The 55553-nt window shown below is 64.2% G+C and carries 53 protein-coding genes (1 of these 53 running past the window's edge); 20 read left to right on the top strand and 33 right to left on the bottom strand.

Going from position 1 to position 55553, the window contains the following annotated elements:
• Positions 1 to 84 precede the first annotated feature (84 nt).
• Complete coding sequence (locus PNI01S_RS20305) at positions 85 to 1179, top strand: polyamine ABC transporter substrate-binding protein (protein WP_024765275.1); 1095 nt, start codon at positions 85 to 87, stop codon at positions 1177 to 1179.
• A 441-nt stretch (positions 1180 to 1620) separates the two neighbouring features.
• Positions 1621 to 2526 (top strand): DMT family transporter, encoded by a 906-nt coding sequence (locus PNI01S_RS20300; RefSeq protein WP_084358890.1) that lies wholly within the window; start codon positions 1621 to 1623, stop codon positions 2524 to 2526.
• A gap of 105 nt (positions 2527 to 2631) precedes the next feature.
• Here the strand turns inward: PNI01S_RS20300 and PNI01S_RS20295 are convergent, their stop codons facing one another.
• On the bottom strand, positions 2632 to 3537 hold the full coding sequence (locus tag PNI01S_RS20295) for a DMT family transporter (protein WP_038803402.1): 906 nt from the start codon (positions 3535 to 3537) through the stop codon (positions 2632 to 2634).
• An 84-nt stretch (positions 3538 to 3621) separates the two neighbouring features.
• Positions 3622 to 4119: a GNAT family N-acetyltransferase gene (locus tag PNI01S_RS20290; protein WP_037017057.1), complete on the bottom strand. Its 498-nt coding sequence runs from the start codon at positions 4117 to 4119 to the stop codon at positions 3622 to 3624.
• A 141-nt stretch (positions 4120 to 4260) separates the two neighbouring features.
• On the opposite strand from PNI01S_RS20290, the gene aceK reads away from it, so the two are divergent.
• On the top strand, positions 4261 to 5997 hold the full coding sequence (aceK, locus tag PNI01S_RS20285; RefSeq protein WP_024765278.1) for a bifunctional isocitrate dehydrogenase kinase/phosphatase: 1737 nt from the start codon (positions 4261 to 4263) through the stop codon (positions 5995 to 5997).
• Positions 5998 to 6065: 68 nt separating this feature from the next.
• Here the strand turns inward: aceK and PNI01S_RS20280 are convergent, their stop codons facing one another.
• Positions 6066 to 7970, bottom strand: a complete 1905-nt coding sequence (locus PNI01S_RS20280; protein ID WP_024765279.1) for a potassium transporter Kup — start codon at positions 7968 to 7970, stop codon at positions 6066 to 6068.
• A gap of 244 nt (positions 7971 to 8214) precedes the next feature.
• Between PNI01S_RS20280 and rimO the strand changes: the two genes are divergently transcribed.
• Genes rimO through PNI01S_RS20265 form a run of 3 tightly spaced genes read left to right on the top strand, consistent with a single transcriptional unit; the run spans position 8215 to position 10428 of the window.
• On the top strand, positions 8215 to 9537 hold the full coding sequence (gene rimO, locus PNI01S_RS20275) for a 30S ribosomal protein S12 methylthiotransferase RimO (protein WP_084358889.1): 1323 nt from the start codon (positions 8215 to 8217) through the stop codon (positions 9535 to 9537).
• 53 nt (positions 9538 to 9590) lie between these two features.
• Complete coding sequence (locus PNI01S_RS20270) at positions 9591 to 10052, top strand: YehS family protein (RefSeq protein WP_024765281.1); 462 nt, start codon at positions 9591 to 9593, stop codon at positions 10050 to 10052.
• A gap of 7 nt (positions 10053 to 10059) precedes the next feature.
• Positions 10060 to 10428 (top strand): DUF2784 domain-containing protein, encoded by a 369-nt coding sequence (locus PNI01S_RS20265; protein WP_084358888.1) that lies wholly within the window; start codon positions 10060 to 10062, stop codon positions 10426 to 10428.
• Here the strand turns inward: PNI01S_RS20265 and PNI01S_RS20260 are convergent.
• Positions 10376 to 11959, bottom strand: coding sequence for an ArnT family glycosyltransferase (locus tag PNI01S_RS20260; RefSeq protein WP_084358887.1), 1584 nt, complete (start codon positions 11957 to 11959; stop codon positions 10376 to 10378). The two genes, PNI01S_RS20265 and PNI01S_RS20260, sit on opposite strands and share 53 nt — an antisense overlap.
• Before the next feature lie 172 nt (positions 11960 to 12131).
• Between PNI01S_RS20260 and PNI01S_RS20255 the strand changes: the two genes are divergently transcribed.
• Together PNI01S_RS20255 and tsaA are read left to right on the top strand one after the other, a co-directional pair.
• Positions 12132 to 12905 carry an SDR family oxidoreductase gene (locus tag PNI01S_RS20255; protein ID WP_065084304.1) on the top strand — a complete coding sequence of 258 codons (774 nt, stop codon included), beginning with the start codon at positions 12132 to 12134 and terminating at the stop codon, positions 12903 to 12905.
• 58 nt (positions 12906 to 12963) lie between these two features.
• Positions 12964 to 13662 (top strand): tRNA (N6-threonylcarbamoyladenosine(37)-N6)-methyltransferase TrmO, encoded by a 699-nt coding sequence (gene tsaA, locus PNI01S_RS20250; protein ID WP_084358886.1) that lies wholly within the window; start codon positions 12964 to 12966, stop codon positions 13660 to 13662.
• An 8-nt stretch (positions 13663 to 13670) separates the two neighbouring features.
• Here tsaA and PNI01S_RS20245 read toward each other — a convergent pair whose 3' ends face one another.
• Positions 13671 to 13973, bottom strand: coding sequence for a heme-binding protein (locus tag PNI01S_RS20245; protein WP_084358885.1), 303 nt, complete (start codon positions 13971 to 13973; stop codon positions 13671 to 13673).
• Between the two features lie 60 nt (positions 13974 to 14033).
• Here PNI01S_RS20245 and PNI01S_RS20240 point away from each other — a divergent pair, with 60 nt between their 5' ends.
• Positions 14034 to 14447: a VOC family protein gene (locus PNI01S_RS20240; RefSeq protein ID WP_084358884.1), complete on the top strand. Its 414-nt coding sequence runs from the start codon at positions 14034 to 14036 to the stop codon at positions 14445 to 14447.
• A gap of 108 nt (positions 14448 to 14555) precedes the next feature.
• Here the strand turns inward: PNI01S_RS20240 and fpr are convergent, their stop codons facing one another.
• A complete protein-coding gene (gene fpr / locus PNI01S_RS20235; protein ID WP_017517998.1) occupies positions 14556 to 15332 on the bottom strand; it encodes a ferredoxin-NADP reductase in 777 nt (258 codons plus the stop codon).
• A 223-nt stretch (positions 15333 to 15555) separates the two neighbouring features.
• On the opposite strand from fpr, the gene PNI01S_RS20230 reads away from it, so the two are divergent.
• Positions 15556 to 16482, top strand: a complete 927-nt coding sequence (locus PNI01S_RS20230; RefSeq protein ID WP_024765289.1) for a LysR family transcriptional regulator — start codon at positions 15556 to 15558, stop codon at positions 16480 to 16482.
• A gap of 110 nt (positions 16483 to 16592) precedes the next feature.
• Here the strand turns inward: PNI01S_RS20230 and PNI01S_RS20225 are convergent, their stop codons facing one another.
• Entirely contained in the window at positions 16593 to 16964 is a 372-nt protein-coding gene (locus tag PNI01S_RS20225; protein ID WP_024765290.1) for a diacylglycerol kinase, read from the bottom strand.
• Between the two features lie 107 nt (positions 16965 to 17071).
• Positions 17072 to 17722 (bottom strand): response regulator transcription factor ErdR, encoded by a 651-nt coding sequence (gene erdR / locus PNI01S_RS20220; RefSeq protein WP_024765291.1) that lies wholly within the window; start codon positions 17720 to 17722, stop codon positions 17072 to 17074.
• A 266-nt stretch (positions 17723 to 17988) separates the two neighbouring features.
• On the opposite strand from erdR, the gene PNI01S_RS20215 reads away from it, so the two are divergent.
• Positions 17989 to 18873, top strand: coding sequence for a DMT family transporter (locus tag PNI01S_RS20215; RefSeq protein WP_024765292.1), 885 nt, complete (start codon positions 17989 to 17991; stop codon positions 18871 to 18873).
• Positions 18874 to 18962: 89 nt separating this feature from the next.
• Here the strand turns inward: PNI01S_RS20215 and PNI01S_RS20210 are convergent, their stop codons facing one another.
• Complete coding sequence (locus PNI01S_RS20210; RefSeq protein WP_024765293.1) at positions 18963 to 19679, bottom strand: tRNA-uridine aminocarboxypropyltransferase; 717 nt, start codon at positions 19677 to 19679, stop codon at positions 18963 to 18965.
• A gap of 303 nt (positions 19680 to 19982) precedes the next feature.
• Between PNI01S_RS20210 and PNI01S_RS20205 the strand changes: the two genes are divergently transcribed.
• Positions 19983 to 20390: a quorum-sensing-regulated virulence factor family protein gene (locus tag PNI01S_RS20205; protein WP_024765294.1), complete on the top strand. Its 408-nt coding sequence runs from the start codon at positions 19983 to 19985 to the stop codon at positions 20388 to 20390.
• A gap of 9 nt (positions 20391 to 20399) precedes the next feature.
• Entirely contained in the window at positions 20400 to 20615 is a 216-nt protein-coding gene (locus PNI01S_RS20200) for a DUF3820 family protein (RefSeq protein WP_024765295.1), read from the top strand.
• Between the two features lie 40 nt (positions 20616 to 20655).
• On the opposite strand, the gene PNI01S_RS20195 is transcribed toward PNI01S_RS20200, so the two are convergent.
• On the bottom strand, positions 20656 to 23061 hold the full coding sequence (locus PNI01S_RS20195; protein WP_084358883.1) for a phosphoketolase family protein: 2406 nt from the start codon (positions 23059 to 23061) through the stop codon (positions 20656 to 20658).
• A gap of 125 nt (positions 23062 to 23186) precedes the next feature.
• Here PNI01S_RS20195 and PNI01S_RS20190 point away from each other — a divergent pair, with 125 nt between their 5' ends.
• Both PNI01S_RS20190 and PNI01S_RS20185 read left to right on the top strand, forming a co-directional pair.
• Positions 23187 to 24608, top strand: coding sequence for an MBL fold metallo-hydrolase RNA specificity domain-containing protein (locus PNI01S_RS20190; RefSeq protein ID WP_024765297.1), 1422 nt, complete (start codon positions 23187 to 23189; stop codon positions 24606 to 24608).
• Between the two features lie 165 nt (positions 24609 to 24773).
• Positions 24774 to 25847 (top strand): LOG family protein, encoded by a 1074-nt coding sequence (locus tag PNI01S_RS20185; RefSeq protein ID WP_024765298.1) that lies wholly within the window; start codon positions 24774 to 24776, stop codon positions 25845 to 25847.
• 52 nt (positions 25848 to 25899) lie between these two features.
• On the opposite strand, the gene recX is transcribed toward PNI01S_RS20185, so the two are convergent.
• The 3 genes from recX to PNI01S_RS20170 all read right to left on the bottom strand — a co-directional run bounded on the left by recX (position 25900) and on the right by PNI01S_RS20170 (position 28023).
• Positions 25900 to 26364, bottom strand: a complete 465-nt coding sequence (gene recX, locus PNI01S_RS20180) for a recombination regulator RecX (protein ID WP_037016497.1) — start codon at positions 26362 to 26364, stop codon at positions 25900 to 25902.
• A gap of 5 nt (positions 26365 to 26369) precedes the next feature.
• The gene (recA, locus tag PNI01S_RS20175; protein WP_038803401.1) at positions 26370 to 27425 is read right to left on the bottom strand and encodes a recombinase RecA; all 1056 of its coding nucleotides are present in this window, start codon (positions 27423 to 27425) and stop codon (positions 26370 to 26372) included.
• Positions 27426 to 27510: 85 nt separating this feature from the next.
• Positions 27511 to 28023: a CinA family protein gene (locus tag PNI01S_RS20170; RefSeq protein ID WP_024765300.1), complete on the bottom strand. Its 513-nt coding sequence runs from the start codon at positions 28021 to 28023 to the stop codon at positions 27511 to 27513.
• 82 nt (positions 28024 to 28105) lie between these two features.
• Between PNI01S_RS20170 and mutS the strand changes: the two genes are divergently transcribed.
• Complete coding sequence (gene mutS, locus PNI01S_RS20165) at positions 28106 to 30679, top strand: DNA mismatch repair protein MutS (RefSeq protein WP_169891288.1); 2574 nt, start codon at positions 28106 to 28108, stop codon at positions 30677 to 30679.
• A gap of 65 nt (positions 30680 to 30744) precedes the next feature.
• Positions 30745 to 31068, top strand: coding sequence for a ferredoxin FdxA (fdxA, locus tag PNI01S_RS20160; RefSeq protein ID WP_015476292.1), 324 nt, complete (start codon positions 30745 to 30747; stop codon positions 31066 to 31068).
• 431 nt (positions 31069 to 31499) lie between these two features.
• Here the strand turns inward: fdxA and rpoS are convergent, their stop codons facing one another.
• The 8 genes from rpoS to PNI01S_RS20120 form a co-directional block, all read right to left on the bottom strand.
• Positions 31500 to 32504, bottom strand: coding sequence for an RNA polymerase sigma factor RpoS (rpoS, locus tag PNI01S_RS20155; protein WP_038803400.1), 1005 nt, complete (start codon positions 32502 to 32504; stop codon positions 31500 to 31502).
• 95 nt (positions 32505 to 32599) lie between these two features.
• Positions 32600 to 33448 (bottom strand): peptidoglycan DD-metalloendopeptidase family protein, encoded by an 849-nt coding sequence (locus PNI01S_RS20150; RefSeq protein ID WP_065084298.1) that lies wholly within the window; start codon positions 33446 to 33448, stop codon positions 32600 to 32602.
• Between the two features lie 73 nt (positions 33449 to 33521).
• A complete protein-coding gene (locus tag PNI01S_RS20145) occupies positions 33522 to 34157 on the bottom strand; it encodes a protein-L-isoaspartate(D-aspartate) O-methyltransferase (protein WP_088418250.1) in 636 nt (211 codons plus the stop codon).
• Between the two features lie 25 nt (positions 34158 to 34182).
• Positions 34183 to 34941: a 5'/3'-nucleotidase SurE gene (surE, locus tag PNI01S_RS20140; protein WP_024766059.1), complete on the bottom strand. Its 759-nt coding sequence runs from the start codon at positions 34939 to 34941 to the stop codon at positions 34183 to 34185.
• A complete protein-coding gene (truD, locus tag PNI01S_RS20135) occupies positions 34929 to 35987 on the bottom strand; it encodes a tRNA pseudouridine(13) synthase TruD (RefSeq protein ID WP_024766060.1) in 1059 nt (352 codons plus the stop codon). Before truD ends, surE begins: the two co-directional genes overlap by 13 nt.
• A complete protein-coding gene (gene ispF, locus PNI01S_RS20130) occupies positions 35984 to 36457 on the bottom strand; it encodes a 2-C-methyl-D-erythritol 2,4-cyclodiphosphate synthase (RefSeq protein ID WP_024766061.1) in 474 nt (157 codons plus the stop codon). The genes truD and ispF overlap by 4 nt, the downstream gene beginning before the upstream one ends.
• A gap of 59 nt (positions 36458 to 36516) precedes the next feature.
• Positions 36517 to 37368, bottom strand: coding sequence for an S-formylglutathione hydrolase (gene fghA, locus PNI01S_RS20125; RefSeq protein ID WP_084358881.1), 852 nt, complete (start codon positions 37366 to 37368; stop codon positions 36517 to 36519).
• A gap of 45 nt (positions 37369 to 37413) precedes the next feature.
• Positions 37414 to 38526: an S-(hydroxymethyl)glutathione dehydrogenase/class III alcohol dehydrogenase gene (locus tag PNI01S_RS20120; protein WP_024766063.1), complete on the bottom strand. Its 1113-nt coding sequence runs from the start codon at positions 38524 to 38526 to the stop codon at positions 37414 to 37416.
• Positions 38527 to 38742: 216 nt separating this feature from the next.
• Here PNI01S_RS20120 and PNI01S_RS20115 point away from each other — a divergent pair, with 216 nt between their 5' ends.
• From PNI01S_RS20115 to yedF, 3 genes are all read left to right on the top strand, one after another.
• The gene (locus PNI01S_RS20115) at positions 38743 to 39636 is read left to right on the top strand and encodes a LysR substrate-binding domain-containing protein (RefSeq protein WP_084358880.1); all 894 of its coding nucleotides are present in this window, start codon (positions 38743 to 38745) and stop codon (positions 39634 to 39636) included.
• Positions 39637 to 39704: 68 nt separating this feature from the next.
• On the top strand, positions 39705 to 40931 hold the full coding sequence (yedE, locus tag PNI01S_RS20110; protein ID WP_084358879.1) for a selenium metabolism membrane protein YedE/FdhT: 1227 nt from the start codon (positions 39705 to 39707) through the stop codon (positions 40929 to 40931).
• Positions 40897 to 41145 carry a sulfurtransferase-like selenium metabolism protein YedF gene (yedF, locus tag PNI01S_RS20105; RefSeq protein ID WP_024766066.1) on the top strand — a complete coding sequence of 83 codons (249 nt, stop codon included), beginning with the start codon at positions 40897 to 40899 and terminating at the stop codon, positions 41143 to 41145. Before yedE ends, yedF begins: the two co-directional genes overlap by 35 nt.
• A gap of 227 nt (positions 41146 to 41372) precedes the next feature.
• On the opposite strand, the gene ispD is transcribed toward yedF, so the two are convergent.
• The 12 genes from ispD to fabZ all read right to left on the bottom strand — a co-directional run.
• On the bottom strand, positions 41373 to 42071 hold the full coding sequence (ispD, locus tag PNI01S_RS20100; protein ID WP_084358878.1) for a 2-C-methyl-D-erythritol 4-phosphate cytidylyltransferase: 699 nt from the start codon (positions 42069 to 42071) through the stop codon (positions 41373 to 41375).
• Positions 42068 to 42352, bottom strand: coding sequence for a cell division protein FtsB (gene ftsB, locus PNI01S_RS20095; RefSeq protein ID WP_017521200.1), 285 nt, complete (start codon positions 42350 to 42352; stop codon positions 42068 to 42070). Before ftsB ends, ispD begins: the two co-directional genes overlap by 4 nt.
• 63 nt (positions 42353 to 42415) lie before the next feature.
• A complete protein-coding gene (gene eno / locus PNI01S_RS20090) occupies positions 42416 to 43705 on the bottom strand; it encodes a phosphopyruvate hydratase (RefSeq protein ID WP_015476278.1) in 1290 nt (429 codons plus the stop codon).
• A gap of 104 nt (positions 43706 to 43809) precedes the next feature.
• On the bottom strand, positions 43810 to 44655 hold the full coding sequence (gene kdsA / locus PNI01S_RS20085; protein ID WP_024766068.1) for a 3-deoxy-8-phosphooctulonate synthase: 846 nt from the start codon (positions 44653 to 44655) through the stop codon (positions 43810 to 43812).
• A gap of 2 nt (positions 44656 to 44657) precedes the next feature.
• A complete protein-coding gene (gene pyrG / locus PNI01S_RS20080) occupies positions 44658 to 46286 on the bottom strand; it encodes a CTP synthase (protein ID WP_024766069.1) in 1629 nt (542 codons plus the stop codon).
• 171 nt (positions 46287 to 46457) lie between these two features.
• A complete protein-coding gene (gene tilS / locus PNI01S_RS20075; RefSeq protein WP_084358877.1) occupies positions 46458 to 47777 on the bottom strand; it encodes a tRNA lysidine(34) synthetase TilS in 1320 nt (439 codons plus the stop codon).
• Between the two features lie 69 nt (positions 47778 to 47846).
• On the bottom strand, positions 47847 to 48797 hold the full coding sequence (accA, locus tag PNI01S_RS20070; RefSeq protein WP_065084293.1) for an acetyl-CoA carboxylase carboxyl transferase subunit alpha: 951 nt from the start codon (positions 48795 to 48797) through the stop codon (positions 47847 to 47849).
• 113 nt (positions 48798 to 48910) lie between these two features.
• Positions 48911 to 52441, bottom strand: a complete 3531-nt coding sequence (gene dnaE, locus PNI01S_RS20065; RefSeq protein ID WP_024766072.1) for a DNA polymerase III subunit alpha — start codon at positions 52439 to 52441, stop codon at positions 48911 to 48913.
• A gap of 154 nt (positions 52442 to 52595) precedes the next feature.
• Positions 52596 to 53207 (bottom strand): ribonuclease HII, encoded by a 612-nt coding sequence (gene rnhB, locus PNI01S_RS20060; RefSeq protein WP_024766073.1) that lies wholly within the window; start codon positions 53205 to 53207, stop codon positions 52596 to 52598.
• A complete protein-coding gene (lpxB, locus tag PNI01S_RS20055) occupies positions 53207 to 54349 on the bottom strand; it encodes a lipid-A-disaccharide synthase (RefSeq protein WP_084358876.1) in 1143 nt (380 codons plus the stop codon). Before lpxB ends, rnhB begins: the two co-directional genes overlap by 1 nt.
• A gap of 2 nt (positions 54350 to 54351) precedes the next feature.
• The gene (gene lpxA / locus PNI01S_RS20050) at positions 54352 to 55128 is read right to left on the bottom strand and encodes an acyl-ACP--UDP-N-acetylglucosamine O-acyltransferase (protein WP_024766075.1); all 777 of its coding nucleotides are present in this window, start codon (positions 55126 to 55128) and stop codon (positions 54352 to 54354) included.
• Positions 55125 to 55553, bottom strand: the 3' portion of a protein-coding gene (fabZ, locus tag PNI01S_RS20045) for a 3-hydroxyacyl-ACP dehydratase FabZ (protein WP_024766076.1). 12 nt of this gene lie beyond the right edge of the window; 429 of the gene's 441 nt are visible here — the last part of the coding sequence; its start codon lies off the right edge, out of view; the stop codon is at positions 55125 to 55127. The genes lpxA and fabZ overlap by 4 nt, the downstream gene beginning before the upstream one ends.

Here is a 55553-nt window from a genome sequence, read left to right as displayed (position 1 = left end):
TAATTCTTGCCCAGCCCGCGACGAAGCGTCGCCCATCTTTCGCGGATGGCCCGGGCTTTCCGCACCGTTGTCAGGAACACAAGAATGAAAATTTCCGCCCCGTTGCTCTCCACCCTTGCACTCTCCCTCGCTGTCTCCGCCGGCGCCGCCCAGGCCGACAGCGTCAAGATCTACAACTGGTCCGACTACATCGCTCCGGACACCGTGCCGACCTTCACCAAGGAAACCGGCATCCAGGCGACTTACGACGTCTACGACAGCAACGAAACCCTCGATGGCAAGCTGATGACCGGCAAATCCGGTTACGACATCGTGGTGCCGTCGAACCACTTCATGGCCAAGCAGATCCAGGCCGGCGCGCTGAAGAAGCTGGACAAGAGCCAGCTGCCGAACTGGAAGAACCTCAACCCGGTGCTGATGAAGGCGCTGGAAGTGAACGACCCGGGCAACGAGCACGGCTTCCCCTACCTGTGGGGCACTACCGGCATCGGCTACAACCCGGCGAAGATCAAGGAAGTGCTGGGCGACAACGCGCCGATCGATTCCTGGGACATCTTCTTCAAGCCCGAATACATGGAAAAGCTGGCCAAGTGCGGCGTAGCGGTGCTGGATAACGGTCCGGAACTGCTGCCGATCACCCTGAACTACCTGGGCCTGCCGCATCACAGCCAGAAGCTGGATGACTACAAGAAGGCCGAGGAAGCGCTGCTCAAGGTGCGTCCGTACATCCGCTACTTCCACTCCTCCAAGTACGTCAGCGACCTGGCCAACGGCGAAATCTGCGTGGCCGTCGGCTTCTCCGGCGACATTCTGCAGGCCGCCACCCGTGCCAAGGAAGCCAAGAACGGCGTGGAAATCCAGTACTCCACCCCGAAGGAAGGCTCGCCGCTGTGGTTCGACATGGTCGCCATGCCGAACGACGCGCCGGATGAGAAAGCCGCCTACGCCTTCATGAACTACCTGCTGCGCCCCGAAGTGATGGCCGGCGTGAGCAACTACGTGCACTACGCCAACGGCAACCTGGCTGCCGACCCGCTGGTGGACAAGGCGATCAAGGCCGATCCGGCGATCTACCCGCCGCAGGACAAGATGGCCAAGCTGTTCGCCCTCGAATCCATGCCGATGAAGATCGACCGCGTACGTACCCGCACCTGGAACACCATCAAGACCGGCAAGTAAGCGTCACCCTTGCCTCACAACGCGCGGCTCCGACCGCGCGTTGTCGTTTTTCGTCGCAGGAATCGCAGATTGCCGCGCGACTCGCACAGGGCTCGCCTACTCGCGCAACGCCCGCTATAGTCAGCCCACGCAGCGCCGTTGCTGCACCACTGAACAGGTTCGCCTTCCATGTCCCGATACCCGTTGCCCGATCCGGCAATCATCGCTGCAGCCTCCCCGGCATGCGGCGCGGGTGCGGGCGCGGCCTGCCCTCCGCCCCCTCCTGTCGTCGCTGTCGCGTCGCCTCCGCCACCCGGTGCGGCCTACCCGCCACCCGGCGTGAGCTTCTGACGCCACCCGCGTTTTCCATCGCCTGGTTTTCCGCGCCTCACTGACGCGGCCCCGGTATGTGTCCGGCCCTACGCAGGCCGGTCGTGATCTGCCTGACGACAGGTGCATTGCATGATTTCGTTCAACCGTTCGTCCCTGGCCACCCTGGCCAGTACTTCCCTGTTCGTGCTGCTGTGGAGCAGCGCCGCCATCGTCAGCAAGTGGGGCCTGGCCCATGCCTCGCCGATGGTGTTTCTGATCGCTCGCTTCGGCACCGCACTGGTGGCGCTGCTGGCCATTTCCCCGCTGATCGGCCTGCGCTGGCCGCGCGAGCGCAAGCAAGTGCGCCACGCCGTGCTCACCGGCCTGGTGATGCTGGGCATCTACCCGATCTTCTACCTGATGGCGCTGGACCTGCACGTCACCCCCGGCGTCATCGCCACGGTGCTGGGTGTGCAGCCGATGCTGACCAGCTTCCTGCTCGAACGTCGACACTCGGCGCTGCGCCTGGGCGGCCTGGCGCTGGGGTTGGTCGGGCTGGTGATGGTGGTTTACCAGAGCATCGGGCTCTCGGGGCTTACGTTTGCCGGTCTGGCCTGCTGCCTGCTGGCGCTGCTGTCGATCACCGGCGGCTCGATCCTGCAGAAGAACATCCGCGAGAACCCGCTGGGCACCCTGCCCTTGCAGTACATCGCCGGACTGATGCTCTGCGTTGCCGTCGCGCCCTTCCAGCCGCTGCACGTGGAATGGAATGCCGCATTCATCCTCAGCGCGCTGTGGATGGGGCTGATGGTCTCGGTGCTGGCCACCGTGCTGCTGTACCGGATGATCGCGGCGGGAAATCTGGTCAACGTCACCAGCCTGTTCTATCTGGTGCCGGCGGTGACGGCGCTGATGGATTACGCGGTGTTCGGCAATCGCCTGTCCGCCCTCGGCCTACTGGGCATGGGGCTGATCGTGGTGGGGTTGATGCTGGTGTTTCGCAAGACGGCTCCGGCGCGGGGCGCTGGAAACGCACAAGCGGTGGATAACGGGTAGTCCACCGTGGAGCCTGCTCCCTCTCCCTGACCCTCTCCCTTCAGGGAGAGGGCTGGGGAGAGGGAAACCCGCCAGCACAAACCATCAGGGGAATATCCGTAGCCCTCACCGCGCCGCTTCCACCTTCGCCACCGGCGCCGGCCGCAGCACCAGCCACAGCGCCGCGGCGATCAGCACGCCACCCTGCAGGTGCGCCCAGGACAGCGACTCGTCCAGCAGCAGCACGCCCCAGAACACGCCGAAGGGCGGAATCAGGAAAGTCACTGTCATGGTCTTCAGCGGACCGATGCTGGCCAGCAGGCGGAAGTACAGGACATAGGCGAAGGACGTGCAGAGAAAACCCAACCCGGCCAGGGCCAGCAGGACTTTCGGTTCCAGCAGCGGCGCCAGCGGCATGTCCAGGCTGGTGCCGAGGAAGAACGGCAGCAGGCACAGCGTCGCGCCGGTCTGGCTGCCAAGGGCAGAAACGCCGAAATCCAGCCCGCCCTGGTCGTTGATCCAGCGCTTGGTGATGAAGCCGGCGAAGCCGTAGCAGGTGGTCGCCACCAGGCAGGCGGCAGCGCCCCAGAGCAAGCCGGCATCGAAGGGAGCCGGGCCGGCACGGGTCAGCACCGCTACGCCTGCCAACCCCAGCAGCACACCCAGCGACTTGGCGCCAGTCAGCGCCTCGCCGAAGAGCAGCGAGCCGATCAGCACCCCCATCAGCGGCGTAGTGGCGTTGAAGATCGCCGAGTAGCCGGCCGGCAGGAACTGCGCCGCCAGGCTGTACATCAGTACCGGGATGCCCGAGCTGATCACGCCGATGAGCAGGATGCGCCCGAGCTTGCCGCGAAAGTCCCAGCGCGTGCGCATCGCCAGCAGGATCACCACCAACCCGACGGCGGACAGAAAGACGCGGAAGAAGGCCGTCGGCATCACCCCGATGGCCGGCACCAACTGGCGCATGAACAGAAAGCTGGCACCCCAGATGGCGGCCAGGGCGAGCAGGTTCAGCAGGGCGGCGGGATTCATCAAGGCAGCTCCAGGGCAGGTAAGCCACCAGACTACGCCGGTGGAAAATCACATCCATCCACAGCTGACTTTCAAAGTCCACGGTCAACTGCCCCGAAGGCGCGCCATGCTCAGCACGTCGGCGTAGATGCCGTCGCGAATGGCGTACTCGCGCAATTGCCCCTCCACTTCGAAACCGAACTTGCGGTACAGCGCGATGGCCGGAGCGTTATCGGTGTAGACAGTCAGCTCGACGCGGCGCAGGGCCATCCAGTTGTCCGCAACCTCCAGCAACTCGGCCAGCAGCCGCGTGCCGACGCCGCGGCCCTGCCAGGCAACCGCGACGCCCATGCCGATGCTGCCGCAATGGCTGCGCCGCACGCGCGGGAACTGTTCGATGCTCGCGCTGCCGATCACCTGATCCTGGTGCATCGCTATCAGCGTTACCCGGCGCTCGTCATCCAGCACCAGCCGCTTGCGCCACAGGTCCGGCGCCTGGTACGGCATCTGCAGCACCTGGCGGGCCACGGCAGGATCGTTGTAGAGGGTACACAGGCCACTGATATGCTGCTCCGTGCAGCGTTCGATGTGAAAGTCATCCATCGCTTGTCGGCTCCTTGCCTGGGGGAATGGGTCGTTCAGCATACGGCAAGTCAGCGCACGGCCGGCGGTAGGAAATCTCCCTTCCCCTCCTCCGCCCCCATGGCTAAGCTCGCTGCACAAGAACTCTGCAGAGGCGCTCCCATGGCTCAGCACTGGCCGGCGACCGAGATCGCGACCCTGATCCTCGAAGGCTTCGACGACTACCGCGCGCAGTTCCACCGGATCACCGCCGGCGCGCCGGCGCGCTTCGAACAGGCACATTGGCAGGAAGCGCAGCAGGCCTCGGCCGAGCGCATCAACCTGTACGAGGAAAAAGTCGCCGAGACCGTCGAGCGCCTGACCCGCGCCATGGCCGGCATCGACCTGGTGGACGTGGAGCGCTGGCCCATCGCCAAGAGCGCCTACATCACCCTGATCGACCCGCGGCTGGACGACGAGCTGGCGGAAACCTGGTTCAACTCGATCTTCTGCGGCCTGTTCAGCCACGACAACATCAGCGACGGCACGATGTTCGTCCACACCACCCGGCCCGCGCTGCGTGCCCACTCCCGTGATCCGCACACGCGCCTCTACCGCCCCGGCGGCAAGCTGCGCCAGGCGCTGGAGCGCATCTTCGACGACTACCGGTTCGCCGTGGACTACGACGACCGCGAGCGCGACCTGGAGCGTATGGATCACCTGCTGCACGCCAACCTGCCGGACTGGGTGTGCAAGGACCCGACCCTGACCATCGAGCTGATCGGTTCGGTGTTCTACCGCAACAAGGGCGCCTACCTGGTGGGCCGCCTGTTCACTCCCGAAGAGCAATGGCCGCTGGTGTTCCCGCTGGTGCACCACGAAGGGCGCGGCATCCAGTTCGACACGGTGATCACCGACGAGGCCGAGGTCTCGATCATCTTCTCCTTCACCCGCTCCTACTTCATGGTCGACGCGCCGGTGCCGGCAGAAATGGTCGCCTTTCTCAAGCGCCTGCTGCCGGGCAAGCACATCGCCGAGCTGTACACCTCCATCGGCTTCTACAAGCAGGGCAAGAGCGAGTTCTACCGCGCGCTGATCAACCACCTGGCGGCCACCGACGACCGCTTCGTCATGGCCCCCGGTGTGCGCGGCATGGTGATGAGCGTGTTCACGCTGCCGGGCTTCAACACGGTGTTCAAGATCATCAAGGACAACTTCAACCCGGCCAAGACCGTGGACCACGCCACGGTGATCCAGAAGTACCAGTTGGTGAAGAACCACGACCGCGTCGGCCGCCTGGCCGACACCCAGCAGTTCGCCGACTTCCGCTTCCCGGTGAGCAAGTTCGAACCCGACTGCCTGGCCGAGCTGCTGGACGTGGCGCCCTCCACCGTGGTGCTGGAAGGCGATGTGGTGCTGATCCGCCATTGCTGGACGGAGCGCCGCATGACCCCGCTGAACCTGTACCTGGAACAGGCCACCGAGGCCCAGGTGCACGAGGCGCTGTACGACTACGGGCTGGCGATCAAGCAACTGGCGGCGGCGAATATCTTCCCCGGCGACATGCTGCTGAAGAACTTCGGCGTCACCCGCCACGGCCGTGTGGTGTTCTACGACTACGACGAGATCAGCTACCTGACCGAGGTGCACTTCCGCCACATCCCGCCGGCGCGCTACGAGGAAGACGAGCTGTCCTCCGAGCCCTGGTACTCGGTGGGGCCGATGGACGTGTTCCCCGAGGAGTTCCCGCGTTTCCTGTTCGTCGACCTGAAGCTGCGCCGGCAATTCGCCAAGCTGCACGGCAACCTGTTCGATGCCGACTACTGGAAGGGATTACAGGAGCAGATTCGCGCAGGGAAGGTGATCGATGTGTTCCCCTACCGCCGCCATGAATCACCGGAGGAAGCGCTGACGCGCTGATCCCGCTCGCTGCCCCGGCCAACAGGAAAAACGCGCCAATCGGCGCGTTTTTCATGGGCGGCGTGCACTCAGATTTCCACCTGCGTCCCCAGTTCGATCACTCGGTTCAGCGGCAGGTTGAAGTAACGCAGGTTGCCGTTGGCGTTCTTCAGCAGGAAGGCGAACAGTGCCTCGCGCCAGCGCGCCATGCCGATCAGCTTGGACGGGATCACCGTCTCGCGGCTGAGGAAGTAGGTGGTGCGCATCGGGCTGAAGTCCAGCTCGTTGAGGTGGCACAGCTTGAGCGCCTGCGGGATGTCCGGGTCCTCGATGAAGCCGAAGTGCAGCACCACGCGGAAGAAGCCCTCGCCGTAGGCGTCCACCTCGAAGCGACGGTCCGGGGCAACCCGCGGGCTGTCTTCGTTGACCACGGTGAGCAGGACGACCTGCTCGTGCAGCACCTGGTTGTGCAGGAGGTTGTGCAACAGCGCGTGAGGCACGGCGTCGGTGCGCGCGGTGAGGAACACCGCAGTGCCCTGCACGCGGTGCGGCGGCTGCGAGCGGATGCTGGAGATGAACAACGGCAGCGGCAGCGAGCCTTCGTCGAGACGGTCCACCAGCAGTTGGCGGCCGCGCTTCCAGGTGGTCATCAGGATGAACAGGCCGATACCGGCGACCACCGGGAAGGCACCACCCTGGACGACCTTGGGCAGGTTCGCGGCGAAGAACAAGGTGTCGACGAGCAGCATCATCAGGAAGAACGGAATCGCCAGCCACAGCGGCCACTTCCACATCAGCCAGATCACCACGCCCATCAGCAGCGTGGTCATCAGCATGGTGCCGGTCACCGCGACGCCGTACGCCGAGGCCAGCGCGGCGGAGGACTCGAAGCCCAGCACCAGCAGCACCACGCCGACCATCAGTGCCCAGTTCACCATGCCGATGTAGATCTGCCCCTGCTCGTGGCTGGAGGTGTGCTGGATCACCATGCGCGGCACGTAGCCGAGCTGGATGGCCTGACGGGTCAGGGAGAAGGCGCCGGAGATCACGGCCTGCGACGCAATCACCGTGGCCGCGGTGGACAGCGCCACCAGGGGCACCAGCGCCCAGCTTGGCGCCGTCAGGTAGAAGGGGTTACGCGCGGCTTCGGCGTTGACCAGGATGGTCGCGCCCTGGCCGAAATAGTTGAGCACCAACGCCGGCAGCACCAGGGCGAACCAGGCACGGGCGATGGGCTTGCGGCCGAAGTGGCCCATGTCAGCGTACAACGCCTCGGCGCCGGTCAGCGCCAGCACGGTGGCGCCGAGGATCGCCACGCCGATGCCCGGATGCGAAATGAAGAAGTTGAGCGCCCAACCCGGACTCATTGCCTTCAGCACTTCCGGTTGCTGCGCCACGCCATAGATACCCAGCGCCGCCAGCGCAAGGAACCAGGCCACCATCACCGGGCCGAAGAGGATGCCGATGCGCGCGGTACCGTGCTTCTGGATGAGGAACAGGCCGACCAGCACGATCAGCGAAAGCGGCACGACCCAGTGCTCCAGCCCGTCGAAGGCGATTTCCAGGCCCTCGATCGCGGAAAGCACCGAAATCGCCGGAGTGATCATGCTGTCGCCATAGAACAGCGCCGCGCCGATCAGCCCGGCGATCACCACCATCGCCTGCAACTTGTGGCGCCCGGTAGCGGCGCGACGGGCCAGAGCCGACAGCGCCATTACCCCGCCCTCCCCCTGGTTGTCGGCGCGTAGGACGAAGATCACGTACTTGATCGACACCACCCAGATCAGCGACCAGAAGATCAGCGACAGCACGCCCAGCACGCCGTCGTGGTTGGCCTGCACACCATAACCGCCCACGAAGACTTCCTTCAGGGTGTACAGCGGGCTGGTACCGATATCGCCATAGCACACGCCCACGGCACCGACCATCAGGCCGATCGCGGAGCTCGAGTGGGGCTGTTCATGCTCAACGGTGCCGGCGCTTGCATCGGACATGTAACAAAATTCCTCAAAAAAATTCGGCGCATCCTGCTCCGACCCATTCGTCGATGCAAGAGCCGGGTTCGAAGGTTCTGATTGACTATAGAGCCTGTTGCCCGGAATTACCGGGCGCAAGGGGTTGTCCGGCGGCGTGCGACAGCTTGTCCCAGAGAGGCTGGTCAAGTGCGCGGGACGCCGCTAGAATTGCGCACTTTTTGATCAGAGGCGCCGCCAGCGCGCCCTTCGAGGTTAGCCGCACATGTCCACCGCCACACCCAAAGTAGGATTCGTCTCGCTCGGATGCCCGAAAGCGACTGTCGACTCCGAACGCATCCTCACCCAACTGCGCATGGAAGGGTACGAAATCGTCCCCACCTACCAGGACGCGGACGTGGTGGTGGTGAACACCTGCGGCTTCATCGACAGCGCCAAGGCCGAATCCCTGGACGCCATCGGCGAAGCCATCGCCGAGAACGGCAAGGTGATCGTCACCGGTTGCATGGGCGTGGCTGAAGACAGCATTCGTGACGTGCACCCCAGCGTGCTGGCCGTGACCGGCCCGCAGCAGTACGAGCAGGTGGTCAATGCCGTCCACGAGGTGATTCCGCCCAAGGCCGAACACAACCCGCTGATCGACCTGGTGCCACCACAGGGCATCAAGCTGACCCCGCGCCACTACGCCTACCTGAAGATTTCCGAAGGCTGCAACCACAGCTGCAGCTTCTGCATCATCCCGTCGATGCGCGGCAAGCTGGTCAGCCGCCCGGTGGGCGACGTGCTCAGCGAAGCCCAGCGCCTGGTGAAAGCCGGTGTGAAGGAACTGCTGGTGATCTCCCAGGACACCAGCGCCTACGGCGTGGACCTGAAGTACAAGATGGACTTCTGGGACGGCCAGCCGGTGAAGACCCGCATGCTGGAGCTGTGCCAGGCGCTCTCCTCGATGGGTGTGTGGGTGCGCCTGCACTACGTCTATCCGTACCCCAACGTCGACGACGTGATCCCGCTGATGGCCGAGGGCAAGCTGCTGCCCTACCTGGACATCCCCTTCCAGCACGCCAGCCCGAAAGTGCTCAAGTCCATGAAGCGCCCCGCCTTCGAGGACAAGACCCTGGCGCGTATCAAGAAGTGGCGCGAGATCTGCCCCGAGCTGACCATCCGCTCCACCTTCATCGTCGGCTTCCCCGGCGAGACCGAGGACGACTTCCAGTACCTGCTCGACTGGCTGACCGAAGCCCAGCTCGACCGCGTCGGCTGCTTCCAGTACTCCCCGGTGGAAGGCGCCCCGGCCAACGACCTGGGCCTGGAAGTCGTCCCCGATGACGTCAAGCAGGACCGTTGGGAGCGCTTCATGGCACACCAGCAGGCCATTTCCGCCGCACGCCTGCAGCTGAAGATCGGCAAGGAAATCGACGTGCTGATCGACGAAGTGGATGACGAAGGCGCGGTCGGCCGCTCCTTCGCCGACGCCCCGGAAATCGACGGCGCCGTGTACATCGACAGCTTCGATGTGAAGCCGGGCGACAAGGTGCGCGTGCGCATCACCGACGCCGACGAGTACGACCTCTGGGCCGAACTGGTCTGATCCGCAAAAGCCCCGCTGATGCGGGGCTTTTCATTTCTGCTATTGGAAAGCCCATGACCAACAACGACGTACTGCGCAGCCTGCGCTACCTGCTGGACATCCGCGATGCGCAGGTCGCCGAGATCACCGCGCTGGCCGGCTTCAACCTCAGCACCGAGGATGTCGGCGCCTTCCTCGCCCGCGACGACGAGCCGGAGTTCAAGCCCTGCAGCGACCGCGTGCTGGCGCACTTCCTCGACGGCCTGATCGTGCATCGCCGTGGCCGCGACGAATCGCGCCCGCTGCCGCCGGTGGAACTGCCGCTGACCAACAACATCACCCTGAAGAAACTGCGCGTGGCCTTCGAACTGCGCGACGACGATATCCTCGCGATCCTCGACAGCGTCAGCTTCATCGTCACCAAGACAGAACTGGGCGCGCTGTTCCGCAAACCCGGCCACAACAACTACCGACCCTGCGGCGACCAGTTGCTGCGCAACTTCCTCAAGGGCCTGACGCAGCGCCAGCAGCGCTGAGATCGACATGCTCTATCGCCTGGCCGCCGACGCCGTTGTCCTGTTCCATCTGGGCTTCATCCTCTTCGCGCTGCTCGGCGGCCTGCTGGTGCTGCGCTGGCCGCGCCTGGCGTGGCTGCACGTACCGGCGGCGGTCTGGGGCATGGCGGTGGAATTCCTCCACCTCTATTGCCCGCTCACGCCGCTGGAGAATCACTTCCGCGCCCTGGCCGGCGGCCAGGGCTACAGCGGCGGCTTCATCGAGCATTACCTGATCCCGCTGATCTACCCCGCCGGCCTGACCGAGGCAACCCAGGTCGTCCTCGGCCTCATCGTGGCCGCAGTCAATCTGCCGCCTTACCTGCTTCTGCTGCGCCGGCTGCTGCGTTCGCGCTGAGCGGCTTGTCCATCGGCAGATAGGCCAGGCTCGCCTCCTTGTTCTTCGCGTGCCCCAGGCGCTGGCCATTGTTGAGCCCGGACTCGATCAGCCGGTGATCCGCCGTCAGCCAGTTCAGCGGCTGCGTACCTTCATGGGTCACCTGGGAAACGATCAGGGTGCGCGACGGGTCCCAGTCCTCGCCGGTGCGCTGGCGCAGCCAGGCGAACAACGCGGCGCTGTCGCCCTGCGGATAATCGGAATGGATATAGAGGAAGGGATGGGCCTGCCGTTCGCCATGCTTCTGCAGATAGATCGGCAGGCGCGCGTCGTCGTCACCGAGGACCAGTACCCGCCACTGCGACCAGGGCGCCGTCTGCTCCGCCGCGGCACGCACCTCCCTGGCGAACAGCGGAACCCCGCCGCCAGCATTGCTCCATGGGTACGCCACGCCCACCACCAGCAGCATTACCACCGCTGCGGCGCCGACCGCCCGCGGCCAGGCACGCCCCAGCCCGGCCAGCTTGCGTTCCTGCCGCCACTCGATCACCCACCACGCACCCAACAGTTGCGCGAACGGCACCAGCGGAAGCACGTAGTAACTGCGCCGGCCACCGCTGGCGGTGAAAAATGCGAACAGCAATACCAGCGCCCAGACCAGCCAGCGCGCATTGGGCTCCAACTGCTTCCAGCGGCGCACGGCGAACCACAAGCCGAGTATCCACAACGGCGCCCAGGGCAGCGTGTAGGCCGGCAGATAGAGCAGGTAGGTGTAAATCGGCCCCTCGTGGTCGAAGGGCTGGAAGAAGCGCACCACGTTCTCGCGGAATACCAGCGCCAGCCCGCTCTCGCCGTAGCTGGGCTGGCCGTAGAAGTGCGACAGCACGAAGGGAATCGCATACACGCCACCGGCCACTACCAGCGCCACCAGCAACCGCAGGTTCAGGTGCCGGCGCCAGCGCCCGGCGCTGAGCAGATGCGGCAGCAGCACCAGCCCCGGCAGGACGAAACCGATCAACCCCTTGCACAGCGACGTCAGCGAGAGGATCAGGAAGAAGCCCAGGTAGTTCCTGAACCGCGTGTCCTCCGGGTCACGCCAGTACCAGGCCAGCGCCGCCAGCACGCCGAACACCGTGAGCATGTCCGCCGTCGCCACCCGCGCCCAGAACAGGAAGTAGAAAGTGGTCGCCAGCAGCCAGCCGGCCAGCAGTCCGGTGCCCTTGCGCAGCAGGCGTTCGCCCAGCCACCAGGTGAGCCAGATGCTGCCCAGCCCGGCCAGCACGGTGCTGAGGCGCAGCGTCCAATGGTTGAGACCGAACAGGCTGGCCGGCGCGGTGATCAGCCAGTAGGACAGCAATGGTTTGTCGTAGTACGGCGCCCCACGCAGGTAGGGATCGAAGTAGTCGCCTGACTGCAGCATCTGCAACGAGATATCCGCCCAGCGCACTTCCGGGCCCCAGACCTCGCGCCAGCCCAACCCGAACAGCAACAGCAGCGCCGAGACGCCCAATAGCAGCGCCAATGCCTTCCGATCCTTGCTCCAACCCTGCATCACCTGGCCCCGACCAACCGAATGTGCGGCGGACACTAGGGCAACGAAGGTTATGCGCAGGTTAAGAAAATGCAGCCGTCGCGTAATGCGCCGCCATTTCCCGATTGGATAGTGCTCGGAGCGCCCCGCTCATCCCGCTAGGGTGAGGCGAAAAACCAGCCAGGAGAGGCTCATGCACCCGTACTTTTCCCTCGCAGGCAAGACCGCACTGGTCACCGGCGGCACCCGCGGCATTGGCCGGATGATCGCCCAGGGCCTGCTCGAAGCCGGCGCCAGCGTCATCATCTGCGCCCGCGATGGCGCCGCCTGCGCCGACACCGCCGCCGAGCTGTCGCAGTACGGCGAGTGCATCGGCCTGCCGGCCAACCTCGCCACCGAGGAAGGCGCCCGTGCCCTGGCCGCCGAGCTGAACGAGCGCCTGGATCACCTCGACATTCTGGTCAACAACGCCGGCACCACCTGGGGCGCGCCGCTGGAAAGCTACCCGGCCTCGGGCTGGGAGAAGGTCATGCAGCTCAACGTCACCGCCGTGTTCAGCTGCATCCAGCAACTGCTGCCGCTGCTGAAGAAGGCCGGCAGTGCGCAGAGTCCGGCACGGGTGATCAACATCGGCTCGGTGGCCGGCGTCACTTCCCACGGCGAGAATGCCTATGCCTACGGCCCGAGCAAGGCTGCGCTGCACCAGCTGTCGCGCATGCTCGCCCGCGAACTGGTGGGCGACCACATCAACGTCAACGTCATCGCCCCCGGCCGCTTCCCCAGCAAGATGACCCGCCACATCGCCAACGACGAGCAGGCCATGGCCGAGGACACCGCCGTCATCCCCATGCGCCGCTGGGGCCGCGAGGAAGAAATGTCCGCTTTGGCAATAAGCCTGGCGAGCGCTGCCGGCGCCTACATGACCGGCAATATCATCCCCATCGACGGCGGCTTCCACCTCGGCTGAAACCCGTTGCGAGGGGAATCGGGTACCATGGCGGCCCCTGCAAAAAGCCTCTGCCGCCATGTCCCACACCCTCTCGCCCATCGGCTACGTCCGCTCCTGCTTCAAGGAGAAGTTCGCCATCCCGCGCCAGCCGCAACTGGCTCCGGCCGCGACCGGTGTGCTGGAACTGCTGCCGCCGTTCGACACGGGCGATGCTGTGGCAGGCCTGGAGCAGGTCAGCCACGTCTGGCTGATCTTCCTCTTCCACCAGGCGCTGGAAGACAAGCCACGGCTCAAGGTGCGCCCGCCGCGCCTGGGCGGGAACCAGTCGATGGGCGTCTTCGCCACCCGCGCCACCCACCGCCCCAACGGCCTCGGCCAATCCGTGGTGAAACTGGAAAAGGTCGAGCCCGACCGGCTCTGGCTGTCCGGCATCGACCTGCTCGATGGCACGCCGGTGATCGACATCAAGCCGTACGTGCCCTACGCGGACATCGTGGTCGAAGCGCGCAACGCCATCGCCGACGCCCCTCCCGCCCCCATCGCCGTGCACTGGGACGACGAAGCCCTGCGCCAGGCTCGTGAACATGGCCAGCGCCTCGGTCAGCCGGTGCGCGAGCTGATCGAGCAGTGCCTCGCCCAGGATCCCCGCCCGGCCTACCAGAAGCCGCCGCCCGAGCGCCGCTACGGCGTGCGCCTGTGGGACCTGGACGTGCACTGGCACTACCCGGCCGACGGCGAAATCTGCGTGCTGGACGTACAGCGCGCCGCCAACTGATTCCTGCCTCAGTCCACCGGATTGAGGGCGATCACGTCGCTCTCGAAGCACTCCTGCTCGATGATCAGCGGCTCCACCAGCGGGCGGCTGTCGCGGAAGTGCGCGGTCTGCGTGTGCGCGTCGTAGGCCGCATCGTCGCGGTAGATCTCGTAGAGGTAGATCACGTCCGGATCAAGGCGATCCTGGGACACATCGAAGACCAGGCAGCCCGGCTCGCTGGACACGGAAGCAGCGGCGTTGGCCTTGATGGCGTGGAGGAAATCCTCGGCGCTACCGGGTTTGACACGGGTCTTGATGAACAGACTGTACACAGGGCGTTCCTTTTGTTTTAAATTTAAAAATAAATTGTATACAAAAAAGGAACCGCGTCCATGTCCGATCTCCCTGCCCGCCCCGGCCGCCTCAACGGCCTGCGCCATCTCGCCCTGCTGGTGCCGAACCTGGAAGAGTGCGAGCGCTTCTATGTCGATGTGCTCGGCATGGCGGTGCTGAACCGTGCCAACGAGGACCTGGTGTACCTCACCTGCGGCAACGACAACCTCTCGCTGGGGCGCGGCTTCGGTGCCGCCAACGGGCTGCAGACCATGGATCACTATGGTTTCGTGGTGGACAGCGTGGAAGAGCTGGAAGCCTGGTACCAGTACTTCAAGGCACGCGGTGTGACGCTGCTGGACCGCCCGTTCGACCATGGCGACGGCGCGCGCAGCTTCCACCTGCTGGACCCGGCGGGGAACAAGGTGCAGCCGCTGTATCACCCGGCCGTATCCGGCCAACGCCTCACATGAGGCACCTGTAGGAACGAGCTGCTGTCTGGGGCAGAAATTCAGGCATAAAAAAACGCCGCGCTCCCAAAGGAATCGCGGCGTTCTTTCGACTGAACCGTCGGACGCTGCTTACTTCTCGACGAAGGCGCGCTCGATCAGGTAGTCGCCGGGCTCGCCCATGCGTGGGGAGATCTGCAGGCCGAAGCTGTTCAGCACTTCGCTGGTCTCGTCGAGCATGCTCGGGCTGCCGCAGATCATGGCGCGGTCGTCCTGCGGGTTCATCGGCGGCAGGCCGATGTCGGCGAACAGCTTGCCACTGCGCATCAGGTCGGTCTGGCGGCCCATGCTGTGGAACTCTTCACGGGTGACCAGCGGGCAATAGATCAGCTTCTCTTTCACCATGTCGCCGAAGTACTCGTGCTCCGGCAGGACCTTGGTGATGAAGTCCGCGTAAGCGAGCTCGCTGACCCAGCGCACGCCGTGGACCAGGATGACCTTCTCGAAGCGCTCGTAGACTTCCGGGTCCTGGATCACCGAAAGGAACGGCGCCATGCCGGTGCCGGTGCTCAGCAGGTACAGGTGCTTGCCGGGCTTGAGGTCGTCCAGCACCAGGGTGCCGGTGGGCTTGCGGCTGACCATCAGTTCGTCGCCTTCCTTCAGGTGCTGCAGACGCGAAGTCAGCGGACCGTCCGGGACCTTGATGCTGAAGAACTCCAGGTGCTCTTCGTAGTTCGGGCTGGCGATGCTGTACGCGCGCATCAGCGGACGACCGTTGACTTCCAGGCCGATCATCACGAACTGGCCGGTCTTGAAGCGCAGACCCGGGTTACGGGTGGTCTTGAAGCTGAAGAGGGTGTCGTTCCAGTGGTGCACGCTGAGAACGCGCTCGGTGTACAGGTTGCTCATCAAGGACTCCTAGGAGAAACGTGGCGCACCCCAGCAGATCCCGGACGTAGCGCAATTGCGCGACATTTTATAGGCGGCGACAATATCCGCAAAATAAATTATCTGGATATTGCTAATCCAAAACGCAGATAAGGCCGCATCATGTCGCCGCAAAAGGATACCTTCCGGGCATTCCGGCACCGGGGCGACGAAATGTCGCGCAGCCTTTTCGGAGCCATCGCCCATGAAATTCACCCTGCGCCAGCTCGAAGTCTTCGTCGCCGTCGCCCAGCAGGAAAGCGTCTCCCGCGCCGCTGCAGGGCTGTCCATGTCGCAGTCGGCGACCAGCACCGCCCTGGGCGAGTTGGAGCGGCAGTTCGACTGCAAGTTGTTCGATCGCTCCGGCAAACGCCTGACCCTCAACGCCCTCGGCCGCCAGTTGCTACCCCAGGCAGTGGCCCTGCTGGACCGCGGCAGCGAGATCGAAAACATGCTCAACGGCAAGAGCGCCTTCGGCTCGCTGGACCTGGGCGCCACCCTGACCATCGGCAACTACTTGGCGACCCTGCTGATCGGCACCTTCATGCAGCGCCAGCCCGACTGCCGGGTGCGCCTGCACGTGCACAACACCGCCCACGTGGTGCAGCGCGTGGCGCACTACGAACTCGACCTCGGGCTGATCGAAGGCGACTGCCAGCACCCGGACATCGAGGTGCAGCCGTGGATGGAGGACGAACTGGTGGTGTTCTGCGCACCGCAGCACCCACTCGCCCGCGAAGGCCACGCGAGCCTGGAGCGGCTGACGGAAGAAGCCTGGATCCTGCGGGAACAGGGTTCCGGCACGCGGCTGACCTTCGACCAGGCCATGCGACACCACGTGGAGCCGCTGAACGTGCGGCTTGAGCTGGAACACACCGAGGCGATCAAGCGTGCGGTGGAGTCAGGGCTGGGCATCGGCTGCATCTCGCGCCTGGCCCTGCGCGACGCCTTCCGCCGCGGTAGCCTGGTCCCGGTGGAAACCCCGGACCTGGACCTGCGCCGGCAGTTCTACTTCATCTGGCACCGGCAGAAATACCAGACCGCGACCATGCGCGAGTTCCTGGAACTGTGCCGCAGCGAAACCGCCGGGGTGACGCGCAGCGACGATATTGTCCTGCCGATGATTCCCTGAAGTGTGCTTTTTTGTAGGACCGAGGGGGCGCCCAACCCTTGCTCGCGAACGCTTCAAACCTGCGACATCAGTGTCAGGCCGTTCGCGAGCAAGCTCGTTCCTACAGGCCGTCAGCCGAGCAGGATGCCCGCCCAGGTCACGGTGATGATGGTCAGCGCGACGAACTGGGCCGCACTGCCCATGTCCTTGGCGTTCTTCGACAGCGGATGACGCTCCAGGGAAACCCGGTCCACCACCGCCTCGATGGCGGAATTGAGCAGTTCGACGATCAGCGCCAGCAGGCACACGGCGATCATCAGCGCGCGCTCGCCGCGGGTCACATCGCAGAAGAACGACAGCGGGATCAGGATGACGTTGATCAGCACCAGTTGGCGGAAGGCCGCTTCACCCTTGAAGGCGGCGGCGAAGCCGGCCAGCGAGTAGCCGGCGGCGTTGAAGATGCGTTTCAGGCCGGTCTGGCCCTTGAAGGGGGAGGCGGACACGTGTGGTTCTCACAGGCAAAGGTCGCGGCACTCTATACCAGCGATCGTCAAAAAGGGGTCAAGGCCATTACAGAATGTAACGGCCCCTGAGCCGGAATATGGTGGCCTCAGGCCCCCGGCACCGACTCCATCTGCGCCAGCAACAGCGCCGCCTGGGTGCGGGTGCGTACGTTCAGCTTGCGGAAGATCGCGGTGACGTGAGCCTTCACCGTGGCTTCGGAGACACTCAGCTCGAAGGCGATCTGCTTGTTCAGCAGGCCTTCGCAGACCATGGTCAGCACACGGAACTGCTGCGGCGTCAGGCTGGCCAGGCCAGCGCTGGCGGCGCGCACGTCATCGCTCATCTCGGTCACGGCATCCACCTGCGGCGGCCACCAGACGTCGCCATCGAGCACCGCCCGCACGGCCTGCTGCAGCACACTCAGTTCGCTGGACTTGGGGATGAAGCCACTGGCGCCGAACTCACGGGAGCGCTGTACCACGGCGGCATCTTCCTGGGCCGAGACCATCACCACCGGGATCTGCGGGTACTGCCCGCGCAACAGCACCAGGCCGGAGAAGCCGTAGGCGCCGGGCATGTTGAGGTCCAGCAGCACCAGATCCCAGTCGGCCTTCTCGTTCAGGCGCGTCTCCAGCTCCGCGATACTCGCGGCCTCCGACAGTCGCGCCTCGGGGCCAAGACCGATGGTCAGGGCCTGGTGCAGGGCACTGCGGAACAGCGGGTGATCGTCAGCGATCAGGATCTCGTAGGAAGCCATGAATTTTCCTTGAAGGCCGCGTCGAAGTACTGCCGTGGATAACAGCCAGACTTGCGCAGGAAAGGTCGGAGCACGGATAGAGCACTGCTTGTCGCATTGTACGCAAAGACAACCCTCGGTGTCCGCCGCGAATACATCGCCCAACGGTACATGCAGCGTGGTTTCAAAGCCCCTGCCAGTGTACCCGCCGAGAAGCCGCTCCCCTTTCCAAAGGCCCGGTGTTACGGCAGAGTTCCGCTTTTTTTCCTGCCTGTTACGAGAACAAGATGAAAAGCCATGCGCTACGCGCCGATATCCTGATGCTGTTCACCGCGATGATCTGGGGGGTCTCCTTCGTCGCGCAACGCCTCGGGATGGATGCCATCGGTCCCTTCCTCTATACCGGCCTGCGCTTCACCCTCGGCGCCGTGGCACTGCTGCCGCTGCTGGCCTGGTCGAGCAAGCGTGGCGCCCAGCCGTTCAACCGGGGCCAGATCCTCGCGGGCCTGGCCATCGGCACCGCGCTGACCGTGGGGATCAACCTGCAGCAGGTTGGCCTGATGTTCACCAGCGTGACCAATTCCGGCTTCATCACCGGCCTGTACGTCATCATCGTGCCGCTGCTCGGCCTGCTGATCGGCCATCGAGCCGGCATGGGCACCTGGCTGGGTGCCGCGCTGGCCGTGACCGGCATGGCCATGCTGAGCATCGGCCCGGGCTTTCACGTCGCCTCCGGTGACTGGCTGCAATTGACCGGTGCCTTCGTCTGGGGCGGCCACGTCCTGCTCGTCGGCCTGTTCGCCAGCCGCTATGACCCGATCCGTCTGGCCTTCCTGCAGTTCGTCACCTGCGCGGTGGTGAGCATGATCCTGGCCGTGGTGTTCGAAGAGATTCACTGGGACGCCATCGTCCAGGCCGCCCCCGCCCTAATCTATGGCGGCCTGTTCGGCGTCGCCACCGGCTTCACCCTGCAGGTCATCGCACAGAAGCACGCCATTGCCTCCCACGCGGCGATCATCCTCTCGCTGGAGGCGGTGTTCGCCGCCATCGCCGGCGCGCTGTTCCTCGACGAGACCCTGCATGTGCGCGGTTACTTCGGCTGCGCGCTGATGCTGGCCGGCATGCTGGTGGCACAGCTTTGGCCGAAGAAAGCCGAGGTGAAGGCGGTCTGATCTCTACTGCATAACGGAGCGAGACTGTTCGCGAACCGCACACCTCGGCGCCCACCCTGAAAATCACATTCATGCGATGAAGAGCCGATCTAGCGCTCGGTAAACGGTCTCAACGCCTGGTGCGCCGGGCTCTGCTCGTCCAGCGGCTGCTGGCGCTTGGAGCCCAGGTAACGCTCGCTGAACACATCCAGATAAGCGTCCAGCGCATCGCCGGCGCGGCGGTCACCGGCCAGCCCGAGGCAAAGCGCAGCAACTTCGGCGGTGCACAGGTGCTCGTCGAACTTGGAGCGGCGCAGGCGATAGCGTGACAGGGCATCGGGGGTGATGCTCAGCACGGGGAAACGGTCCAGGTAGGGGCTCTTGCGGAACATCTTGCGCGCCTCATTCCAGGTGGCGTCGAGCAGGATGAACAGCGGGCGCTTGCCGGCCTGCGGCTCCACCGTGGTCACTACGCGCTCGGGCTGGACGAACTCGCCGGGGAATACCACATACGGCTGCCACTGCGGATCGTCGAGCAGCGCCAGCAGCGCCGGATCGACCTCGATACGCGACCAGCCGAACGCCCAGGTGTCGGGCACCGTCTCGGCGATCAGCCAGCCGGTATTGCTCGGTTTGAGCGGCTCGGTGTCGAACATCACCAGGCACATCGCCGCGTTGGACTCGACCTGCGGGCGCAGGCCGCACATGCAGTAGTTCGGCCGCAGGCGGCAACCGGGACAGCGTGGCGAGCGCGAGCCACGGGCCACGAAGGGCTTGAGGCAGCGGGCCAGGCGCTGATCACGCAGGCGGGCGACAGCGTGACTCATCGGGCCACCGGGGTGCGGAAGATCGGACGGTACATCGAAGGCTCGAACGGGGCGACGGTTGCGGACCGCCGATTGTACCAGAGCTGCAACCTGCCTCCCTGTACACGGCCGAGTGGCGATGAAAGTCGCGACCGGCTTCGCGTCATCCCTCGACGAAGTTGGCCGCCTGACGTGCCGGACAGCGGGCTGCGGCAATCGAATCTCGGCAGGGAGGTCGTTTTCGGGGACAATAGGCGGCTGTAATGACCAGCGAACCCGGAAGGCTCGCCACGGTCGAATCGGCACCATTGTCAGGAGATGCCCATGCTGCGCCTCACCGCCCTCGCCCTCTGCCTCGTTCTTCCCGTCGCGCATGCCGCCTCGAAGAAGGACTTCGAACTGACCCAGACCCTGGAAAAGGTCGCCAAGGAAAGCAGCGAAGGCACCCCACGCGCGATCAACGAGGACATCCTCGACCAGGGCTACACCGTCGAGGGCCCGCAACTGATCAACCACCTGAGCGTGCGCGCCAGCCATGCCGAGCGCATGCGCGAAAACCCGGACAGCGTGCGCAGCCAGCTGGGCGACAGCGTCTGCAGTAATACCGCCTACCGCCAACTGCTGGCCGAGGGCGCGATCCTCACCTACAGCTTCACCGAGTACAAGACCAACGCCCCGGTCGCCACCGAGCGTTTCGACGCCGGCAGCTGCAAGATCAAGCTGAAGAAGTAAACCGCCTGCATGCTCGACAAGGAAATGTTGCTGAAGATCGCGCGCACGCCAATGCCCTTCGGCAAGTATCAGGGCCGCATGCTGGTGGACCTGCCGGACGAGTACCTGCTGTGGTTCCACAAGAAGGGCCAGTTCCCGGCCGGCGAACTGGGCCGATTGATGCAACTGACCTTGGAACTGAAGATCGACGGCCTCGACGGCCTGATCAAGCCACTCAAGCGCTGAACTCCGCGCAACCGCCGGATGGCGGTTGCGCCAGCGCCGATCAACGCAGGATGGCGGGGTTTTCCTTGGCGGCCACCGCTGCCGCCTCGTCCGGTGCGAGCAAGGCGCTGCGGGGGATGTCCAGCAGTCGTGCACAGGCCGCCAGTACATGGGCCCAGCTGCAACGGTTGGCGAACAGCATGCCCGCCTCGTCCAGCGTTCCACCCTGGTTACGGTACCCCAGGACCGCCGTCTTCAGCGCATCGGGCAGGATCGGCCAGAGGTGTCCACGCGCCACCTCCGGGCGCATGTGGGTGAGCAGCACGCGCCGCTCGTAGTGGTCGGGGAACAGACGCATGGCGATGGACTCGTCCGCCAGCGCTTGTAGCTCCCAATTGTCGCGCGGCGCGCGGAAGCGCCCCGGCTCCTGCAGATAAACCAATCGATAAGGATAGCCAGCCTCCTCCAGCCGCAAGGCAGCACGGCGCATCTCGGCCAACTGGTAACTGCCGTTGGCGATCAGCAGCAGCGGTTCGGCGCCGGGATGCTCGTCCAGCAGGATTGCGCCATCTCGCGCCAGCTGCTCGGCCTGAGCCTGGGTAAATACCGATGGCCGCTCGCGCTTGGGGGCCACGATGCAGGCCAACTGCCCGCGGCTGCGATAGATGTCCGGCAACAGCGCCAACAGGCTGTTGTGGTCGGCCGGGAAAACTACCCGCACCATGTCGTTCATCTCGCCCAGCAGCGCCTCGCAGAAGGTGGTGTCCTGGTGCGATTGCTGGTTTTTACCGTTCTCCCAGGTATGCGAGGTCGCCACCAGCGGCCAGCCGAGCCAGCCTGCCGGACGCCCTGCTTCCTTCTGCTGGCGGGCGAAGATCAGCGTCTGGCGCACCGCACCGAGCATCTTCACGCAGAAGGCTTCATAGCTGGCCACCAGGTTCAGCCCGCCCTGGTTGGCCAGGCAGGCGGAAACCACTGCCTCTTCGTTAAGCGCGGTGATAATCCGGCCATCCACGGCTTCCAGGTCGCTCTCCGGATCGCTCACCCGGTGCCGCAGCGCCTTGAGCACGCCGCCCAGGCGGTTGCTCGCCAGTTCGTCCGGATTGCCGACACGGGCGCGCAGGTCCGGGTTGGCGCCGCACAGGTCGACGTAGAAGCGATCCAGAGCGGCCATGGGGGAACATTCGTCACTGCGGTAATGCAGCGGGGGAATCGAAGGTTCGATGGGCCGACGCACGGCGATTGGGTTATCCCGTTCCAGTACTCGGCCGCTGCGTGAAGCGATGAAGAGCTGACAAGCCTCGGCAAGTTCATCGGGCTCGACCCAGAGCGGCGCCGCATGCTGGTTGAACAGGTCGCGCGCCTCGGCATCCTCGCTGGGATTGCCCGGTAGCGGCAGGTTGTGCGCGGCATTGCTGCCAGCGCCATAGAACCCATAGCCCTTGGTCGTTTCGGCGATGCCGTAAGGAATCGGTAAAGGGTAGCGAAGGATGCCGCGCTCCTTCTCATCGACGCGGTGCTGCAGCCGCTCTTCCATTTCCCACAGGGCACAGACGAAAGCTGCCGGGTCGCGGCCATCGAAGCTGATCGGATCGAATCCGCAGCGGCGCAGATGAAGCTTGAAGCCTTCCAGCCCTTCGTGGGTGCCCAGGTCGGTGCGCTGCTCGATACGCCGGCCATTGGCGATCATCACCGGCAAGGCCGTGCCACAGTCCTCGGCGCGCCACCAGCGGGGAATCCAGTCGCTACCGCGCTGCTCCTCGGCAGCGCCGTCGGAGAGGAAGGCCACCAGGGTCTCGCCCGGCAGCGGCATGTGCGCATACATCAACTCGGCGAAGCCGAGGTATCCACCTTCGGCAACCCCGCCGGCGGTGTGCGGATTGACGTGGCTGCCCAAAGGAGCGGCAACCTTGCCTTCCGGCGTCTGCGCATAGCTGTAGAAGTCCTGCACCAGCCGATCCAGACCAGCTTCGCCATTCCCGTAGGCTGCGGCCTGTTCCGGATGCAGGTTGCCGGTGAGCACGTTGAGCGCGTCGATCGCTGCCACGCAGTGCCCTTGCCCCATCAGCCAGCCGCGTGTCCTGCCGCTCAGGGCATTCAGGGCGAGGTAGCCCGCATAGGCTGGCACCATGTTCAGCGCGCCGCCGGTATGTCCTTCGGGCTGAGCCTTGAAATCTTCGGGCTGCAAGGGTGCGCCATCGAGGCGGACACGCCTGGCGTAGGTCATGTGCGCCACCAGCCAGAGGCCGGCGCAGGTCAGGCGATCCAGCGCGCCGAACAGCCGGTAGACGCTGGCCAGATCCGGCTGCCGGCCGTACTGGACCAATTGATGAGCCACACGAAAGACCGCCGCCTGGGTCTGCACGCTATGCTGAAGCGGACCACGGCCTTGCAGCCAGCGGGCATATTCCGGCTCGGCTGCCGCATGGGCGGCAAGCTCCTCGGGGCTTGGCAGGATCTGTGACATGTCGGCTCTCCCTTGGTTATGCCGGAAAGTCTAGGTCTCCAGAGATCGGACAGGCGCTGACATGCATCAACGACCGTCCCGACCATTCGAGCAAGGCTGAAAGAGAATTCCGACAAGGAGACGACATGGCGCTTCTCACCTTCATCGGCGCAATCCAGGAAGTCACCGGTTCCTGCTACCTCCTGGAAACCCGCGACGGCGTCCGCGTGCTGCTCGAATGCGGAATGCGCCAGGGGCGCAGCGGCAACAAGGGCACCCGCGACAACGAGGCGACCAACCGCACACCCTTCCCCTTCGATCCGCAGGAGCTCGACGCCGTCGTACTGTCCCACGCCCATCTGGATCACAGCGGGTTGCTGCCGCGCCTGGCAAAGGAAGGCTACAAGGGACCGATCTACGCCACCGAATCCTGCTGCGATCTGCTGGAACTGATGCTGATGGATTCGGCGCACATCCAAGAGAAGGATGCCGAGTGGGAAAACAAGTGGCGCACCCGCCTCGGCAAGCCCCCCGTCAAGCCGCTGTACACCGTCGAAGACGCTTCCCGCGCGCTGAACCAGCGCCGCCGCGTCAGCTATGGCAGCACGGTGGACGTAGCGCGCGGCATCCGCGTGACCTTCCATAACGCCGGGCACATCCTCGGCTCGGCCATCGTTGAACTGGAAATCCATGAGTTCGGCTCGACCCGCCGTCTGGTGTTCTCCGGGGACCTGGGCAGCACCTGCTCGCCCCTTATGCGCACACCCACGCCGCTATCCCGCGCCGACGTGGTGCTGCTGGAATCCACCTACGGCGACCGCGACCACCGCGATGCCAACGATACGCTACTGGAACTGGCCGGCATCCTCCAACGCGCGCAGAACGAGGGCGGCAACGTGTTGATCCCGTCCTTCGCCGTGGGCCGCACCCAGGACCTGATCTACTACCTCGGACGCTTCTACCAGGAGGGCCGCCTGCCGCAGCAGGTCGTCTATCTCGACAGCCCCATGGCCGCCCAGGCCAACAACATCTACCTGCAGCACATCGGCGAGATCGCCGACGTCGACCGCGAATACATGCGCGGCACCGGCACCGCCAAAGTCGGCGAGTGGCTGCCGATCCTGCGTACCACCCAGAGCGCGGATGAATCCATGTCGCTGAATCGCATCAAGAGCGGCGCCATCATCATCGCCGGCAGCGGCATGTGCACCGGTGGGCGCATCGTCCATCACCTCAAGCACAACCTCTGGCGCGAGGAATGCCACATTGTCTTCCCGGGCTTCCAGGCCAAGGGCACATTGGGACGCGCCATCGTCGACGGTGCCGAATCGGTGCGCATCCTGCGCCAGCGCATCAGCGTGAAAGCACAGATCCACACCCTTGGCGGGTTTTCCGCCCATGCGGGACAATCACAATTAATTCAGTGGGTTGGCCACTTCGAACACAAACCCGAGCTATACCTGATACATGGCGAGCGGGAAAAGATGGATGTACTCAAGGGTGCACTCCAGGATCGCCTGAACTGGACGGCCAACATTCCGGAGCCTGGAGACCGGATCGCCATCTGAGATCGAGGCCTCACCGACTGTCACACCCGCGTGCCAGACTGGGCTGGCCTACTGCTGAACCCTGTGCGTGCGGCGTAGCGCCAAGGCGTAACGACCAGAGCCACCTTGTGTGGCCGGCGCCCCCATGGACAGGCGATCAGGGGTTGATGAACAAGGAGTATCAACATGCCCTACGAGCCCGACGACTACCTCTCCAGACACTTCCAGACCAGCGGCACTGACCTTGCGCAGAAGATCGAGGAACTGGCCGCACTGGCCGCTCCCGGCGACAGCCAGAACCTGCCGCTGTACCGTGAGATGCTCACCACCGTCGCCCGCATGGCCCAGGCCGACCGCAACCGCTGGGACGCCAAGATCATGCTGCAGACCCTGCGCGAGATGGAGCACGCCTTCAGCACCCTGGAGCAGTTCAAACGTCGCCGCAAAGTTACCGTATTCGGCTCGGCGCGCACGCCGGCCGATCACCCCGTCTACGCCTTGGCCCGCGAGTTGGGCGAAACCCTGGCGCGCTACGACCTGATGGTCATCACCGGCGCAGGCGGCGGCATCATGGCCGCGGCCCACGAGGGAGCCGGACTGGAAAACAGCCTGGGCTTCAACATCACCCTGCCCTTCGAGCAGCACGCCAATCGCATCGTGGATGGCACCAGCAACCTGCTGTCGTTCCACTTCTTTTTCCTGCGCAAGCTGTTCTTCGTCAAGGAAGCCGACGCACTGGTGCTCTGCCCCGGCGGCTTCGGTACTCTCGACGAGGCGCTGGAAGTGCTGACCCTGATCCAGACCGGCAAGAGCCCGCTGGTGCCGGTTGTGCTGCTTGACCAACCGGGCGGGCATTACTGGGACCACGCCCTGGAATTCATCAAGGAGCAGCTCGAAGACAACGGCTACATCCTGCCCAGCGACATGAACCTGATGAGGCTAGTGCACTCAGCCGAGGAGGCCGCCGAGGAAATCGCCCAGTTCTACAGCAACTTCCACTCCAGCCGCTGGCTCAAGGATCGCTTCGTCATCCGCCTCAACCATCCGCTGAGCGTGCGCGCGTTGCAATTGCTGGAGCGCGAGTTTGGCAGCCTCTGCGTCACGGACGGCTTCCACCAGCAACCCTACAGCGAATCGGAACTGGATGAACCGGAGTTCTCCCACCTCACCCGTCTGGCCTTCGCTTTCAACGGCCGTGACCAGGGGCGACTGCGCGAGCTGCTGAACTTCATCAACCAGCCGGAGAACTGGGAACGCTGATTTCCTGGCTCCGAGAACAAACAAGGCACCCGCATGGGGTGCCTTGTTCATTTCAATCATCTGATCGTCGACCGCTCAGAAGCCGACTGATGGCTTCCATCGAGTAACCCCGATAACTCAGGAAACGCCCTTGCTGGGCTCGCTCGCGGGCATCCTGTGGCAGCCGGGCGAACTTGCGACGCCAGACTTCACGCAGGTTTTCGCTCCAATCGACGCCGCACAAGCGCAGCGCACCGTCGATCTCACCACGTGGCAAACCCCGCTGCGACAACTCCTCGCGAATCCGCACCGGGCCGTAACCTGCTCGCGCACGGCTGGCGATGTAGCTTTCCAGGTAACGGCTTTCATTGAGCAACCCCTCCTCGGCCAGACGGTCGAGGGCGGGGTCGATCAGGTCCTGCGTGGCGCCGCGTTGCCGCAGCTTGCGCGAGAGCTCTGCCCGGCCATGCTCGCGCCTTGCCAGCAGGTCCATGGCGACCCGTCGCACCGCGACGAGGTTATCGAGCTCGCTGGTCATCGCGATCAATAATCGGCTTCAGCTTCCGCTTCGGCCTCAGCCGCAGCGAGTTCGGCCTTGGTCGGCGCTGGCTGGTTGGTCAGCAGTTGTTCGCGGATGGCCTTGTCGAGGGTGTTGCAGATCTCGGCGTTGTCTTCCAGGAACTTGGCGGCGTTGGCCTTGCCTTGGCCGATCTTGCTGCCCTGGTAGCTGTACCAGGCGCCGGACTTCTCGATCAGGCCCAGCTGCACGCCCAGGTCGATGATTTCGCCGGTGCGGTAGATGCCGCGGCCGTACATGATCTGGAACTCGGCCTGACGGAACGGCGGGGCGACCTTGTTCTTCACGACCTTGACGCGGGTTTCACTACCGACCACCTCGTCGCCTTCCTTCACCGCGCCGGTCCGGCGGATGTCGAGACGAACGGAGGAGTAGAACTTCAGCGCGTTACCACCGGTGGTGGTTTCCGGGTTGCCGAACATCACACCGATCTTCATGCGGATCTGGTTGATGAAGATGACCAGGCAGTTGGCGTTCTTGATGTTGCCGGTGATCTTGCGCAGCGCCTGGGACATCAGGCGGGCCTGCAGGCCGACGTGTTGATCGCCCATCTCACCTTCGATTTCGGCCTTGGGCACCAGGGCCGCCACGGAGTCGACGATGATCACGTCAACGGCGTTGGAACGCACCAGCATGTCGGTGATTTCCAGCGCCTGTTCGCCGGTGTCCGGCTGGGATACCAGCAGGTCGTCGACGTTGACGCCCAGCTTGCCGGCGTAATCCGGGTCCAGCGCGTGCTCGGCGTCGACGAAGGCGCAGGTGGCGCCGGCTTTCTGGGCCTGGGCGATGACCGACAGGGTCAGGGTGGTCTTACCCGAGGATTCCGGACCGTAGATCTCGACGATACGGCCCTTCGGCAGACCGCCGATGCCCAGCGCAATGTCCAGACCCAGCGAGCCGGTGGAGATGGCGGGGATAGCCTGGCGCTCATGGTCGCCCATGCGCATGACCGCGCCTTTGCCGAATTGGCGTTCGATCTGTCCCAGGGCCGCGGCCAGGGCGCGCTTCTTGTTGTCGTCCATTGAAGTCCTCGCGAAGTCAGGCGGCCGGGCGGCCACGAACAACTGTATAAGTAGCCAGTATTATTCCACAGGGCAAGCCGCTCGCCTACCCCTGAATCGGATTTTCCCCGTCCGCCAGTCGCAATAGCCCTTCCAGAGCGGTCGCCACCGTCTGCCGGCGTACCGCTTCCCGATCACCGGCATATAGACGGCGTTCGCTGTACACCTTTTCACCTTTGCGCCAAGCCAGCCAGACAGTGCCTACCGGCTTCTCGGCAGAACCGCCATCCGGCCCGGCAATACCGCTCACCGCCACGGCGATATCCGCACCACTGCGAGGCAAGGCGCCAGCAACCATGGCCTCGACCACCTCTCGACTCACCGCACCGACCCTCGGAAACAGCTCGGCCGGCACGTCCAACTGACGGGTCTTCTGGGTATTGGAATAAGTGACGTAGCCCGCTTCGAACCAGGCGGAACTCCCGGAGACGCGCGTGATCGCCTCGGCGATGCCACCACCGGTGCAGGATTCGGCGGTGGTGACGCGTAATGTCTTGGCAGCCAATCGAGCGCCCAATCGGGCAGAGAGGTCTGTAATAAAGGAATCGGTAACGGACACAGTGCGCTCCGGGGTTAAAGAAGGCCAGGCGGATACCGTACACTAGACACTTTTGCATGTTGAAGCCGGACAGCCAGAAGCCATGAGTCAGAGCGACCTCTCCGCCCACACACCGATGATGCAGCAGTACTGGAAGCTGAAGAACCAGCACCCGGATCAACTGATGTTCTACCGTATGGGCGACTTCTACGAGCTGTTCTACGAGGACGCCAAGAAGGCCGCCAAGCTGCTGGACATCACTCTGACCGCGCGCGGACAGTCTGCCGGCAACTCCATCCCGATGGCGGGCATCCCGTTCCACTCCGCCGAGGGCTACCTGGCCAAGCTGGTGAAGCTCGGCGAATCAGTGGTGATCTGCGAGCAGATCGGCGACCCGGCCACCAGCAAGGGGCCGGTGGAGCGCCAGGTCGTACGTATTCTCACTCCCGGCACCGTCAGCGACGAAGCGCTGCTAGATGAGCGCCGGGACAACCTGATTGCTGCCGTGCTGGGTGATGAGCGCCTGTTCGGCCTGGCCGTGCTGGACATCACCAGCGGCCGGTTCAACGTCCAGGAAATCAAGGGCTGGGAAACCCTGCTCGCCGAACTGGAGCGCCTGAATCCCGCCGAGCTGCTGATCCCCGACGACTGGCCTCAGGGCCTGCCGGCGGAGAAACGCCGTGGCGCGCATCGCCGCGCGCCCTGGGACTTCGATCGCGACTCGGCGAAGAAGAGCCTGTGCCAGCAATTCGGCGTCCAGGATCTCAAGGGCTTCGGCTGCCAGGAACTGACTCTCGCCATCGGCGCCGCCGGCTGCCTGCTCGCTTACGCCAAGGAAACCCAGCGTACTGCCCTGCCACACCTGCGCAGCCTGCGTCACGAGCGCATCGACGATACCGTAATCCTCGATGGTGCCACGCGCCGCAACCTGGAACTGGACATCAACCTGGCTGGCGGCCGTGACAACACCCTGCAATCGGTGGTGGACCGCTGCCAGACCGCCATGGGCAGCCGCCTGCTGACCCGTTGGCTGAACCGTCCGCTGCGCGACCGCGCGGTGCTGGAAGCCCGCCAGGACTCGATCACCTGCCTGCTGGAGCGTTATCGCTTCGAAATCCTCCAGCCGCAGTTGAAGGAAATCGGCGACGTCGAACGTATCCTCGCCCGTATCGGCCTGCGCAATGCCCGACCGCGCGACCTCGCTCGTCTGCGCGACGCCCTCGCGGCCCTGCCTGAACTGCAGAACGGCATGACCGAGCTGGAATCCCCGCACCTGGGCGAGTTGGCCGCCAGCATCCGCACCTACCCCGAGCTGGCCGACCTGCTGGCCCGGGCGGTGATCGAAAACCCGCCTGCAGTGATCCGCGACGGCGGCGTCATCGCCCGCGGCTACGATGCCGAGCTGGATGAACTGCAGATGCTCAGCGAGAACGCAGGCCAGTACCTGATGGACCTGGAAACCCGCGAAAAAGCCCGCACCGGCCTGCCGAACCTGAAAGTCGGCTACAACCGCATCCACGGTTACTACATCGAACTGCCGCGCGTGCAGGCCGAACAGGCCCCCGCCGATTATATTCGCCGCCAGACCCTGAAAGGCGCCGAGCGCTTCATCACCCCGGAACTGAAGGCTTTCGAAGACAAGGCGCTATCGGCCCAGAGCCGCGCCCTGGCCCGCGAGAAGCAGCTTTACGAGGAACTGCTGGAACTGCTGATCGGCCAATTGGCGCCGCTGCAGGACACCGCCGCTGCCCTGGCCGAACTGGATGTGCTGTCCAACCTCGCCGAGCGCGCGCTGAACCTCGATCTGAACCGCCCGCGCTTTGTCGAGGAATCCGGCATTCTCATCGAGCAAGGCCGCCACCCCGTGGTCGAGCAGGTACTGGATACGCCGTTCGTCGCCAACGACCTGAACCTCGATGAAGACACTCGCATGCTGGTGATAACCGGCCCGAACATGGGCGGTAAATCGACCTATATGCGGCAAACAGCGCTTATCGTGCTGCTAGCGCACATAGGTAGTTTTGTGCCGGCGGCGCGCTGCGAACTGTCGCTGGTGGACCGGATCTTCACCCGTATCGGCTCTTCCGACGACCTCGCTGGCGGTCGCTCCACCTTCATGGTGGAAATGAGCGAAACCGCGAACATCCTCCACAACGCCAGCGACCGCAGCTTGGTGCTGATGGACGAAGTGGGCCGCGGCACCAGCACCTTCGACGGCCTGTCGCTGGCCTGGTCCGCGGCTGAACACCTGGCGAAACTGCGAGCTTTCACCCTGTTCGCCACCCACTATTTCGAGCTGACCGTGCTGCCGGAAAACGAACCGGCGGTGGCGAACGTGCACCTCAACGCCACCGAACACAACGAACGCATCGTCTTCCTGCACCACGTGCTGCCTGGTCCGGCAAGTCAGAGTTACGGCCTGGCGGTGGCGCAATTGGCTGGCGTGCCGGGTGCGGTCATTCAGCGCGCCCGTGAACACTTGGCGCGCCTGGAAACCACCAGCCTGCCCCACGAAGCACCACGCTCGAGCGACCCGAAAAGCCCGGCGCCGCTGCAAAGCGATCTGTTCGCCAGCCTGCCGCACCCGATCGTTGAAGAGCTGATGCGTGTCAGCCCCGACGACCTGACACCACGTCAAGCTCTCGAATTGTTATATGCATGGAAGACGCGAGTCTGACGAACCGCTGGACAAGCTGCTAGAATCGCGCGCGCTTAGCCGCCCGCCTGAGGAGAAAATTAGAAATGACCTTCGTCGTCACCGACAACTGCATCAAGTGCAAATACACCGACTGCGTGGAAGTATGCCCGGTGGACTGCTTCTACGAAGGCCCGAACTTCCTGGTCATCCACCCGGATGAGTGCATTGACTGCGCCCTGTGCGAACCGGAATGTCCGGCACAGGCGATCTTCTCCGAGGACGAGGTCCCGGATGGCATGCAGGAGTTCATCGAGCTGAACAAGGATCTGGCCGATGTATGGCCGAATATCACCGAGAAGAAGGATTCCCTGCCGGACGCCGAAGAGTGGGACGGCAAGCCGAACAAGATGCAGTACCTGGAGCGCTGATCCGCGCTGCCAACCAAAACACGAAAGGCCCGCTCAGTGCGGGCCTTTCTATATCCGGACATCACTTTCTTGCAGGCAAAAAAAGGGGCGGGATAACCCGCCCACTCTTTCTTCCTTTTTTCATCATCCTGATGAACCGCTTCCCGCGGTGCTCCTGACCGACATCCTTACCGGTCTGCGCCTTTCCGTGTACGCAGGAGTGATATTACCCGCCTGCCGGAACTCAGCAACTGGGGCACTTCCGCGCACCCAGCCGGTCTCGCAGCCGGGATAAAAATAAAATCCTTTAAAAACAATAATATAAGAAAAATAGAAGTCACAGCTGGCGACTCTTCAAGCTGAACACTCACACGCTATGTAAGCGAATGCTTACATCAGAGCGCATAAAAAAGCCCGGATTCATCCGGGCTTCTTCATTGTCGACTTAGCAGCTACTGGAACAGCGCGTCGCTCGACAGGCCGTTTTTCTCGAGGATCTCGCGCAGACGCTTGAGGGCCTCAACCTGGATCTGCCGAACTCGCTCGCGGGTCAGGCCGATTTCCTGGCCAACCTCCTCAAGGGTGCTGCTTTCATGGCCGCGCAGGCCAAAGCGACGAATCACCACCTCGCGCTGCTTATCGGTCAGCTCCGACAACCACTGATCGATGCTCTCGCTGAGATCGTCGTCCTGCAGTAACTCACAGGGGTCGGTTGGACGATCATCGGTCAGGGTATCGAGCAGCGTCTTATCCGAGTCAGGGCCGAGAGAGACGTCCACCGAAGTGACGCGCTCGTTCAGACCGAGCATCCGCTTGACCTCTTCCACCGGCTTCTCGAGCAGGTTGGCGATTTCCTCGGGCGACGGCTCGTGGTCCAGTTTGTGGGTCAGCTCGCGAGCGGCCCGCAAGTAAACGTTGAGCTCCTTCACCACGTGAATCGGCAATCGAATGGTGCGGGTCTGGTTCATGATGGCCCGCTCGATGGTCTGACGAATCCACCAGGTCGCGTAGGTGGAGAAACGGAAGCCGCGCTCCGGGTCGAATTTCTCCACCGCGCGGATCAGCCCAAGGTTGCCCTCTTCGATCAGGTCGAGCAGGGAAAGGCCGCGATTGACGTACCGTCGCGCGATCTTCACCACCAGACGCAGGTTGCTTTCGATCATCCGTCGCCGGCCGGCCGGGTCGCCCTTCTGCGCGAGTCGCGCAAAGTGGACTTCCTCTTCCGGGGTCAGAAGCGGCGAGAAACCGATTTCATTCAGATACAACTGGGTCGCGTCGAGCGCGCGGCTGTAATCGATGTGCTTGTGTTGCTTGAGAGAGGAGAGTGAGGTGGCTTTAGGAGTGACTCGAAGCGATACCTGCTCTTCGGCAAATGATTCTTCGAGGATGATGCCAGGCTCCAGGAGGAGCACTTCATCATCGACGTCAAACTCCGGCCCTTCTTTTTTAAGTGCCATGTCGTTATCCCTTGCTGAGTTCGACAACAAGTCCCGGTGCGACCTTATCCTTAGGACACCGAGGCCCGCTCACCCACGCAGGGGAACAGCTACCGTCAACGACTTGGCAAGTATTGCAGCGGATCTACAGGCTTACCCTGGCGGCGAATCTCGAAGTGCAGCTTCACCCGGTCAGTCCCTGTGGAGCCCATCTCGGCAATGTTCTGCCCGACTTTGACCTGTTGCCCTTCCCGCACCAGCAACCTACGGTTGTGACCGTAGGCGCTTACGTAGGTATCGCTGTGCTTGATGATCACGAGTTCGCCGTAGCCCCGCAAACCACTACCGGCGTACACCACCGTGCCATTAGACGCAGCCAGGACAGGCTGGCCCAATTGCCCGGCTATATCAATCCCTTTATTCAAACTGCCGTTTGATGCAAAACGCCCAATAAGCGTGCCATTGGTTGGCCAGATCCAGCCTCCGGGGGCCCCCGCTGCTACCGCCGGAGTTCCGCCGCTAGCGGTCGGTTGTGCTGGTGCGGTGACGGCGGGCGTGGTCGGTTTGCTGGCGGTCGCCGGGGTAGATGTCGGTTTGTTGACAACAACTGGCGCGACAGGCGTAGCACCTTTGGCGACAGACGGCGCAGCCGTCGATCCGCCGTCAAAGCGAATGGCCTGGCCTGGGCGAATGGTATAGGGCGCGGAGATGTTGTTGCGCGCAGCCAGGGCTTTCCAGTCCCAGCCATAGCGGAAGGCGATGGAGTACAACGTGTCACCGGGGCGCACCACATATTGGCCACTGGTAACAGCCGGCTTCTGCTGGGCGTTGCGGTCCACCACGGTTGTGGTACTGCGCGAAGTCGAAGAACAGGCCGCCAGCAGAGAGCAGACGGCAATGGCCACCACAGCGTGGCCCAGGCCCTTGATCCAGTTCCGTTGACACAGGGTCGCTGTCAAGCTCACCCATCCCCCTTATCCATGAATTGACGTCCAGCCTCACTGGCCGGCAGTAACCGCAGCCTTGACCGGCCTGCTCTCAGCCTAGCGGACCGTTGAGCAGCGGGACAAAGCGGACGGAGTCCAGCACCTGCCGCTGGAAGCCATCCTCGGTGCGGACGATCAGCATCAGTTGCTGCACCTCGCCACCGCCTACCGGAATCACCAGCCGCCCCCCGGGCGCCAGCTGGTCCAGCAATGCCTGCGGGACCTCGGCCGCAGCTGCGGTGACGATGATGCCGTTGTAAGGCGCCAGGGCGGGCCAACCTTCCCAGCCATCGCCCCAACGAAAGACAACATTTCTCAGGTTTAGCTCCGCAAGTCGCTCCTTGGCGCGGTCCTGCAGGGCCTGGATGCGCTCGACGGAGAATACCCGCTCCACCAGTTGCGACAGCACGGCGGTCTGGTACCCGGAGCCGGTGCCGATCTCCAGGACCTTGTCCAACGGACCAGCAGCCAGCAGCAACTCGGTCATCCGCGCCACCATGAAGGGCTGCGAAATGGTCTGGTTGTGCCCGATGGGCAGCGCGGTATCTTCGTAGGCGCGGTGCGACAGCGCTTCATCGACGAACAGATGGCGCGGGGTACGGCGGATTACTTCCAGCACGTGGGCGTTGGACAGCCCCTCTTCGTACAAACGCTGGATCAGCCGCTCACGGGTACGCTGGGAGGTCATGCCGATGCCGCCGCGGCGGGACAATTCATTGGCCATGGTCGAGCCCTCCGAGCCAGTCGCCAAGGACATTGAACGCCTCCCGGAAGGTCCGGTCCATCTGCAGTGGCGTAATCGACACGTACCCCTGCATGACGGCATGGAAATCGGTGCCCTCGCCGCCGTCTTCGGCGTCGCCGGCGGCGGCAATCCAGTAGCCTTCCTTGCCGCGCGGGTTGACCACCTTGACCGGCGGCTTGGCGCGAGCACGATGCCCCAGGCGAGTCAGCTGGATGCCCTTGATGCGCTCCAGCGGCAGGTTGGGGATATTCACGTTGAGCACGGTACGCGGCGGCAGATCGAGCTTCTCGTGGGACTCCACCAGCAGGCGGGCGAAATGCATCGCGGCCGGCAGGTTGTCCGTCAAGCGCGAACACAGCGAGAAGGCGAAGGCCGGCCGGGACAGGAAACGCCCTTCCAGGGCTGCGGCCACGGTACCCGAGTAGAGCACGTCATCGCCCAGGTTGGCGCCGAGATTGATACCCGAGACGACCATCTCCGGCACTTCTTCGAGCAGACCGTTGAGGCCCAGGTGCACGCAGTCGGTCGGAGTGCCGTTGAGGCTGATGAAACCATTGCCCAGGCGATGGGGATGCAGCGGCCGATCCAGCGTCAGCGAACTACTCGCTCCGCTACGATCGGCTTCCGGGGCGATCACGATGCAGTCCGCATAATCGGACAGCGCGTCGTGAAGCGCGGCGATACCGGGTGCAGTGACCCCGTCGTCGTTGGCAATCAATATGCGCATGGGCTTTCCGTCTGCCCTGCCGGCACGAGGTCGATCAGCTCGCGCACTACCACGGTGGCGAAGCAGCCAGCCGGCAGGACGAATTCCAGTTGCAGAATGTCAGGGGCGGGATAATGCCATGTAAGGCCCGGGATGGGGAGGCGCAGAATGCGCCGTTCGTGCGCCATGTCCGCACTGGCGAGCCACTGGCAAAGCGCCATCTCCGCTTGCTGCACGCTGCGTTCGATATCTCCCGGCCGGTTCGCCGCGGGTGAATCACCCTCGCCCCACATGGGGCCGGTGGGGTGCAGGTCGAGTGCGGCGAGACGCGGGTCGGAGCATTCCGCTTCGCCGGCGGGGAAGAAGCTGCGGCTGTCGGTGAACGCCAACAGGTCGCCGACCAGCGCCTGGTTCCAGGTGCCTTCGGCCACCCGGCGAGCCAGCACCTGGTTGAAGACATAGCTGCGCGCTGCCGAGAGCAGGCGCGAGCGCATGTTGCGATGCTCCGGCAGCTTGCCGCGCTCGGCGAAGCCACGAGCATCGAAGACGTTGCCGCCACCATGGCCGAAGCGCTGGGTGCCGAAGTAGTTCGGTACGCCCTGGGCCACGATGGCCTTCAGGCGCGCTTCGAGCTGCTCGCGCTGTGCCTGCAGCTCGGTCAGGCGCAAGGTGAAGCCGTTGGCCGAATGTGCACCGCGCTGCAGTTTGCGGCGATGGCGATTGCGCTCGAGGATTCGCAGAGTGTCGTCCTCGGCGGCAGTCAGGTCCGGATCGGACTTCCCCGGCAAGTGCAGACTGAACCACTGGCGGGTCAGCGCCTGGCGGTCCTTGAGACCGGCATAGCTGATCATCTTCACCGGGACGCCCGCGGCACGGGCGAGACGGCGCGCCGCTTCCTCGGTGTTCAGGCCGCGTTTCTCCACCCACAGCCACAGATGCTCGCCATCGCCGGAGAGCGGGATATCCAGCACTTCGTCGACCTGGAAGTCTTCGGCCACCGCCTTGAGCACAGCCTGCCCGCAAGCTTCGCCATGGGCGCGCGGGCCCAGCAGTTCCAACTCGGTCATGCGCGCCCCAGCAAAGCGACGGCGTGGACCGCGATGCCCTCTTCGCGCCCGGTGAAGCCAAGTTTCTCGGTGGTGGTGGCCTTGACGTTGACCTGGTCCAGTTCGACCTTCAGGTCGGCGGCGATGGTCTCGCGCATGTTCTGGATGTGCGGCGCCATCTTCGGCGCCTGGGCGATGATGGTGGTGTCGACGTTTTCCACCTTCCAGCCCTTGGCTTCCACGAGGCTCAGCACGTGGCGCAACAGTGCGCGACTGTCGGCCCCCTTGAACTGCGGGTCGGTATCAGGGAAGTGCTTGCCGATATCGCCCAGCGCGCAGGCGCCCAGCAAGGCATCGGAAAGCGCGTGCAACAGCACGTCGCCGTCGGAGTGGGCAACGAGCCCGAACTTGTGGGGAATACGCACGCCGCCAAGGGTGATGAAGTCTCCCTCGCCGAAGCGGTGCACGTCGTAGCCATGTCCGATACGCATGAAAAAACGCCCTGTTGATGTCAGGGCGTCGATTCTACCGGATCACTGCGCCCAGGGTGTCAGCCGCAGAGCGCCGCGGCATGGTGGCGCAGGTGATCTTCGATGAAGCTCGCAATGAAGTAATAGCTGTGGTCGTAACCGGGCTGCAGGCGCAGGTCCAGCGGATGACCAACCGCAGCGGCGGCTTCGCGCAGCGCTTCGGGCTTGAGTTGCACGGCGAGGAAGTCGTCGCGCTCGCCCTGGTCCACCAGGATCGGCAGGCGCTCGCCGGCGTGGGCCAGCAGTTCCACTGCATCCCACTCGCGCCAGGCGGCCGGGTCCTCACCCAGGAAGCGGCCCAAGGCCTTCTGGCCCCATGGGCAGTCACTCGGATGCGTAATGGGCGCGAAGGCCGATAGCGACAGGTAGCGCCCCGGATTTCGCAGCGCGCAGATCAATGCGCCATGGCCACCCATGGAGTGCCCGCTGATGCCGCGTTTCCGGGAAACTGGGAAGTTCGCCTCGATCAGCGCCGGCAGTTCCTGCACCACGTAGTCGTGCATGCGGTAATGGCGGGCCCAGGGTTCTTGCGTGGCATTGACGTAGAAGCCGGCACCAAGGCCGAAGTCCCACGCGCCATCCGGATCGCCCGGCACTTCCGGGCCGCGCGGGCTGGTATCCGGCGCAACGATCACAATCCCGAGTTCCGCGGCCACGCGCTGGGCGCCGGCCTTCTGCATGAAGTTCTCGTCGGTGCAGGTCAGGCCGGACAGCCAGTAAAGCACCGGAAGGCCCGCCTCTGGCTCGGCCTGCGGCGGCAGGTAGACCGCAAAGACCATCTCGCAGCCGAGCGTCTCGGAGCGATGGCGATAGCGCTGGTGCCAGCCGCCAAAGCTCTTCTGGCTGCTGATCAGTTCGATGGAATCCGTCATGGAGCCTCCTGTGAGGGCGGGCGCACAAGGCGCCCGGCGGTTCGATCAGTAGTGGATGACGGAGCGGATGCTCTTGCCTTCATGCATCAGGTCGAAGGCTTCGTTGATCTTCTCCAGGCCCATGGTGTGGGTGATGAAGGTATCCAGCGGGATCTCGCCCTTCTGCGCCTTTTCCACGTAGCTCGGCAGCTCGGTGCGGCCTTTCACGCCGCCGAAGGCGGAACCGCGCCAGACGCGCCCGGTAACCAGCTGGAACGGACGGGTGCTGATTTCCTGGCCGGCACCGGCGACGCCGATGATGGTGGATTCGCCCCAGCCCTTGTGGCAGCACTCCAGCGCCGCACGCATCAGCTGGACGTTGCCTACGCATTCGAAGGAATAGTCCACGCCGCCGTCAGTCATTTCGACAATCACTTCCTGGATCGGCTTCTGGTGATCCTTCGGATTGACGAAATCGGTGGCGCCCAACTCCTTGGCGATATCGAACTTCGCCGGGTTGATGTCCACCGCAATGATGCGCGAGGCCTTGGCCATCTTCGCGCCGATGATCGCCGCCAGGCCGATGCCGCCCAGCCCGAAGATGGCGACGGTAGCGCCCTCCTCCACCTTGGCGGTATTGAGCACCGCACCGATGCCTGTGGTGACGCCGCAGCCGAGCAGGCAGACCTTCTCCAGCGGCGCTTCCTCGGGGATCTTCGCCAGGGAGATTTCCGGCAGCACGGTGTATTCGGAGAAGGTCGAGCAACCCATGTAGTGGTAGATCGGCTCGCCCTTGTAGGAGAAGCGGCTGGTGCCATCGGGCATCAGGCCCTTGCCCTGGGTGGCACGCACGGCCTGGCAGAGGTTGGTCTTGCCGGATTTGCAGAATTTGCACTCGCGGCATTCGGCGGTGTACAGCGGGATCACATGGTCACCCACTTTCAGCGAAGTCACGCCCTCGCCCACCGCTTCGACGATACCGCCGCCTTCATGACCCAGGATGCACGGGAACACACCCTCGGAATCCTGGCCGGACAGGGTGTACGCGTCGGTGTGGCAGACGCCGGTGGCGACGATGCGCACCAGGACTTCACCCTTCTGCGGCGGCGCCACATCGACTTCGACGATTTCCAACGGCTTGTTGGGGGCGAAGGCAACGGCAGCACGGGACTTGATCATCTGGAAACTCCTGAACGAAGGAAACGACAACGCCCGCCTGGGGCGGACGGGTTCGGCGCGACGGCCGAGAAACCGGGACGGGCCGGAGCCCCGTCGGGGAACATTCGGGGCGGCCGACGAAAAGTGCGCCCCAAAGCCTTGGAAGTGTAGAAAACCTCCTGTCAGGGAATAATCAGGCAATAATCAAAACATTATTGCTATACAGGGACAATCCACATGCACCGCTGGGAAGGACTGGACGAATTCGTTGCCGTCGCCGAAACCGGTCAGTTCACCGCCGCCGCCGAGCGCCTCGGCGTATCTTCATCCCACGTCAGCCGCCAGGTCGCGCGGCTGGAGGAGCGCCTGCAGACGCGCCTGCTTTACCGCAACACCCGAAAGGTGACGCTGAGCGAAGCCGGCCAGACCTTCCTGCAGCATTGCCGGCGCCTGCAGGACGCTCGCGAGGAAGCCTTGCGGGCGGTGAGCGATCTATCTGCCGAGCCCAAGGGACTGCTGCGCATGACCTGCGCGGTGGCTTACGGCGAGCGGTTCGTGGTGCCACTGGTGAACGGGTTCATGGAGCAGTTTCCACAGTTGCGCGTGGAGATAGAGCTGTCCAACCGCCAACTCGACCTGTTCCACGAAGGCTTCGACCTGGCGATCCGCCTGGGGCGCCTGAGCGACTCCCGGCTGGTGGCAACCCGTCTGGCGCCGAGGGTGATGTACCTCTGTGCAACGCCGGGCTACCTCGCCCACCACGGCGCGCCACACAGTGTGGCAGAGCTCGCGCAACACAATTGCCTGGTGGGCAGCAGCGACCAGTGGAGTTTCCTCGAGGACGGCCGCGAAACCCAGCACCGGGTGCAGGGCAACTGGCGCTGCAACAGCGGCCAGGCGGTGCTGGACGCGGCGTTGCGCGGCTTCGGCCTGTGCCAACTGCCGGATTACTATGTGTTGGAACACCTGCGCAGCGGCCGCCTGGTTTCCTTGCTGGACCAACATCAGCCGCCCAATACCGGGGTCTGGGCGCTTTATCCACAGCAGCGGCACCTGTCGCCCAAGGTGCGGCAACTGGTGGATCACCTCAAGGAAGGCCTACAGCATCTTCAGCCCGCTCCTTTGCCATGAAGCAAGCGGCTGAAAGTGGCCTTGGCTAGAATGGGCGGTTTCCCACCCTTCGGATCAAGGACGACGAGATGTCAGCCCTTTCTTCCTTCCGCGAGCGTTTTCTGCTGCGCTTCTGGTCGCCACTGCCAACCCTGGTCGCCCTGGGTGTCATCTCGGCTTACTACTTCGCCATGACCGGCACCTTCTGGGCCGTCACCGGCGAGTTCACCCGCTGGGGCGGCCACATACTGTCCTGGTTCGGCCTGCAGCCGCAGGAATGGAGCTACTTCAAGATCATCGGCCTGCAGGGCACGCCGCTGGATCGCATCGATGGCGTGATGATCATCGGCATGTTCCTCGGCGCGCTGGTCTGTGCGCTCTGGGCCGGTAACGTCAGCCTGCGCTGGCCGACCAGCAAGCGCCGCCTGCTGCAGGGCTTGATAGGCGGCGTGATTGCCGGCTTCGGCGCACGCCTGGCGATGGGCTGCAACCTGGCAGCCTTCTTCACCGGTATCCCGATGTTCTCGGTGCACGCCTGGGCCTTCATGTTCTCCACCGTGATCGGCGCCTGGTTCGGCGTGAAGATCAGCCTGCTGCCCTTCCTGCGCATTCCGTTGAAGGTTGGCGGCAAGGCGGCAGCCCTGCCGAGTGCCGAAGCCCTCGCTCGCCGTGCCAAACTGCAATGGCGCCTGGGCATGGGCGTACTGGCGCTCGCCGCGCTGTTCGCTGCCTGGCGCTTCGAAGTCTCGCTGGTGCTGGGCATGGCCTGCCTGTTCGGCCTGCTGTTCGGCGGCCTGATCGAGCGCGCGCAGATTTGCTTCACCAGCGCCGCCCGCGACCTCTGGACCACCGGCCGGACCCAGGCCGCACTGGGCATCCTGCTGGGCATGGCCGCTGCCTGCATCGGCACTTTCGCGGCGATCCACAACGGCCTGCCGCCGAAGATCTTCTGGATGGGACCGAACGCCGTGATCGGTGGCGTGCTGTTCGGCATCGGCATCGTGCTGGCCGGCGGCTGCGAGACCGGCTGGATGTACCGCTCGATGGAAGGCCAGGTGCATTTCTGGGTGGTCGGCGTCGGCAACGTGATCGGCGGCACCCTGGTCGCGGTGTTCTGGGACCAGCTCGGCACCAGCCTCGCGCTGCCTTATCCCAAGCTCAATCTGCTGCAGGAGTTCGGCCCCGGCGGCGGCCTGCTGATCACTTTCGCCGGCCTCGCGCTGTGCATGCTGCTGGTGCAGCTCAACGCGCAGCGCTTCACTCGTAGACGGAAGACCAACGATGTCCGAAACCAAGACGCCGACGCTGTCGCTTGACCTGCGCGGCGAACACTGCCCGTACAACGCCATCGCCACCCTGGAAACTCTGGAGACGCTCAAGCCGGGCGATCTGCTGGAAGTGGTCACCGACTGCTCGCAGTCGGTCCATGGCATTCCGGAAGACACCCGGCGTCATGGCTATCATTGCCTGGCAGTGGAGCAGCACGGCGCGCTGTTCCGCTTCCTGATCGAAGTACCGCTACTGGGCTGAAGCTGCTCTTGTAAGAGCGGACTCCGTCCGCGACGGGCTTCCGACGCGACTCGAACCTATCGCGGACAGAGCCCGCTCCAAGGGTTCGGCCCAGGGCGCAGTCTGTAGAAGCGAGCTTGCTCGCGAACAAGGTTTCCGGCGACTTCAGTGCTGGCCAAGTTCGCGAGCCAGCTCGCTCCTACAGAGGTCGGATATGCCGCGACCGGTCAAGTGCCGGCCAGCAATAATCAGTGCTTGGCGAAGCTACGCTGCAGGCGCTGCAGGTCTTCCGGGGTGGTGACCTTGATGTTGTCCACCCGCCCTTCCACCATGCGCGGCGCATAGCCCGCCCACTCCATGGCAGACGCCTCATCGGTGATGGCCGCGTCGGCCACCAGCGCATAGGCGAGCGCGCGGTGCAGGGCGCCGAGACGGAACATCTGCGGGGTGTAGGCCTGCCAGACCACGCTGCGATCGATGGTTTCGACCACGCGGCCATCGGCGCCGACGCGCTTCAAGGTGTCCCGCGCGGGCACGCCGAGCAGGCCGCCTACGGCGTCGAACTCCAGCTCTTCCAGCAGGCGGTCCAGGTCGGTACGCGCCAGGTTCGGGCGAGCGGCGTCGTGCACCAGTACCCAGTCGTCCGGCGTGGCGCCCAGTTCGGTCAGACGCAGCAGGCCGTTGAGCACGGAATCGGCGCGCTCGCGGCCGCCATCGGCGCACTGGATCAGCTCATTGGAAGCGCTGGGCAGGGTCGGCCACCAGGGATCGTCGGCGGCCAGGCACACCACGAGTCCCTTCAGGCGGGGATGACCGAGGAAACAGTCGAGGGTGCGCTCGAGAATGCTGCGACCGGCAAGGTCGAGGTATTGCTTGGGGCGGTCGGCGCGCATCCGCGAACCGATGCCGGCGGCCGGGATGATGGCCCAGAAGGCGGGAGTGGTCATTGCGCGAGCTGGTAGAGGGTTTCCTTGTCCTTGACCATGCCGAGTTCGTGACGGGCACGCTCCTCGACGGTCTCGGTGCCTTTCTTGAGCTCGGCGACTTCCGCCTCGAGGATGCGGTTACGTTCGAGCAGGCGCTCGTTCTCGCCCTGCTGGTCGGCGATCTGCTTCTGCAGGTCGCGCACCTGCGCCAGGCTGCCATCGCCAACCCACAGGCGATACTGCAGGCCGGCCAGCGCCAGGATCAGCACGACGAACAGCCAGTAAGGGCTACGTAACCTCAAACCTTCAGCTCCCTATACGCAAAGGGGTGGCTTCTGCCACCCCTTCACCGTACCAGACTCGGATCAGCCGCGGAATTCCGCGCGACCACGGTACGGCGCCTTGGCGCCCAGTTGCTCTTCGATACGCAGCAGCTGGTTGTACTTGGATACGCGGTCGGAGCGGCAGAGGGAGCCGGTCTTGATCTGACCAGCGGCGGTGCCGACTGCCAGGTCAGCGATGGTGCTGTCCTCGGTTTCGCCCGAACGGTGCGAGATCACCGCGGTGAAGCCGGCGGCCTTGGCCATCTGGATGGCTTCCAGGGTCTCGGTCAGCGAGCCGATCTGGTTGAACTTGATCAGGATCGAGTTGCCGATCTTCTCGTCGATGCCGCGCTTGAGGATCTTGGTGTTGGTCACGAACAGGTCGTCGCCGACCAGTTGCACCTTCTCGCCGATCTTGTCGGTCAGGACTTTCCAGCCAGCCCAGTCGGACTCGTCCATGCCGTCTTCGATGGAGATGATCGGGTAGCGCTGGGTCAGGCCCGCCAGGTAGTCGGCGAAACCTTCGGCGCTGAATACCTTGCCTTCGCCTTCGAGGTCGTACTGGCCGTCCTTGAAGAACTCGGAGGAGGCACAGTCCAGGGCCAGGGTCACGTCATCGCCCAGCTTGTAGCCGGCGTTGGCGACGGCTTCGGCGATGGCGGCCAGGGCGTCTTCGTTGGAAGCCAGGTTCGGCGCGAAGCCACCTTCGTCACCCACGGCGGTGTTCAGGCCACGGGCTTTCAGCACGGCTTTGAGGTGGTGGAAGATCTCGGCGCCCATGCGCAGGGCGTCGGCGAAGTTCTTGGCGCCAACCGGCTGGACCATGAACTCCTGGATGTCGACGTTGTTGTCGGCGTGCTCGCCGCCGTTGATGATGTTCATCATCGGAACCGGCATGGAGTACTGGCCCGGGGTGCCGTTCAGGTCGGCGATGTGCGCGTACAGCGGCACACCCTTGGCCTGGGCAGCGGCCTTGGCGGCGGCCAGGGACACGGCGAGGATGGCGTTGGCGCCCAGCTTGCCTTTGTTCTCGGTGCCGTCGAGGTCGATCATCGCGTGATCCAGACCTTTCTGGTCAGCCGCGTCCTTGCCCAGCAGCAGGTCGCGGATCGGGCCATTGATGTTGGCCACGGCTTTCAGCACGCCCTTGCCCAGGTAACGGCTCTTGTCGCCATCGCGCAGTTCGAGCGCCTCGCGGGAACCGGTGGATGCACCGGACGGGGCGCAAGCGCTGCCGACGATGCCGTTGTCCAGGATCACGTCCGCTTCAACGGTCGGGTTGCCGCGGGAGTCCAGGACCTCACGGCCCTTGATGTCGACGATCTTTGCCATTCTTGATAACACTCCGAAGATAGAGATAAACGGGGCGGCTGGTGAGACATCAGAATCGGCTCGATGACCTGCCGTGCTCAGCGCGGCAGGCATCGAGCCGAGTCTCAGGCAGTCTCGATAATGGGGAAACTCTTGACCAGGTCGTCCAACTGCTTGAGCTGGGACAGGAAAGGCTCGAGCTTGTTCAGGCGCAGGGCGCATGGACCGTCGCACTTGGCGTTCTCGGGGTCCGGATGGGCCTCCAGGAACAGGCCAGCCAGGCCCTGGCTCATGCCGGCCTTGGCCAGGTCGGTGACCTGGGCGCGGCGGCCGCCAGCGGAATCGGCGCGACCACCCGGCATCTGCAGGGCATGGGTCACGTCGAAGAACACCGGGTACTCGAACTGCTTCATGATGCCGAAGCCGAGCATGTCCACCACCAGGTTGTTGTACCCGAAGGAGGAGCCACGCTCGCAGAGGATCAGCTGGTCGTTACCTGCTTCCTCGCACTTGCGCAGGATGTGCTTCATCTCCTGCGGTGCAAGGAACTGGGCCTTCTTGATGTTGATCACCGCATTGGTCTTGGCCATGGCCACGACCAGGTCGGTCTGCCGCGACAGGAAGGCCGGCAACTGGATGATGTCGCAGACCTCGGCCACCGGGGCGGCCTGGTAGGGCTCGTGCACGTCGGTGATGACCGGCACCTTGAAGGTCTTCTTGATCTCTTCGAAGATCTTCAGCCCTTCTTCCATGCCCGGACCACGGAACGAGGTGATCGAGGAACGGTTGGCCTTGTCGAAGCTGGCCTTGAACACATAAGGGATGCCGAGCTTCTCGGTCACCTTCACGTACTCTTCGCAGACCTGCATCGCCAGGTCGCGCGACTCCAGCACGTTCATGCCGCCAAACAGCACGAACGGCAGGTCGTTGCCGATCTGGATATCACCGACGCGGATGATCTTCTGGGTCATGTTCAGGCTTTCCCGGCTTGTTTCAGGGCGGCATTGACGAAGCCGCTGAACAGCGGGTGGCCATCACGCGGGGTGGAGGTGAATTCCGGGTGGAACTGGCAGGCGACGAACCACGGATGATCCGGAGCCTCGACCACTTCGACCAGCGCGCCGTCGCCGGAGCGGCCGGAGATCTTCAGGCCGGCAGCTTCCAGTTGCGGACGCAGGTTGTTGTTCACTTCGTAGCGGTGACGGTGACGCTCGACGATCACTTCCTTGCCGTAGCAATCGTGCACCAGGGTGCCGGCGGACAGCAGGCACTCCTGGGCGCCCAGGCGCATGGTGCCGCCCAGGTCGGAAGCCTCGGTGCGCACTTCGGTGGCGCCGGTAGCGTCCTGCCATTCGGTGATCAGGCCGACGACCGGGTGGCCGCTGGACTTGTCGAACTCGGTGGAGTTGGCATCGGTCCAGCCCAGCACGTTGCGGGCGTACTCGATGACAGCCACCTGCATGCCCAGGCAGATGCCCAGGTACGGGACCTTGTTCTCACGGGCGTACTGCACGGCGGTGATCTTGCCTTCCACGCCGCGCAGGCCGAAGCCGCCCGGAACCAGGATGGCGTCGGCGCCTTCGAGCAGGCTGGTGCCCTGCTGCTCGATGTCCTCGGAGTCGATGTAGCGCAGGTTGACCTTGGTGCGGCTCTGGATGCCGGCGTGGGTCATGGCTTCGATCAGCGACTTGTAGGCGTCGAGCAGTTCCATGTACTTGCCGACCATGGCGATGGTGACTTCACGCTCGGGGTTGAGCTTGGCGTCGACCACGCGGTCCCACTCGGACAGGTCGGCCGGGCCGCACTCGAGGCCGAAGCGCTCGACGACCAGGTCGTCCACGCCCTGGGCGTGCAGTACCGACGGAATGCGGTAGATGGTGTCGACGTCTTCCAGCGAGATGACCGCGCGCTCTTCCACGTTGGTGAACAGGGCGATCTTGCGGCGGGAGGACACGTCCACCGGGTGGTCGGAGCGGCAGATCAGGATGTCCGGCTGCAGGCCGATGGAACGCAGTTCCTTGACCGAGTGCTGAGTCGGCTTGGTCTTGGTCTCGCCGGCGGTGGCGATGTACGGGACCAGCGTCAGGTGCATCAGCATGGCGCGGCGCGAACCGATCTCCACGCGCAACTGGCGGATGGCCTCGAGGAAAGGTTGCGATTCGATATCACCCACGGTACCGCCGACTTCAACCAGGGCCACATCGGCATCGCCGGCGCCCTTGATGATGCGACGCTTGATCTCGTCGGTGATGTGCGGGATCACCTGCACGGTGGCGCCCAGATAGTCACCGCGGCGCTCCTTGCGCAGCACGTCCATGTAGACGCGGCCGGTGGTGAAGTTGTTGTTCTGGGTCATCGTGGTACGAACGAAACGCTCGTAGTGGCCCAGATCGAGGTCGGTCTCAGCGCCGTCGTGGGTGACGAACACCTCACCGTGCTGGAACGGGCTCATGGTGCCCGGGTCGACGTTGATGTAGGGGTCCAGCTTGAGCATCGTGATCTTCAGGCCACGCGCTTCCAGAATGGCAGCCAAGGAAGCCGAGGCGATGCCTTTCCCCAATGAAGAAACAACACCACCCGTGACGAAGATGTAGCGCGTCATGAAAAGCCCTGAATGTCAGCGTTTAGGCGGCTCGGCCGCCGGGGAAGCGAAGGTGTCGGGTACAAGACCCGGCTCACGACTTCGTCGTGAAAATAGCGAACTCCCACTGATTCGAAGGCGAATCAACAGGAGCGGTACAAGACGGGAGCGTAGTCTACCGGAAAGCCGCTATCAGCTCAAACCCGAGTCATTCGTCGGAGGTGTCCAGCGCAGGGTCCAGCCCTGCCCAGCCTCCACCCGCAAGCCCGGCAGCAGCGCGACACCGAGCAGTTCGTCGGCTCGCCAGAGCAGCGGCAGACGGCCGCGCAGGAAAGCCGGCACCGCTGCTTCGTTGAGCAGGCGCTTGAGGTCACGACTGCCGCGACCGACCAGCGCCATCACTTCTCCGCCCTGCCGGTAGCGAACCTCCAGCGGCCCTTTAGGCGCTTCGCCGTCAAACCGCAACTCACCATTGCCCGGCAGCGAAAGTACCTGCGAAGGGTCGCGCCAGCTCTGATTGGCCGGTACGAAACCCAGCCAGGGATTGGCCAGCCACCAGAGCCGACCGTGGGCACGGCGCAGCTCGCCATCGGCAAGGCGCCAGATCGGCTCGGCGTCTTCGCGAGCATCGCGCAGGTCCCGCCAACCGACCCAGTGGGCACTGTCCGGCAAGCGCGCCAGGGGCGCGAGCCAGTGGCGCAGGGCATTGCGCTGGCGTGGCTCGCTCAGCTGCGCCAGTGCGGCGACGGCCAGTGAGGGCAATTGCATACCGATGTATTCGTCTCGGGCTCCGGCCGACACCAGGTCGTTCTGCGCCAGTTCGGCGAGCAGCCCATCGGCCTCCGCCAGGTGCTCGGCACTGCGGGCGATGGTCTCCACCGCCGACGGCCAGCGCTGGACGATGCCCGGCACAACGTGGTTGCGCAGATAGTTGCGGTCGAAGTCGTCGCAAGCATTGGACGGATCGTCGACCCAACCCAGCCCATGGCGACGGGCGTACCTCTCCAGCTCCGCGCGACTGATGCCCAGCAACGGACGCAACAGCATCCCAGCCCCCAACGGTCGACAAGCGGCCATTCCGGACAAGCCGCGCACTCCGGCACCACGGAAAAGCCGGAAAAGAACGGTTTCGGCCTGGTCGTCACGGTGCTGCCCGGTCAGCAGGCATTCCCCCTCCCCCAGCGCCGCGGTGAAAGCCGCATAACGCGCCTCCCGCGCCGCGCGCTCTAGGCTTGCACCACCATCGACTTGCACGCGCGTCACCCGCAAGGGCACACCGATACCATCGCAGAACCGCTGACAATGTTCCGGCCAAGCGTCAGCGACGGCCTGCAGGCCGTGGTGAACGTGAATGGCGGAGAGAGGAGGCACGGGTTGCCGGCGGGCCAGCCCGGCCAGGAGATGCAGCAGGACGGTGGAATCCAGCCCGCCGGAAAAGGCAACGTGCCAAGCCGGCGCAGCACACCAGGGAGCGAGGAGACTCAGCAGTCGGGATTCGAATTCAGCAGACATGGCGCAGGTCGGCAGGGTCGGGGACGAGGCAAGGATACCTCGTCACCCGCACTGCGCCGAATGCGTTGATCAGGCGACACCGTAGCTCATCAGGCGCTCGTAGCGGCGCGCAAGGAGCTCTTCGGTACTTAGTTGGCCCAGGGTGTCGAGCTGGCCGAGCAGGGAATTGCGGATGGTCTCGGCCATGGCGGCCGGGTCGCGGTGGGCGCTGCCCAGCGGCTCCGGGATAACGTTGTCGACGATACCCAGATCCTTCAGGCGGTTGGCGGTGATGCCCATGGCCTCGGCCGCTTCCGGTGCTTTCTCGGCGGTACGCCAGAGAATCGAGGCGCAACCTTCGGGCGAGATCACCGCATAGGTGGAGTACTGCAGCATGTTCAGCTGGTCGCACACGCCGATGGCCAGCGCACCGCCCGAACCACCTTCGCCAATCACGGTAGCAATGATCGGGGTCTTCAGGCGCGCCATGACACGCAGGTTCCAGGCGATGGCCTCGCTCTGGCCACGCTCTTCGGCGTCGATGCCCGGGTAGGCGCCGGGGGTGTCGATGAAGGTCAGGATCGGCATCTTGAAGCGTTCGGCCATTTCCATCAGGCGGCAGGCCTTGCGGTAGCCTTCCGGGCGCGGCATGCCGAAGTTGCGACGGACCTTCTCGCGAACTTCGCGGCCCTTCTGGTGACCGATGATCATCACCGGCTGGTCTTCCAGGCGAGCAACGCCGCCGACGATGGCGGCGTCATCGGCGAAGTGACGATCACCGTGCAGCTCTTCGAACTCGGTGAAGATGTGCTCGATGTAGTCGAGGGTATAGGGACGACGCGGATGGCGAGCGAGCTGGGCGATCTGCCAGCTGGACAGGTTGCCGAAGATGTTCTCGGTCAGCGCCTTGCTCTTTTCCTGAAGACGGGAGATTTCGTCGGTGATGTTCAGGGCGTTGTCGTTACCGACCAACCGCAGCTCTTCGATCTTGGCGTGCAGGTCGGCAATGGGCTGTTCGAAATCGAGAAAATTCGGGTTCATGGGCTATCCGTCGTTCTGTTGGCGGCTGGGCCTGGTCCGTAGGCGCCCTACCTTACGGTATCGGGCGCCGAGGGTCGAGACTGGCGAGCGGGCGGCGTTTGGCCACCGCCACGCTAGCGGTAGTTCAGGAAGACGTTGTCGCGGCCGAACTGGTCACGCAGCGCTTGAATCAGGTTGTCTGCCGGGTCGATCCGCCACTGCTCGCCGAACTGCAGCAGCGCGCGTGCCGACTCGCCACTGTAGTCGACGGTGACCGGACAACTGCCCCGGTGGCGGGTGCACAGATCGGCCAGCCAGCGCAGGCGATCGCCCTTGAGCGCATCGGCATGCACGCGCACGCGCAGGCTCTCGGCCAGCGACGTGCGGGCCTCTTCCAGGCCCATCACGCGCTTGGCGCGCAGGCGCAGGCCGCCGGAGAAATCGTCCTGACTGACTTCGCCCTCGATCACCACCAGCGCATCGGTCTGCAGCAGCGCCTGGTTGGCGGCGAAGGCTTCGGCGAACAACGAGGCTTCGATGCGGCCGGAGCGGTCGTCCAGGGTCACGAAGCCCATCTTGTCGCCGCGCTTGTTCTTCATTACCCGCAGGTTGACGATCAGGCCGGCGACAGTCTGGGTATCCCGTGCGGGTTTCAGCTCGACAATGCGCTGGCGGGCAAAACGTCGCACCTCGCCTTCGTACTCGTCGATGGGATGGCCGGTCAGGTACAGGCCGAGGGTGTCCTTCTCGCCTTTCAGGCGCTCCTTGAGGTTGAGCTCCTTGACCTTGCGATGGTTGGCGTAAACGTCCGCCTCGGGCTCGGCGAAGACGCCGCCGAACAGGTCCATGTGGCCGCTGTCATGGCTTCGCGAGGTCTGCTCGGCGGCCTTGACGGCTTCTTCCATGGAGGCCAGCAGCACGGCGCGGTTGATGTCGACGTGGGCGTGGTAGGCCTTCTGCTCCTCAAAGAAGTGCGGGCCGAGACGGTCCAGCGCACCGGCGCGGATCAGCGCTTCCAGGGTCCGCTTGTTGACGCGTTTGAGATCGATGCGATCGCAGAAGTCGAACAGGTTCTTGAACGGGCCGCCTTCGTTGCGGCACTCGGTGATGGCTTCCACCGGGCCTTCACCGACGCCCTTGATCGCGCCCAGGCCGTAGACGATCTGGTCGTCCTCATCCACGGTGAAGCGGAACTCGGAGTTGTTCACGTCCGGCGCAAGAATGCGCAGCTTCATGTGGCGGCACTCTTCGATGAGCGTCACCACCTTGTCGGTGTTCTGCATATCCGCGGTCAGTACCGCAGCCATGAACGGGGCCTTCCAGTGGGTCTTCAGCCAGGCGGTCTGGTACGACACCAGGCCGTAGGCGGCCGAGTGGGACTTGTTGAAGCCGTAGCCGGCGAACTTTTCCACCAGATCGAAGATGTTGCCCGCGAGGTTGGCGTCGATGCCGTTGCCGGCACAACCTTCGATGAAGCCGCCGCGCTGCTTGGCCATTTCCTCGGGCTTCTTCTTGCCCATGGCGCGGCGCAGCATGTCCGCACCACCGAGGCTGTAGCCCGCCATCACCTGGGCGATCTGCATCACCTGTTCCTGGTACAGGATGATGCCGTAGGTCGGCTTGAGCACCGGTTCCAGGCCAGCGTACTGGTAATCCGGGTGTGGGTAGGAAATCTCTTCGCGACCATGCTTACGGTTGATGAAGTCGTCCACCATGCCCGACTGCAGCGGACCGGGACGGAACAGCGCCACCAGTGCGATGAGGTCTTCCAGACAGTCCGGCTTGAGCTTCTTGATCAGCTCCTTCATGCCACGCGATTCAAGCTGGAAGACCGCGGTGGTTTCAGCCTTCTGCAACAGGTCGTAGGTCTTCTTGTCGTCCAGCGGAATGCGGTCGATGTCGACCAGATTCGGGTCGCCGTTCTTCTTCTGGATACGATGGATGATCTCCATCGCCCATTTGATGATGGTCAGGGTGCGCAGGCCGAGGAAGTCGAACTTCACCAGGCCGGCAGCTTCCACATCGTCCTTGTCGAACTGGGTCACCAGGCCGGCGCCCTCCTCGTCACAGGCGATGGGAGCGAAGTCGGTCAGCTTGGTCGGCGCGATCACCACGCCACCGGCGTGCTTGCCGGTACCACGGGTGACACCTTCCAGCTTGAGCGCCATGTCCCAGATTTCCTGGGCTTCCTCGTCGGACTTGAGGAAGTCGCGGAGCATTTCCTCCTGTTCGAAGGCCTTCTCCAGCGTCATGCCCACTTCGAAGGGAATCATCTTCGACAGCTTATCGGCCAGGCCGTAGGATTTTCCCTGCACCCGCGCCACGTCACGCACCACCGCCTTCGCGGCCATGGAGCCGAAGGTAATAATCTGGCTGACCGCATTGCGGCCGTAGGCGCCGGCCACGTAGTCGATCACCCGGTCGCGGCCTTCCATGCAGAAGTCGACGTCGAAGTCGGGCATGGAAATACGTTCGGGGTTCAAGAAACGCTCGAACAGCAGGTCGTAGGCCAGCGGATCGAGGTCGGTGATCTTCAGCACGTAGGCGACCAGCGAACCGGCCCCCGAACCCCGGCCGGGGCCGACAGGCACGCCGTTGTTCTTGGCCCACTTGATGAAGTCCATCACGATCAGGAAGTAGCCGGGGAACCCCATCTGGATAATGGTGCCCAGCTCGAACTCCAGACGGTCAACGTAGATCTGCCGCTTCTCTTCGTAGTTCGGCGTGGTTTCCTTCGGCCACAGCACCGCCAGGCGCTCCTCCAGGCCCTCGTAGGAGACATGGCGCAGATATTGGTTGATATCCATGTCGTCGTAGGGGATCGGGAAGTTGGGCAGGAAGTACTTGCCCAGTTGCACCTCGATATTGCAGCGCTTGGCGATCTCGACGGAGTTTTCCAGCGCTTCGGGGATATCGCTGAACAGCTCGGCCATTTCTGCCGGACTCTTCAGATACTGCTGGTCAGAGTAGTGACGCGAGCGGCGCGGATCGTCCAGCGCACGGCCTTCACCGATGCACACGCGGGTCTCATGGGCCTCGAAGTCTTCCTGCTTGATGAAGCGCACGTCGTTGGTCGCCACCAGTGGCGCGCCGCTGCGCTCAGCCAGGGCCACGGCGGCATGCACGTGTTCTTCGTCGTTGACGCGGTTGGTGCGCTGGATGTCGAGGTAAAAGCGCTCCGGGAACACTTCCAGCCACTCGGCAAGCAGCGAGTCGGCCAGGGCATCGTCGCCTTCCAGCAGGGCCAAGCCGATCTCGCCTTCCTTGGAGCCGGACAGCGCGATCAGGCCCTCGGCGGCCTCCTTTACCCACTGGCGCTCGATGATGATCTCGCCGTTGCGCTGGCCTTCCTGCCAGCCGCGGGAAATCAGCTCGGTGAGGTTGCGATAGCCCTTGGCGTTCATCGCCAGCAGGGTCAGGCGGGTCAGCGGGCCGTCCTCGTCGCGGTTGGCCAGCCAGATGTCGGCGCCGCAAATCGGCTTGATGCCGCCGCCCATGGCCGTCTTGTAGAACTTTACCAGCGAGCACATGTTGCTCAGGTCGGTCACCGCCACCGCCGGCATACCCGCCCCGCCAACCGCCTTGATCAGCGGCTTGACCCGCACCAGGCCGTCGACCAGGGAGAATTCGGTGTGCAGACGCAGGTGAACGAAGGTGGCGGTCATGGTGGTCCTTGGCAAACGCGAAAAACGGCAAGCCCCGGATTGTACCGGGGCTGTCCGCAAAGCTACAGGGATCAATGGGCCAGCCGTCGCAGCCGCTGCGTCAACGCACCGGAGAACAGCCTGCCAGGAATATTTTCAGAGTAATAACAGGGCGTTACAGGATGCCGCCGGCGTCTTCGAGCAAAGCGCGCACCGGGCCGAACGAACGGCGATGAATGGGCGTGGGGCCCAGGCGCTTGAGAGCTTCGAGGTGCACGGGAGTCGGGTAGCCCTTGTGCCCGCCGATGCCGTAGCCTGGGTACTGCGCTTCCATTTCCTGCATCTCGCGGTCGCGGCTGACCTTGGCCAGGATCGAGGCCGCGGCGATAGCCGGAACCTTGGCGTCACCCTGCACCACCGGCGCCGAAGGGACTTTAAGTTTCGGGCAACGATTGCCGTCGATCAGCGCCAGTTTCGGCGTGACGCTGAGGCCTTCCACCGCGCGCTGCATGGCGAGCATGGTGGCATGAAGGATGTTGAGCTGGTCGATCTCGTGGACGTCCGCTCGGGCGATGCACCAGGCCAGGGCTTTCTCGCGAATCTCGTCGAAGAGCTTTTCCCGCTTGGCTTCGGTGAGCTTCTTGGAATCGTTCAACCCGTTGATTGGCCGCGCCGGATCGAGAATCACCGCAGCGGTGACCACGGGACCGCACAGCGGACCACGGCCAACCTCATCAACACCGGCGACCAGCTCTTCGACAAGGGTGAAGTCCAGGCCCATCTGCATCAGCGTTTCTCCATCAGGGCGAGCACCGCCTCGGCGGCCTGCGCTGACGCATCCTGGCGCAGGGCGCGATGGATGGCGTCGAAGGGTTCGGTCTGCACGCTGCCGTCGTCGAGCAGCGGCGTCAGGGTCGCGGCCAGCGCCTCGGGCGTCGCCGCATCCTGGATCAGTTCCGGCACTAACAGTCGGCCGGCCAGCAGGTTCGGCAGCGAGATGTACGGACTCTTCACCAGACGCTTGAGAATGCGGTAGGTCATAGGCGCCACCTTGTAGGCAACGACCATCGGCCGCTTGTACAGCAGCGCTTCCAACGTGGCAGTACCAGAGGCGATCAGCACGGCATCGCAGGCGGCGAGGGCCTCGTGGGAAGCGCCGTCGAGCAGTTGCACCGGCAAATCGCGACCGGCGAGCATCTCTTCGATCTGCAGGCGACGCTCGGGACTGGCACAGGGCAACACGAAACGCAGGCCGGGGCGATCCTGGAGCAGGCGCTGGGCAGTATCCAGGAACAGCACGCCGAGCTTGCCGACCTCCCCTCCCCGACTGCCAGGCAGAAGTGCCACGACGCTGGCGACCTGCGGCAGGCCAAGGCGCTCGCGCGCACCGGCACGATCAGCCTCCAGGGGGATGGTATTGGCCAGCGGATGGCCGACGAAGCGCACCGGCACCGCATGCTCTTCGTAGAAGCGCGCTTCGAAGGGGAAGAGCGCCAGCATCAGGTCACAGGCTTGCTTGATCTTCAGCACACGCTTCTGCCGCCAGGCCCAGACCGACGGGCTGACGTAGTGCACCGTGCGGATGCCTGCTTGGCGCAGCTTCAGTTCGATGTTCAGGTTGAAGTCCGGCGCATCGATGCCGATGAACACATCCGGCTTCGCCGCGATCAGCATCTGCACCAGGTCCTTGCGCCGGCGCAGCAGTTCGCGCAGGCGCCCGAGGACCTCGAACAGCCCCATGACGGAGAGGCGTTCCATGGGGAAGTGCGACTCCAGCCCTTCGGCCTCCATGCGCGGGCCGCCGACACCGATGAACTCGATGTCGGGGTGGCGCTGCCTGAGCGCCTGCATGAGACCGGAGCCGAGGATATCGCCGGACGCCTCGCCCGCGACCAGGGCGACGCGCAGCTTGCGTGCGGTGCTTTGCATGGTCAGCGAGTGATGCCGCGGGTGGAGCTCTGGATGGAATCGCGGAACACCGCGACTTCCGGGAACTGCGCGGAGGCTTCAGCCAGTTCGGCCAGCGCCTCGTCCACCGTCAGGCCCTGGCGGTAGACCACCTTGTAGGCCCGGCGCAGCGCCTGGATCGACTCGGCGCTGAAACCACGACGGCGCAGGCCCTCGAAGTTCATGCTGCGGGCCTCGGCCGGGTTGCCGAAGACCGTGACATAGGCCGGGACGTCCTTGCCGATGGTGGTTCCCATGCCCGAGAAGGCGTGGGCACCGATACGGCAGAACTGATGCACCAGGGTATAACCGGAGAGGATTGCCCAGTCATCCACGTGAACATGACCCGCCAGCGCGGTGTTGTTCACCAGGATGCAATGGTTGCCGATCACACTGTCATGGCCGACGTGGACGTAGGCCATGAACAGGTTGTGGTCGCCAATGGTGGTTTCCGAGCGGTCCTGGATAGTGCCGCGATGAATGGTGACACCCTCGCGGATCACGTTGTGGTCGCCGATCACCAGGCGAGTCGGTTCGCCCTTGTACTTCAGGTCGGGGGTATCTTCACCCACGCTGGAGAACTGGAAAATCCGATTGTGCTTGCCGATCTTCGTGGGGCCTTTGACCACCACGTGGGGACCGATCACCGTACCTTCGCCGATCTCCACATCCGGCCCGACCATGGACCAGGGGCCCACTTCTACGTCGTCAGCCAGCTTTGCGCGCGGGTCGATGATGGCGCGAGGATCGATCAAACTCATAGTTTGCGTTCCGCACAGATGATTTCAGCCGAGCAAACCGGCTTACCGTCCACGGTGGCGTTGCAGTCGAACTTCCAGATGCCACGCTTGACGCTGAGGAACTGGGCGTTGAGCTGCAGCTGGTCCCCCGGCAACACCGGCTGGCGGAAGCGCAGCTTGTCGGAACCGACGAAGTAGTACAGGGTGCCATCGGCCGGCTTCACGTCGAGCATCTTGAAGCCGAGGATGCCGGCGGCCTGGGCCATGGCCTCGATGATCAGCACGCCCGGCATGATCGGATGCTGCGGGAAGTGGCCATTGAAGAACGGCTCGTTGATGCTGACATTCTTGTAGGCGCGAATGCGCTTGCCTTCGATGTCCAGCTCGACCACCCGATCCACCAGCAGGAAGGGGTAGCGATGAGGCAGGTATTCGCGAATCTCGTT

The organism is Pseudomonas nitroreducens NBRC 12694 (assembly GCF_002091755.1).
Classification (GTDB): domain Bacteria; phylum Pseudomonadota; class Gammaproteobacteria; order Pseudomonadales; family Pseudomonadaceae; genus Pseudomonas; species Pseudomonas nitroreducens.
The sequence above is the reverse complement of the archived record's forward strand: the minus strand, read 5'-3'. Positions and strand labels throughout refer to the sequence as shown.

Coding starts and splice junctions, on each gene's coding strand:
- PNI01S_RS20305 (WP_024765275.1), top strand. CDS start 85: ATGAAAATTTCCGCCCCGTTGCTCTCCACCCTTGCACTCTCCCTCGCT.
- PNI01S_RS20300 (WP_084358890.1), top strand. CDS start 1,621: ATGATTTCGTTCAACCGTTCGTCCCTGGCCACCCTGGCCAGTACTTCC.
- PNI01S_RS20295 (WP_038803402.1), bottom strand. CDS start 3,537: ATGAATCCCGCCGCCCTGCTGAACCTGCTCGCCCTGGCCGCCATCTGG.
- PNI01S_RS20290 (WP_037017057.1), bottom strand. CDS start 4,119: ATGGATGACTTTCACATCGAACGCTGCACGGAGCAGCATATCAGTGGC.
- aceK (WP_024765278.1), top strand. CDS start 4,261: ATGGCTCAGCACTGGCCGGCGACCGAGATCGCGACCCTGATCCTCGAA.
- PNI01S_RS20280 (WP_024765279.1), bottom strand. CDS start 7,970: ATGTCCGATGCAAGCGCCGGCACCGTTGAGCATGAACAGCCCCACTCG.
- rimO (WP_084358889.1), top strand. CDS start 8,215: ATGTCCACCGCCACACCCAAAGTAGGATTCGTCTCGCTCGGATGCCCG.
- PNI01S_RS20270 (WP_024765281.1), top strand. CDS start 9,591: ATGACCAACAACGACGTACTGCGCAGCCTGCGCTACCTGCTGGACATC.
- PNI01S_RS20265 (WP_084358888.1), top strand. CDS start 10,060: ATGCTCTATCGCCTGGCCGCCGACGCCGTTGTCCTGTTCCATCTGGGC.
- PNI01S_RS20260 (WP_084358887.1), bottom strand. CDS start 11,959: ATGCAGGGTTGGAGCAAGGATCGGAAGGCATTGGCGCTGCTATTGGGC.
- PNI01S_RS20255 (WP_065084304.1), top strand. CDS start 12,132: ATGCACCCGTACTTTTCCCTCGCAGGCAAGACCGCACTGGTCACCGGC.
- tsaA (WP_084358886.1), top strand. CDS start 12,964: ATGTCCCACACCCTCTCGCCCATCGGCTACGTCCGCTCCTGCTTCAAG.
- PNI01S_RS20240 (WP_084358884.1), top strand. CDS start 14,034: ATGTCCGATCTCCCTGCCCGCCCCGGCCGCCTCAACGGCCTGCGCCAT.
- fpr (WP_017517998.1), bottom strand. CDS start 15,332: ATGAGCAACCTGTACACCGAGCGCGTTCTCAGCGTGCACCACTGGAAC.
- PNI01S_RS20230 (WP_024765289.1), top strand. CDS start 15,556: ATGAAATTCACCCTGCGCCAGCTCGAAGTCTTCGTCGCCGTCGCCCAG.
- erdR (WP_024765291.1), bottom strand. CDS start 17,722: ATGGCTTCCTACGAGATCCTGATCGCTGACGATCACCCGCTGTTCCGC.
- PNI01S_RS20215 (WP_024765292.1), top strand. CDS start 17,989: ATGAAAAGCCATGCGCTACGCGCCGATATCCTGATGCTGTTCACCGCG.
- PNI01S_RS20210 (WP_024765293.1), bottom strand. CDS start 19,679: ATGAGTCACGCTGTCGCCCGCCTGCGTGATCAGCGCCTGGCCCGCTGC.
- PNI01S_RS20205 (WP_024765294.1), top strand. CDS start 19,983: ATGCTGCGCCTCACCGCCCTCGCCCTCTGCCTCGTTCTTCCCGTCGCG.
- PNI01S_RS20200 (WP_024765295.1), top strand. CDS start 20,400: ATGCTCGACAAGGAAATGTTGCTGAAGATCGCGCGCACGCCAATGCCC.
- PNI01S_RS20195 (WP_084358883.1), bottom strand. CDS start 23,061: ATGTCACAGATCCTGCCAAGCCCCGAGGAGCTTGCCGCCCATGCGGCA.
- PNI01S_RS20190 (WP_024765297.1), top strand. CDS start 23,187: ATGGCGCTTCTCACCTTCATCGGCGCAATCCAGGAAGTCACCGGTTCC.
- PNI01S_RS20185 (WP_024765298.1), top strand. CDS start 24,774: ATGCCCTACGAGCCCGACGACTACCTCTCCAGACACTTCCAGACCAGC.
- recX (WP_037016497.1), bottom strand. CDS start 26,364: ATGACCAGCGAGCTCGATAACCTCGTCGCGGTGCGACGGGTCGCCATG.
- recA (WP_038803401.1), bottom strand. CDS start 27,425: ATGGACGACAACAAGAAGCGCGCCCTGGCCGCGGCCCTGGGACAGATC.
- mutS (WP_169891288.1), top strand. CDS start 28,106: ATGAGTCAGAGCGACCTCTCCGCCCACACACCGATGATGCAGCAGTAC.
- fdxA (WP_015476292.1), top strand. CDS start 30,745: ATGACCTTCGTCGTCACCGACAACTGCATCAAGTGCAAATACACCGAC.
- rpoS (WP_038803400.1), bottom strand. CDS start 32,504: ATGGCACTTAAAAAAGAAGGGCCGGAGTTTGACGTCGATGATGAAGTG.
- PNI01S_RS20145 (WP_088418250.1), bottom strand. CDS start 34,157: ATGACCTCCCAGCGTACCCGTGAGCGGCTGATCCAGCGTTTGTACGAA.
- surE (WP_024766059.1), bottom strand. CDS start 34,941: ATGCGCATATTGATTGCCAACGACGACGGGGTCACTGCACCCGGTATC.
- truD (WP_024766060.1), bottom strand. CDS start 35,987: ATGACCGAGTTGGAACTGCTGGGCCCGCGCGCCCATGGCGAAGCTTGC.
- ispF (WP_024766061.1), bottom strand. CDS start 36,457: ATGCGTATCGGACATGGCTACGACGTGCACCGCTTCGGCGAGGGAGAC.
- fghA (WP_084358881.1), bottom strand. CDS start 37,368: ATGACGGATTCCATCGAACTGATCAGCAGCCAGAAGAGCTTTGGCGGC.
- PNI01S_RS20120 (WP_024766063.1), bottom strand. CDS start 38,526: ATGATCAAGTCCCGTGCTGCCGTTGCCTTCGCCCCCAACAAGCCGTTG.
- PNI01S_RS20115 (WP_084358880.1), top strand. CDS start 38,743: ATGCACCGCTGGGAAGGACTGGACGAATTCGTTGCCGTCGCCGAAACC.
- yedE (WP_084358879.1), top strand. CDS start 39,705: ATGTCAGCCCTTTCTTCCTTCCGCGAGCGTTTTCTGCTGCGCTTCTGG.
- yedF (WP_024766066.1), top strand. CDS start 40,897: ATGTCCGAAACCAAGACGCCGACGCTGTCGCTTGACCTGCGCGGCGAA.
- ispD (WP_084358878.1), bottom strand. CDS start 42,071: ATGACCACTCCCGCCTTCTGGGCCATCATCCCGGCCGCCGGCATCGGT.
- eno (WP_015476278.1), bottom strand. CDS start 43,705: ATGGCAAAGATCGTCGACATCAAGGGCCGTGAGGTCCTGGACTCCCGC.
- kdsA (WP_024766068.1), bottom strand. CDS start 44,655: ATGACCCAGAAGATCATCCGCGTCGGTGATATCCAGATCGGCAACGAC.
- pyrG (WP_024766069.1), bottom strand. CDS start 46,286: ATGACGCGCTACATCTTCGTCACGGGTGGTGTTGTTTCTTCATTGGGG.
- tilS (WP_084358877.1), bottom strand. CDS start 47,777: ATGTCTGCTGAATTCGAATCCCGACTGCTGAGTCTCCTCGCTCCCTGG.
- accA (WP_065084293.1), bottom strand. CDS start 48,797: ATGAACCCGAATTTTCTCGATTTCGAACAGCCCATTGCCGACCTGCAC.
- dnaE (WP_024766072.1), bottom strand. CDS start 52,441: ATGACCGCCACCTTCGTTCACCTGCGTCTGCACACCGAATTCTCCCTG.
- rnhB (WP_024766073.1), bottom strand. CDS start 53,207: ATGCAGATGGGCCTGGACTTCACCCTTGTCGAAGAGCTGGTCGCCGGT.
- lpxB (WP_084358876.1), bottom strand. CDS start 54,349: ATGCAAAGCACCGCACGCAAGCTGCGCGTCGCCCTGGTCGCGGGCGAG.
- lpxA (WP_024766075.1), bottom strand. CDS start 55,128: ATGAGTTTGATCGATCCTCGCGCCATCATCGACCCGCGCGCAAAGCTG.